Genomic DNA, 55,737 nt, shown 5'->3' with positions numbered 1-55,737 from the left:
GAGGACAGGCGTGAATGAAGTCGAGAGCTTGGTCGATACGCATAAAAAAATCCGAAACCCAACAAGGAGTTTCGGATTCTTACACAGCCTGAGGATCGGTCAATGGATCCTTAACTGATCGGCATTAGGCCCAAGGCCCTCTTTTTACTGCAAACCCCGACAAGTAAACAGGGTGCATCTCTAGCCATCCATGAAAGACCGGGTCAGATTGGCAGGGGTTACTTGTTCAGGTCATCATCCAGCCAGTACTTGGAGCCCGAGATGTTGGCGTCCAGCAACAGCCCCTTCTCGCCAATCTGATAGATGGCCATGCCGCCATTGTATTTGGCGGTGAGCTCGGCGCTCTCCTTGCCCGCCACGGCGCCCACCTCGGAGGTAGCTTCCCACCCCTTGCTGACGAAGGCATCGAACCTCGCCTTGTCTTCGAACAGGATCACCTGCTGGTAGAACTTGCCGCCGATCCCGGCCGCGAGACCGGCACCGAACATCTTCATGTAGGTGTGCTTGCCACTGGTGCGATTGACGGCCACCCCGGCCCCCTGATTGGTATGGATCATCAGGGAGAACTTGCGCGAGTCGAACACCGCATAGCCATAAGCCTTGTCAAACAGCAACTTGGCCGAGGGCTGCTCGTTGAACAGCCGCACCAGGGCGGTATCGGCCATGGTATCGAGGGCGGTTCTCGCCTCCTCCGGGGTCTTGGGCTCGAGCATGGTGTCGAGCTTCTTGTCGGCGGCGGTCAGCCACTCCTTGCCGGTGGCCGCGCTCTCTGCCGTCCAGGCCCCCGCCTTGTTGTAGGCCTCGGCCCCCCAGCTGGACACCGACTCCCAGGTCTCCTTGGAGAAATCGGTGATCCCCTTCCACGCCTCCTTGCTGGTATCGCTCACCGCGGTACCGAGTTCGGAGGCGGCCTCCTTCAGCTTTGCCCAGTCGGCCAGACCGGGGGTTGAGGCCAGCGCCAGTGCCGTGGCTATCACCAGGAATCGAATCTTCATTGTTTCCACCCTCTGTGATGAGTCGAAGGTCACAGTAGCAGATCTGGCGCCTGCCCGTTAAGGGCATCCCCCCGGCGCGGGTCAGACGCTGACGCGCAGGGGCTCAACGAAGCCATTTGCCCTGGCCATCCACCACCTGCTCGCCATCCTCCTTGGCAAAGGCCCCTTGCTGCGGGTCGGGCAGGATATCGAGCACCACCTCCGACGGGCGGCACAGCCGGGTGCCGAGGGGGGTGACCACGATGGGCCGGTTGATGAGGATGGGATGGGCCAGCATGGCGTCGATCAGCTCATCGTCGCTGAAACGCGCTTCCGCCAGCCCCAGCGCCTCGTAGGGGGGCACGTTCTTTCGCAGCAGATCGCGCACCGGCATGCCCATGGCGGCGATCAGGGCCACCAGCTCGTCGCGGGAGGGGGGCGTCTCCAGATAGTGAATGATGGCGGGCTCCACACCGCTGTTGCGAATCAGCGCGAGGGTGTTGCGGGAGGTGCCGCACTCTGGATTGTGATAGAGGGTGATTGCACTCATTTGCCTGTCTCTCATGACTCAAGTGAATAGAAATGGGTTAGTGGCCATCCGTTAGCGACTTGGCCCCGCCTCGTACCAGGGTTTGCTGGCGTTGACCACGCGCACCACCAGCAGCATGACCGGCACCTCGATGAGCACCCCGACCACGGTGGCGAGCGCCGCGCCCGAATGAAAGCCGAACAGGCTGATGGCGGCGGCCACCGCCAGCTCGAAGAAGTTGGAGGCCCCGATCAGGGCGGAAGGGCAGGCCACCGAGTGCTTCTCCCCCACCTTGCGGTTGAGCCAGTAGGCGAGCCCGGAGTTGAACAGCACCTGGATCAGGATGGGCACCGCCAGGAGGGCGATGACCAGCGGCTGCTCGATGATGGCGTTGCCCTGGAAGGCGAACAGCAGCACCAGGGTGAGCAGCAGGGCAGCCACCGACCAGGGCTGGATGCGGGTCATGACGCCGTCAAAATGGGCCTGCCCCTTTCTCAGCAAGGCCTTGCGCAGCAGCTGGGCGAGGATGACGGGGATGACGATGTAGAGCACCACCGAGGTGAGCAGGGTATCCCAGGGCACGACTATGCTGGAGACCCCGAGCAGCAGCGCCACCAGCGGGGCAAAGGCAAACACCATGATGAGGTCGTTCACCGCCACCTGCGACAGGGTGAAGTAGGGATCGCCGTTGGTGAGGCGACTCCAGACAAACACCATGGCGGTGCAGGGGGCCGCCGCCAGCAGGATGAGGCCCGCCACGTAGCTGTCCAGCTGATCCGCCGGCAGCCAGTCGGCAAACAGCACGCGGATGAAGAGCCAGCCGAGGAAGACCATGGAGAAGGGCTTGACCAGCCAGTTGATGAAGAGGGTGACCCCGATTCCCTTGAGGTGCCCCTTCACCTGGTGCAGGGCGCCAAAATCGATCTTGAGCAGCATGGGGATGATCATCACCCAGATAAGCAGCCCCACCGGCAGGTTGACCCTGGCCACCTCCATGGCGCCGATGGCCTTGAAGAGGCTCGGCAACCCCTGCCCCAGACCAATGCCCACCAGGATGCAGAGGGCGACCCAGGCGGTCAGATAACGTTCAAAAAAGCCGATGGCAGGGGCTGCCTTGGCCTCACAGCTTGCAGACATGATGACTCCCGGTGCGATCCACGCTCGCACCCCAGGTTGAATAGATGAATGGCACGGCACATGGGCATAGACAGCCCGGCATGGCCCGTTACGACTCGCCGCAGCAGGGCGACGATGCCTCGGCGCGGGAAGCGCTGCCGGGCCCGGCGGGCAGCAGGCCACACGCCTCGGGATGACCGGCGCAGCACTCCTCGGTGAGGTAGGCGATCACCCCCAGCATCAGGGGGATGTTGGCGCGATAGCGCAGAAAACGCCCCTCCTGCTCCACCGACAGCAACCCGGCGTTGAGCATCCCCTTGAGGTGAAACGAGAGGGTATTGGGGGCGATGTCGAGCTCGCCGGCCAGCTCCCCCGCGACCCGCCCCTCCAGCCCGGCCTTGACCAGCAGCCGCCACACCTCGAGCCGGATCCCGGATGCCAGCGATTCAAAGACCTTGGTGGCCATCTCTTTGTTCATGGGTCTCCCCCCTTGGATGCTTTATTTCAACTATACAAGAATTATTGAAATGATCAAAGTGTCACCACCGAGCCGACATCGCGACGGGACGGGCCACCAGAGGCGCCGCCCCGGCCATGTCGTGCCCGCCAGCGGCCTCATGTCAGTCATACGGCTAATATCTGGCCTCTCTTTATAAGGCACTCTTATGACCTTACCCCGGACAATCCCCCCGTTGGCCGCCCCGCCCACCGCGGCGCCCTGCCCCGCCGCAAAGCCGCAATGCCGCAGAACAACCCCCGGCGCCGGATGCACCTCAAGGCGATGAAACAAGAGAGGGCCCCAGGCCCCGCCATCAGATGACGGGGCCTGGGGAATCCGGGAGAAGCCGGGGAGGAGAGAGGGGGCGCAATCAGGTGATCACGGGATCCCGATATTGCCGATGGATGGCACAAAACGCCTCCCGGCTTTGCAGCGCCGCCGCGACGCAAACAGGGTCGAACTGGCTGCCGGCATGGGTCTTGAGGTACTCGAAGGCCGTTTCGAGGGGCCAGGCCTGCTTGTAGGGTCGCTCGCTGGTAAGGGCGTCAAACACATCCGCCACCGCGACGATGCGGGCTTCCAGGGGGATCGCCTCCCCCGCCAGTCCTTCCGGGTAACCCTGACCGTCGAAACGCTCGTGGTGGTAGGCGATGATGTTCTTCAGCATGTCGGTGTGATGGATGCCGTCGAGGCCGAACTCGCGGATCATCAGGGCGATCATCTCTCGCCCCTTGAAGGGGTGGGTCTTCATCACCCCGTACTCCTCGGCCGTGAGCTTGCCCGGCTTGAGCAGGATGGCGTCGGGCACCGCAATCTTGCCGATATCGTGCAGCTCGGAGAAGAGGTGAATGAACTCCACCTCCTCGTCACTCAAGGGGTAATGGGCCGCCACCTCCCGGGCGATGAGCCGCGAATAGGCCGACATGCGGTGCAGGTGATTGGCGGTCTCCTCGTCCCGGTAGCGGCTGAACTCCCGCACCGTGGTCAGGGCCCCGTTCAGGGTCTGGATGGAGAAGAACTCCACCGCGATGATGGCCGCCAGGATCTGGGCATAGGCCGCCAGCTCACCGCAAATGGCGCCATCGAAGTAACCGGGCTCTTTGGCATCGCAAAACAGAAAGCCGAACAAGCGACTGTTGAGCAGCAGCGGCTCGGTATAGCTCGACGCGTAACCGGCCGCCAGCACTTTGCGGCTGTGCTCGGAGGGGGAGCCCAGCAGGGAATCCAGGGTGTCGAGCACCCTGGGCTGCTGGTGCTCGGCCAGGTAGCGCAGGGAAGGCACCTCGCTCAGCCTGACCTCGTACTGCAACAGCGGCGAGCCCCCGTCCGTGCTGTGGGCAAAGGTCTTGAGATGGTCCGTCTGCGGGTCGTAGATGGCGATCGCCACCCGGCTCAACTTGTCAAAGCGCTGCCTGAGGGTGGCGTGCACGTTCTGCACTTTCTCACCAAATGAACTCTCCATCCCGCACATCCTTCTGATAGGCCTGTTGGGAGTATAGTGACACCCGTTTTGCCCCTCCTGCCAAATGGTGACGGCGCACAGGGATCGTGATCCCGCCCGCACCGACGACGGCCCCCTCCCTGCCCGTGGTCATGTCACGCCCGCCCCACCCCGCGTCCCCGGGCAAAGAGATTGTTCGCTTCCGACGTGTCGGCTGTATAGTTTTTGGTTAGCCATTCCGGTAAAATCCGCGCCCTTGAATAAGAGCCACCTAAGAGTGATTGAGCGATGTCCAACACAAAACAGGCCCCCAAAGTAGGATTCGTCTCCTTGGGTTGCCCCAAAAACCTGGTCGATTCCGAACGCATCCTGACCCAGCTGCGTACCGAAGGGTACGACGTGGTGCCCAGCTATGACGATGCGGAGCTGGTGGTGGTCAACACCTGCGGCTTCATCGACAGCGCGGTGCAGGAGTCCCTGGAAGCCATCGGTGAAGCCCTGGCCGAGAACGGCAAGGTGATCGTCACCGGCTGCCTGGGTGCCAAAGAGAACCAGATCCGCGAGATCCACCCCAAGGTGCTCGAAATAACCGGTCCCCACGCCTATGAAGAGGTGCTGGGCCACGTCCACAAATACGTGGAAAAACCCACCCACAACCCTTTCACCAGCCTGGTGCCGGCCCAGGGCGTCAAGCTGACCCCGCGCCACTACGCCTATCTCAAGATTTCCGAAGGCTGCAACCACCGCTGCACCTTCTGCATCATCCCCTCCATGCGCGGGGATCTTGTGAGCCGCCCCATCGGCGAAGTGCTGGCCGAAGCCAAGCGCCTGAAAGAGGCTGGCGTGAAGGAGATCCTGGTGATCTCCCAGGACACCTCCGCCTACGGCGTGGACGTCAAGCACCGCACCGGCTTCTACGACGGCATGCCGGTCAAGACCAGCATGGTGGCCCTGTGCGAAGAGCTGGCCAAGCTCGGCATGTGGGTGCGCCTGCACTACGTCTACCCGTACCCGCACGTGGATGACGTCATTCCCCTGATGCGCGACGGCAAGATCCTCCCCTACCTCGACATCCCGCTGCAGCACGCCAGCCCGCGCATCCTCAAATTGATGAAGCGCCCCGGGTCCGTCGAGCGCACCCTGGAGCGCATCCAGAAGTGGCGCGAGATCTGCCCCGAGATCACCCTGCGCTCCACCTTCATCGTCGGCTTCCCCGGCGAGACCGAGGAAGAGTTCCAGATGCTGCTGGACTTCATCGACAAGGCGGAACTGGACAGGGTTGGCTGCTTCAAATACAGCCCGGTCGAGGGTGCCAAGGCCAACGAGCTGCCGGATCCGGTGCCGGCCGAGGTGCAGGAAGAGCGCTTCCAGCGCTTCATGGAACTGCAACAGCAGGTCTCCATCCGCAAGCTGGCCCGTAAAGTGGGCAAAGAGATGCTGGTGCTGATCGACGAGGTGGACGAAGAAGGTGCCACCGGCCGCTCCGCCGCCGATGCCCCCGAGATCGACGGCCTGGTCTACCTGAATGGTGAAACCGGCCTCAAGCCCGGCGACATGGTCAAGGTCCGCATCGACGAAGCGGACGAGTACGACCTCTGGGCCAGCCTGGTGGATTAATCACGCCACTCCCCCTCAAAGCCAGTCGGTCTCACCGACTGGCTTTTTTAATGTCCGCCGCCCGTCAGGCTCTTGCATGCCCCCCTGTCATCCCCTGTGCCGCCCCTCGTCACCGGTCTCCCTCTCCTTGCTCTTTTCGCACGTGCCCGTGAACCAGCGCACACTTCTCTCCGCCCACATGAGCCGCTTGTTTCCTGCGCAAAAATAAGCCGCGTCAACGGGGAAAAAACGAGCACGATCCAGCTCACATTATCGTTGTCACAGGGAGTGGCAAGGTGACTTTTTACTTTGTGAGAATTAATGCAACTTTATAATTTAAAAGGATTTAAAATGCATTTTGACGATAATGACGTGCGCCGTGCAATTTTTACGATATCGACGAAATGAAGAGTTGTTGTTTTCCTGTTAATTCTGCTTTTCTAAGGGCGTTGGACGACACAACTACAAGGGTGCAAAACCTGACCAACAGCGAGGGCCGGTATCCAAGCATGCGATGTCGGTGCTCCATTCCAAAACCATGGAAGACCAATAAGAAAGGAAAAAATATGCTTGCCAAAGTATCCAAAATCGCAACCTCAGTCATGCTGGGAACTCTGCTCGCCGGTGCCACCGGCACAGCCATGGCCGCCGACAACAAGACGGTGCTGACCCTGGTTGCCCAGCAGGAAACCGCATGGGTCAAGAACTTCAACCCCTTCCTGCAAGCGGGTCTGCTCCACACCACCCGTCACTTCATCTATGAGCCGCTAGTGATCTTCAACGATATGCAGGGTGGCAAACCCGTCTATCGTCTGGCTACCCACTACGCCTTCAGCGATGATCTGAAATCCGTCACCTTCGACCTGCGCGAAGGGGTCAAGTGGTCCGATGGTGAAGCCTTCACCGCCGACGACATCCTCTTCTCCTTCAACCTGGTCAAGGCCAACAAGGCGCTGGACGAGCGCTCTATCTGGACCCAGATCAAGGGTGTCGAGAAGCTGGGTGACCACAAGGTCAAATTCGACCTGGCCGAGATCAACACCAACGTGGTGAACGACCTGGTGCTGGTGCCCATCGTGCCGGAGCATCAGTGGAAGTCGGTGAAAGACCCGGTGGCCTTCACCAACGACAAGCCGGTCGGGACCGGTCCCTTCACCGAAGTGGACAACTTCTCCGCCCAGCTCTACACCCAGTGCCGCAACCCGCACTACTGGGACAACGCCAACCTCTCCATCGACTGCCTGCGCATGCCGCAGATGGCCACCAACGACCAGGTTCTGGCCGCCGTGATGAAGGGTGACGTGGACTGGTTCGGCTCCTTCGTGCCGGACATCGAGCGCCTCTACGTCGGCAACGATCCCAAGAACAACAAGTACTGGTTCCCCGCCTCCGGCACAGTGGCGTTCAACGTCAACTTCCAGAGCAAGAACCCGGGCAACCACGAAGCCTTCAACGACATCAACTTCCGCCGCGCCTTCTCCATGGCCATGGACCGCCAGTCCATGGTGGACATCGCAGGCTACGGCTACCCCACCGTCAACGAGTACCCGTCAGGGCTTGGCAAGGCATTCGCCTCCTGGGACAACCCGGACGTGGAGAAGAAGTACGGCAAGTACAACAAGTTCGACCTGGAAGGGGCCAAGGCCCTGCTGAAACAGGCGGGCTACAAGGACTGTGACGGCGATAAGTTCCTCGACACCCCGAGCTGCAAGAAGATCGAGTTCAAGGTGCTGGTACCGAACGGCTGGACCGACTGGGTCAACACCGTCCAGATCGGGGTCGAAGGCCTGCAGGCCCTGGGCCTGAACGCCAAGACCGCCACCCCGGAAGCCACCGTCTGGACCGAGTCCCTGATCACCGGTGACTTCGACGTCGCCCTGCAGGGTTACTTTGCCGGTGCCAACCCGCACAAGTACTTCGAGACCGCCTTCCACTCCCGCAACATGGGTGAGCGCGGCAACCGCTTCGCGGCGCCCCGCTACAAGGATCCCGAGCTCGACAAGCTGATCGACGACTTCACCCAGACCGCCGATGCGGCCAAGCAGAAGGAGATCATGTTCGCCATCCAGGAGCGTGTCGGGGCCAACCAGACCATCATCCCGGTGTTCAACAACCCGACCTGGTACGAATACAGCACCAAGCGCTTCAATGGCTGGTTCAGTGCCGACAACCCGGTCGCCAAGCCGCAGGTACACCCGGACACTCCGGAGCGTCTGCTGCACGTGCTGTCACTCAAGCCAAACAGCTAATCACCCCGGCCCCCTGCGGGGGGCCCTCTTCCCCGCCATGTCTTCCATCCCCCGCACCTGCCGGGGTTGGGGGAGCTTTGCCCGGCGCGGGGCAGGCTTGCAGTAAAAGGTATCACCATGGGATTTATACTTAGACGCTTCTCCTTCTATCTGGTCGCCTTCCTGGTGGCCGCCACCATCAACTTCCTGCTACCCAGAGCCATGCCGGGGGACCCCGTCTCCGTCATGTTTGCCCGGGCCGGCGCCATGATGGAACCCGCCGCGCTGGAAGCCCTCAAAGCCACCTTCGGTTTCGTGGACGGCCCCATCGGCACCCAGTTTCTCACCTATGTGAAGAGCGTCTTCACCTGGGATCTCGGCACCTCGGTGCGCTACTACCCCCAACCGGTTGCCGACGTCCTCGGCCGCGCCATCGGCTGGACCCTGTTCCTGGTGGGCACCTCCACCATTCTGAGCTTCTCCATCGGCTCCATCGTCGGCATCTTCGCCGCCTGGTACCGGGGCGGACGCATGGACAGCATCCTCTCCCCGCTCACCCTGGTGATGCAGGCCATCCCCCCCGTGGTGGTCTCCCTGCTCGCCCTCTTCCTGTTCGGCGTGAGCCTCGGCTGGCTGCCCATCGGCTACGCCTACAGCCCCGAGATCCCCGCCGATTTTGGCTGGGAACACATCAAGAGCATCCTGCTGCACGCCATCATGCCGGTGGGCACCCTGGCCGCGGTGCAGGTAGGGGGCTTTCTCATCACCATGCGCAACAACATGATCAACCTCCTGGGCGAGGACTACATCACCATGGCCAAGGCCAAGGGGCTCTCCAGCAACCGGGTGATCTTCAACTACGGCGCGCGCAACGCCGTGCTGCCCAGCGTCACCGCCCTCTCCATGGCGCTCGGTTTCGTCATCGGCGGATCCCTCATCACCGAGGTGATCTTCAACTACCCCGGCCTGGGACTGACCCTCTATCAGGGCATCCTGGCCCGTGACTACCCCCTCATCCAGGGGCAACTGCTCATCATGACCATCACCATGCTCAGCTTCAATTTCCTGGCGGACGTGCTCTACGTCTTCCTGGATCCCCGTCTGCGTACAGGAGGCAAATAAGATGCGTATGCCGACTATCTTGAAAATCCTGCTGGGCAACAAGAAGGCCGCCTTCGGCCTCGCCATCGTGGTCACCTTCGTGCTGATGGCCCTGTTCGCCCCGCTGCTCGCCAGCAACGAACCCACCAAGCGGGTCGCCCGCCCCCACCAGCCCCCCAGCGTGGAGCTGGTGATGGGTTCCAACCGCATGGGCCACGATCTCTGGGCCCAGTTCACCAACGGCGCCCGCATCTCCCTGATGGTGGGCTTCGGGGCAGGCCTGCTGGTGTGCGCCCTGGCCATCACGGTGGGCATCACCGCCGGCTACTTCGGCGGCGTGGTGGACGAGTGCCTCACCTTCCTGATGAACGTGGTGCTGGTGATCCCGAACCTCCCCCTGTTGCTGGTGCTGGCAAGCTTCATCGGAGAGGCCTCCCCCATGGTGATCGCCCTCATCATAGGGTTGACCTCCTGGGCCTATGGCGCCCGGGTCATCCGCGCCCAGACCCTGGCCCTGCGGGAGAAGGAGTTCGTCATCGCCGCCGAGGTGCTGGGTGAACCGGCCTGGCGCATCATCCTGGTGGAGATACTGCCGAACCTCATCTCCATCATCGGGGTGAGCTTCATCGGATCCATCATCTACGCCATCGTCACCGAGGCGACCCTGGAGTTCCTGGGGCTCGGCGACCCGACCGTCGTGAGCTGGGGCATCATGCTCTACAACGCCCAGACCTCGAGCGCCATCCTGGTGGGCGCCTGGTGGGAGATCCTGGCCCCCTGCTTCGCCATCGCCACCCTGGGGGCGGGTCTCGCCATGCTCAACTTCGCCATCGACGAGATCGCCAACCCGCAGCTTCGTTCCCACAAGGGCCTGCGCCGCTGGAAGCAGCTTGCCACTCCCATCACTGCTCAGGAGAAGACAGCATGACCCAGCAACAACCCCTGCTGTCGGTGCGCCAGCTCTGCGTCGACTACATCACCGAGAGCGGCGACGTGCGCGCCGTCAATTCGGTCAGTTTTGACATCATGCCGGGTGAGGTGTTCGGCCTCGCCGGCGAGTCCGGCTGCGGCAAGTCCACGGTCGCCTTCTCGGTAGCTAGGCTGCACAAGCCGCCCGCCTACATCAGCGGCGGCGAGATCCTGTTCAAGGGAGAGAACATCCTCGGCTTCGACGACGAGCGGTTGCGCAGCTACCGCTGGCGCCAGGCGAGCGTGGTGTTCCAGTCCGCCATGAATGCGCTCAACCCCGTGCTGCGCATGGAGGAGCAGTTCTGCGACGTGCTCTTGGCCCACAACCCCGGCATGACCCGCTATGAGGCGATCAAGCGCGCCCAGGAGCTGCTGGAGATCGTCGACATCCACCCGAGCCGGCTCAAGGACTACCCGCACCAGTTCTCCGGCGGCATGCGCCAACGGCTGGTGATCGCCATCGCCATGGCCCTCAACCCCGAGCTCTTGATCATGGACGAGCCCACCACGGCGCTCGACGTGGTGGTGCAGCGGGAGATTTTGCAGAAGGTCTATGCGCTCAAGGCGAAGTTCAACTTCTCCATCCTCTTCATCACTCACGACCTCTCGCTCATGGTCGAGTTCTGCGATCGCATCGGCATCATGTACGCGGGGGAACTGGTGGAGGTGGCGCCGGCCAAGGCGATCCTGACCGCGCCCCTGCACCCCTACACCCGGGGCCTTGGCAACTCCTTCCCCCCCCTGCACGGGCCCAAGACCGTGCTGGAGGGGATCCCTGGCAGCCCCCTCAACCTGCTGGAGGTGCCGGTCGGCTGCCGCTTCCAGGCACGCTGCGCCAAGGTGCACGCGCGCTGCCGCCAGGAATACACCCGGCTGGCCGAGATCCGGCCCGGCCAACAGGCTGCCTGCCACCTTCATGAGGCAGCAGAGGAACAACCGGATCTTCCGATCCATCTGGACAAGGCCGCTGGCTGTTAAGGATGTCTGTCATGCAAATCGCCCAAACCGACGCGCCCATCATCGAGGTCCAGCACCTCTACAAGGACTTCGCCGTCAACTCCAACGCCATCAAGAGCGGCAAGATGCGGGCGCTGTCCGACATCACCTTCAACCTGCACCGGGGCCGCGCCCTGGCAGTGGTGGGGGAATCCGGCTCCGGCAAGAGCACCATCGCCAAGATCATCGCCAAGATGTACAAGCTCTCCAACGGCCGCATCCTCTACCGTGGCCGCGACCTCGAGGAGTTCAATAAGGGCACCGCCCTGCTGGACTATCGCCAGAGCGTGCAGATGGTGTGGCAGGATCCGTTCGGTTCACTGAATCCGACCCACACCATATACCACCACATCGCCCGCCCCCTGCTGCTGCACAGCAAGGTGAGTGACAAGCGGGATCTGCCCGACATGGTCTATGGCCTCCTTGAAAAGGTGGGGCTGACCCCCGCCAAGGCGACCGCGGCCAAGTACCCGCACCAGCTCTCCGGCGGCCAGCGCCAGCGGGTCAACATCGCCCGCAACCTGGCGGTGGAGGCGGAAGTGGTGCTGGCGGACGAGCCCACCTCCATGCTCGACGTCTCCATTCGCATCGGCATCCTCAACCTGATGGAGCAGATGAAGAACGAGCTCGGCGTCTCCATGCTCTACATCACCCACGACATCGCCACCGCCCGCTACGTGGCGGAAGATCTGGCGGTGATGTACGTGGGTCACATGGTGGAGTGGGGAGAGGTGGACGAGATCCTGCACCACCCCCAGCACCCCTACACCCAGTTGCTCATCTCGGCGGTGCCGGATCCCGAGAAGAGCATCCACGCCGAGCTGGAGGGAGGCCGCAAGGGGGAGATCCCGCTCTGGACCCCGGAATCCCGTGGCTGTCCCTTTGCCGGGCGCTGCCATCAGGCCATGCCCCGCTGCAAGGAGAGCCTGCCCCCGGTGACCCGGCTCGCCGACAACCACTTCGTGCGCTGCTACCTCCACGAACAAGGGTAAGCAGGCCCGCGGCCGGGCGCCGTCGCCCGGTCATGCCTCGCGTCGGGGCCGCAAGGCCCCGCAATGAGCCTCGCCCGCCAGGGGCGAGCCTTCGGAGTAAGACCTTGATGGAACTTTTGATCAACCAGGTGGGTTACGAATGTGACGGGGAGAAGAGCGCCCTGCTGCAGTGCGGCGCCGACCTCGATATCCGCGGCCACGTCAGGTTGCTGCGCCAGGAGGACGACCACCTCCTGCTGGAGACGCCGCTGGTGGCGGCGGGGAGCGTCCCCGGCTGGCAGGGGCGCCACTACTGGCGGGCCGATTTCTCCGCCTTCACCGAGCCCGGCCACTACCGGCTGGAGGCCGTCGTGACCACGGAAGCGCAGGAGCGTCTGGTGCGCTCCCCCTCCTTTGCCATCGACCGGGGGCTGCTGGCGCGCCGCTGCCTCTCCGATGTCATCCACTACTTCAAGGGGCAACGCGCCAGCGGCACCTTCGACCGGGCGGACCGCAGGGCACGCCTCTTTGGCACCGATCAGCGCCGGGACGTACATGGCGGCTGGTTCGACGCCAGCGGCGACATGAGCAAGTACCTGAGTCACCTCTCCTACGCCAACTACCTCAATCCCCAGCAGACCCCCATGGTGGTCTGGTCCCTGCTCAAGTGCCGGGAACTCCTGGCGACACGTCGCGACATCGACGGGATGAACCTGTGTAAACGGCTCAATGACGAGGGGCTGCACGGGGCGGATTTTCTCTGCCGAATGCAGGACGAGCGCGGCTTCTTCTACATGACCCTGTTCGACAAGTGGAGCAAGGATCCCGAGCAGCGGGAGCTGTGCGCCTATGCGACCCAGCAGGGGATCAAGTCCGCCCGCTGGCAGGCGGGTTTTCGCCAGGGGGGCGGCATGGCCATCGCCGCCCTGGCCCGCGCCGCCCGGGAACCGAGTGGCGGCGACCTTGACACAAGCCAGTACGCCGAGGCGGCCAGACGCGGCTACCTGCACCTGCGCGAGCACAACCTCGCCTACCTGGATGACGGGGTCGAGAACATCATCGACGACTATTGCGCCCTGCTGGCGGCGGTCGAGCTCACCAGAACGCTGGGCGCCGAGTGGCTCGCCGAGGCGCGGGATCGGGCCGGCCGGCTGTGCGCCCGCCAGCGCGCCCATCCCGATCTCGGCCACCATTGGGCCGCCAACGACGATGGCTCTCGCCCCTACTACCACGCCGCCGAGGCCGGCCTGCCGGTGCTGGCGCTGCTGGAGTATCTCGCCATCGAGCCGGATCCGGCGCGCCAGTGGGCGGCCCGGACCGTCGCCGAGCAGGCCCTGGCCGCCGAGCTGGCTCTCGCGGCCCGGGCAGGCAATCCCTTCGCCCTCGCCCGCCAGTATGTGAAAGGGGTCGATGAGGCGCCCCGGGTCAGCTTCTTTATGCCCCATCACAACGAGTCGGGTTACTGGTGGCAGGGGGAGAACGCCCGGCTGGCATCGCTCGCCACCATGGCGTTTGCTGCCGCACAGCACCTGCCCGGGCAGAGCGCACTGCTCTGCACCTTCGGCCAGCAGCAGCTCGACTGGATCCTGGGGAGAAACCCCTTCAATACCTGCATGCTGGCGGGTCAGGGCATCAACAACCCGGAATACACCGCCGGCTACCCCAATGCACAGGGGGGGATCTGCAACGGCATCACCGCCGGCTTCAATGACGAAAATGACGTGGCCTTTATTCCAGAGGCGTACAAGGATCGGCTGGATCAGAACTGGCGCTGGGGGGAGCAATGGATCCCGCACGCCGCCTGGTTCGCCCTGGCCATCACCTGGCAGAGCGCACAAGGAGGCCACCATGATTGAGAGCGGTTCACACATCACTGGCACCGGGGAGAGCCCTGGATCCTCCATACCGCCAGCCAGGTTTACCCTGGCCATCACCTGGCAGAGTGTGCAGGGAGGCTCCCATGATTGAATTCTGGGTCGGGGTGGACGGCGGCGGCACCCACACCCGGGCCCGCATTCGCAACAACGCAGGCAAGCTGCTCGGCGAGGGGCGCGCCGCCGGCTCCAACCTGGAGCTGGGCATCGCCCTCGCCCACGGCCATGTGCTGGCTGCCATCGATCAGGCCCGCATCGACGCGGGTCTGCCCAGGGAGAGCGAACAGCGGATGGGAGTCGGGCTCGCACTCGCCTCCGCCGAGCTCGCCGACTGCTACCACGCCATGCTGACCATGCCCTTCCCGTTTGCGCGGGTGAAGCTCACCTCCGATGCCTTTGGTGCCTGCCTCGGCGCCTTCGACGGCCAGGAGGGGGCCATCCTGATCGCGGGCACCGGCTCGGCGGGGCTCATCTACCGGGAGGGACGCCTTCACACCTGCTCGGGTCGCGGATTCCCCGTCTCGGATCTCGGCAGCGGCGCCTGGCTCGGGCTGCGCGCCATCCAGCAATCCCTGCTCTGCCACGACGGCATCCTGCCCCCCAGCACCCTGGCGGTGCGCCTGATGGATCACTTCAAGCGGGATCAGGCCGAGGTGGTGCGCTGGGCTGCGCGCGCCATCCCGGCCGACTATGGCCGTTTCGCCCCCTGGGTATTCGATGCCGCGAGCGACGGGGACGAGCTCGCCACCGCCCTGCTGGATGAGACCTGTGCCCAGCTCGGCATGCTGCTGGAGGGCATGACCCAGCTCGGGGCAGACCGGATCGCCCTGCTGGGCGGCATCGGCACGCGCCTCGCCCCCCGTCTGGGCCACTTCCATCTGGTCGCCCCCAAGCGCGACGCGCTGGAGGGGGCCATCCTGTTTGCCAGGACGGAGGCGCTGCCATGTCTGCATCCCTGAGCCTTGCCGGGCCGACAACACCTACGGGACAGGCTCCCGTTTCCTTCACCCCATCAGAGGAATTCCCATGTCCGCACCCCTGATCCACACCCGGGTCGATCACCGTGACGGTGACGATGTCTGGTTTCGCTTCACCCTGAGCCAACTGCCAGCAGCCCCCTGGAAACTCCACTTCTGCCTCGCCCGCCAGATCGATCCGCACTCGATCGAAGGGGGCTCCCTGGAGCGCCAGAGCGGCAGTTACAAGGTCATGGTGCCCCATGAGGGGGTGAGCGAGCTGCGCTTCTGTTGTCGCAACACCCCGCTCAAGCATGACTCCGATATGCCCAAGGGTTTCTTCCTGAGCCTGGAGAGCAAGGGACAGCTGCAACCCCTGGTGCTGGAGGGGGAAGACCTTGGCCTGACCAACCCGCCCTCCCCGGGACCCGACCTGCCACCGGTGGAGGCCGTCAACGGCCTCGTGCCCCAGCCCGCCCACCTGATTTATACAGAAGGCAACTTCCGGCTGGCCGAGCGGGCCCACGTCGACGGCCCCGTTCCCCTCGCCTCCCTGCTCGCCCATTTCAACGAGCTGACAGGCCTGGCCCTGACCCAGGATCACGATGCGGAGATCCACCTCGTCGAGGCGACACTTCCCCCCGAGGGGTATGAGCTCACCATCACCCCTGAGGAGATCGTCATCCGGGCCGCCGGCGAGGCGGGCTGGCGCCACGGGCTGGTGAGCCTGGCCCAGTGGGCACTCCAACACGGAGAGAGCCTGCCCTGCCTGACGGTGCGGGATGCACCGCGCTTCGGTTTTCGCGGCATCTTCCTCGACTGTGCCCGCCACTTCCACTCCATCGCCACCCTCAAGCGCCTGCTCAAGCAGATGAGCCTCTACAAGTTCAACCGCTTCCACTGGCACCTCACCGATGACGAGGGGTGGCGCCTGGAGATCAAGGCCTTCCCCCAGCTGACCGCAGTGGGAGCCTGGCGCGGCCATGGCCTGGCGGTGGGGCCCCAGCTGAGCGGCGGCCCCGATCCCTACGGCGGTTACTACACCCAGAGCGAGGTGCGCGAGCTGGTCGCCTACGCCGCCGGGCTTGGCATCACCATCATTCCGGAAATAGACATCCCGGGGCACTGTCACGCCGCCATCAAGGCGCTGCCCGAGATGCTGGTGGAAGAGGCAGACCGCTCCCGCTACCTCTCGGTGCAATATTTCGACGACAACGTGCTTAACCCAGCCCTGCCCGGCACCTACCGGTTCCTGGACGCCGTGATGGACGAGGTGTGCGATCTCTTCCCAGGGAGTCAGGTTCACATGGGGGGGGACGAAGTGCCCACCAGCGTCTGGACCGACAGTCCCGCCTGCCAGCAGCTGATGGCCGAGCAGGGGTATCAGGATTGCCGCGAGCTGCAGGGCCACCTGCTGCGCCACTGCCAGCACTACCTGGCTGGCAAGGGCAAGCAGATGCTGGGGTGGGAGGAGATACTTCACGGTGACAAGGTGAGCCGGGAGGCCACCGTCTTCGCCTGGACCAGCTTCCAGGCCGGCCTGGATGCCGCCGCATCCGGTTACCCCGTGGTGATGGCGCCTGCCCAGCACCTCTATCTGGATCTCGCCTGGAGTCAGGACATCCACGAGCCGGGACTCTACTGGGCGGGTACCCTCAACCTGGCGCAGGTGCATGCATGCGATCCTGCCCCGGCCGATTTCCATGCCAACGATAACATCCTGGGGGTGCTGAGCCCCTTGTGGTCGGAACTGATCACCTCTCGCGATCGTCTCGACTACATGTTGTTCCCGCGCATGCTGGCCACGGCAGAGGTGGCCTGGAGCACTCCCGCCCGCAAGGTGTGGGAGCACTTTGTCGCCCGTCTGCCCGGCCAGCTGCACATCCTCGACCAGTTGCAAGTGCGTTACCGGGTGCCACAGAGGTAGTGTTATCTTTTTCTTTTCGGCGACCTTTTGGTCGCCGTTTTTTTACCCATCGACAACAAAAACCCAACCTAGCCCCTACTTTTCATCTGCCTTTGTTGGCAAAATAAGGCCCCCGATGAAACCAGACAGGGGATGCACCTCCCTGCGGTTCCGCCACAATAACAATCAGCAAACAGATCGGAGCTTACCCTTATGGCCCGCAAACACGCCCAGGTCGTGGACAGTGAAGTGGAATTTCCCGCCGACGTGCAACTCGTTTCCACCACGGATCTGCGCGGCGTCATTACCTACGCCAACCCCGCCTTCTGCCGCATCGCCGGTTACCAGGTCGATGAACTGGTCGGCCACAACCACAACCTGGTTCGCCACCCCGACATGCCCAAGGCCGCCTTCGCCGACCTCTGGGATCGCCTCAAGGAGGGCAACCCCTGGCGGGGAGTGGTGAAAAACCGCTGCAAGGATGGCCGCTATTACTGGGTCGACGCCTACGTCACCCCCATCTACGAGCACGGCAAGATAAGCGGCTACCAGTCGGTGCGCTGCAAGCCCGACCCCCAGCTCAAGCAGGCTGCCGCCCAGGCCTATCGGGCCCTGCTTTCGGCCGAGCAACGGGGCACCCCGGCCCAGCCCTCGCTGCGCCGTTTCAGGCCGCTGATGCTCGGCCTGCCGCTGCTGGCGCTGCTGGTCTGGGCCGCCCTCACCCAGGGCCCCCTCACCGCGCTGCTGATGCTGCTTCCCCCCCTCGCCATTGCGGGCGCCTATTGGCGCGAGCTCATCGCCTTGCCCCGCTATCTCAGGCAGCTCGGTCAGCAATATGACAGCCTGACCCGGCTGGTCTATTCGGGGGATGCCCCGGGTGCCATCGCCGATTTTCACCTGAAGATGCTGCAGGCCCGGATCCGCACCGTGCTGGGGCGGGTCGACGATGCCACCCATCCGCTTCAGGCCCTGGCAACCGATCTGCAAGACTCCTCACACCGCGCCTTCCTCGACATCAACGAGCAGGATGCCCAGACCCAGCAGATGGCGGCCGCCATGACCCAGATGGCCAGCACCGCCCACGAAATCGCCCGCAACATCCAGGACACCAACGGCCAGGTGACCGAGGCACGCAGCAGTTGCCAGAGCACGGTGGAACAGCTGGATCAGACCCAGCAGCAGATGACCAGGCTGGCCAGCCAGGCGGAGCAGGCCTTCCACTCCGCGGTGGAGCTCGCCAGCGAGTCGGAGCGCATTGGCAGCGTGATGGGTGAAATCCAGGGCATCGCCGAGCAGACCAACCTGCTGGCCCTCAACGCCGCCATCGAGGCCGCCCGTGCCGGCGAGCAGGGGCGCGGCTTTGCAGTGGTGGCGGACGAGGTGCGCACCCTGTCGACCCGTACCCACAAGGCGACCGAGCAGATCCAGGGCAGCATCAGCCAGATCCAGCACACCCTGGAGCGCTGGCAGGGCATGATGCAGGACAACCTGGCCCAGACCCGGGAATGCGTCGAGATGACCCGCCAGGGATCAGGCAACCTGCACCTGGTGCTGGGGGAAATCGATCAGGTGACCGAATTCTCCACCCAGATCGCCGCCGCCGCGGAGCAGCAGCAGGTGGTGGTGGAGGAGATCAGCCGCAACATCCACCAGATCTCCGAATACTCCCGCGCCAACAGCCAGAAGATCCAGGCGGTGGACGACTCCAGCCAAGAGCTGCTCAGGCGGGCCCGCGAGCTCAGGGGACTGAGCCAGACCTTCGGCTGACAGATTGCAAGCCCCATGACAGAAGCGCCACAATGGCGCTTCTGCTGTTTTTGACGAGCCATCATCATGAGAACGAACGCGCCCCCTCTGGACAAGACGGCCCGCATCGAGGCGATCCTCGCCCTGATCCCCCCCGGCCGCGTGGTGAGCTACGGCCAGGTGGCGGACCTCGCGGGCCTGCCCGGACGGGCACGACTGGTGGGAAAAGTCTTGCGGGAGACCGACAAGGTGCTGCCCTGGCACCGGGTGCTGGGGGCGGCAGGCACCATTTCGCTGCCAAAAGGATCCGCAGGCTTTGACAGGCAAGCGGGGCTGCTGCAGGAGGAGGGGGTGCCCGTGATTGGCGGGCGGGTCAGGATGCGGGAGTGGCAGTGGCAGCCCGACCTGGCCGAGCTGCTCTTTCTGGTTCCCTTCTGACGAGGCTGGCACGTCCCGAAGGGATAGGGGCTCTTGCAACAAAGGGAGGGCCTCTGTGATCGCCCTCCGTCACGTTCTCTTCCCTAGTCGCTGGCAATGGGTCCCAGAATGTCATCGCTGCGCACCTGTACCGGGATGGTCTCATCCTCCCGTTGCAAGAGCACCAGCAGACTCTGTCTGTCCACCTCCAGCACATAGGCTGTCCCTTCACGGGTCAGGCAGGTCATGCCCGGCCGTATTTCATGTATCTCCATGACAACTCCCTGTCTTGCGCTGCCATCCATGCAGCCATTCCAGTATATCGCCATCCACCAACAAAGAAGCCCCTCGCAAGGGGCCTCTTTCATCATGCTGTGAGCGGCGTCGCCATCAGGCTTTCTTCGCCTTGGGCAGGCTCTCCTGCCATTTTCCGTTGTCGTAATGGGCTGTCCAGCCGGTCGCCTTGCCGTTGACCTCGGTCATCACGTACTGCTCCTTGGTCTTGCGGCTGAAGCGCACCACGGAGGCGTTTCCGTCAGGATCTGACGCCGGGGCGTCCGCCAGGTACTGGTGCTTGGGGGAGAGGCGATCGCGGAAGCGCTTGAGCTCCTCCACCAGGGGCGCACGGGTCTCGCGGGATTTGGGGAAGTTGCTGGCGGCCAAGAAGAGGCCGGCGGCGCCGTCCCGCAGCACGAAGTGGGCGTCGGACTGGGTGCATTTCAGCTCGGGCAGGGGTACCGGATCCTCTTTCGGCGGTGCAATATCGCCATTTTTCAGGATCTTGCGGGTGTTCTTGCAGCTCTCGTTGGTGCAACCCATGTATTTGCCGAAACGGCCGTTCTTGAGTTGCATCTCGGAGCCGCAGCGATCGCACTCGATGCTCGGCCCTTCGTAGCCCTTGAGCTTGAACTGCCCCTGCTCCACCTCGTAGCCATCGCAATCCGGGTTGCGACCGCAGACGTGCAGCTTGCGGCTGTCGTCGATGATGTAGGCGTCCATGGCGGTGCCGCAGATCCCGCAACGATGCTTGGCACGCAGAGCATCGGTTTCCGCCTCGTCCCCGTCGGTGGCGGAGACGAACTCGTCCGCACTGACCAGGTTGATGGTCTTCTTGCAGCGCTCCTTGGGCGGCAGGGCATAGCCGGAGCAGCCGAGGAAGACGCCGGTGGTGGCGGTACGGATACCCATCTTGCGGCCACAATCCGGGCAGTCGATATCGGTCAGCACCATCTGGTTGGCACGCATGCCCCCCTCTTCATGGGGCTTGTCGGCCTGCTCCAGCTCCTGGGTGAACTCGGCGTAGAAGGCGTCGAGCACCTTCTTCCACTCCAGGCTCCCCTCGGCGATGCCGTCGAGCTTGTCTTCCATCTTGGCGGTGAACTCGTAGTTCATCAGCTCGACGAAGTTCTCCACCAGGCGGTCGGTGACGATCTCCCCCATCTTCTCGGCGAAGAAGCGGCGGCTCTCGACCCGCACATACCCACGGTCGACGATGGTGGAGATGATGGAGGCGTAAGTGGACGGACGGCCGATGCCGCGCTTTTCCAGCTCGCGTACCAGGGCCGCTTCGGTGAAGCGGGCGGGCGGCTTGGTGAAGTGCTGGCGCGGATCCAGCTTGACCAGTTTCAGCACCTCGCCGACGGTCACCGCCGGCAGCTGGCTGTCTTCACCCTTGCGGCCCATGGGCGGCAGGGCCTTGGTCCAGCCGGCGAAGCGCAGGGTGCGACCGCGCGCCTTGAGCTCGAACTCCCCTGCCTTGACGGTCAGGGTGGAGGAGTCGTACTGGGCCGGGGTCATCTGGCAGGCGACAAACTGGCGCCAGATGAGGTCATAGAGCCGCATGGCATCGGGCTCCATCCCTTCCAGCATCTCGGCAGTCACCTGAACGCTGGAGGGGCGGATCGCCTCGTGGGCCTCCTGGGCATTGGCCTTGGCGCCGTAGAGGTTCGGATCGCTCGGCAGGTAGGCGGCGCCATACTGCTCGCCGATGTATTCCCGCACCGCGTCCACCGCCTCTTTGCTGAGGTTGGTGGAGTCGGTACGCATATAGGTGATGTAACCCGCTTCATAGAGACGCTGGGCCATCATCATGGTCTTCTTGACCCCGAAGCTCAGACGAGTAGAAGCGGCCTGCTGCAGGGTGGACGTGATGAAGGGAGCGGACGGCTTGGAGCCGGTCGGCTTGTCTTCCCGGTTGACCACCTTGTAGTCGACCCCTTCCAGGGCCGCCACGGCGGCGAAGGTCTCGGCCTGGGTCACCGGCTTGAAGTCGGCACCATTGCGGCTGACCACCTCCATGCGCAGCTCACTCTTCTCGGCGGTGAGCAGGTCGGCGTTGAGATCCCAGAACTCCACCGGCACGAACGCCTTGATCTCGCGCTCCTTGTCGACGATGAGGCGCACCGCGACGGATTGCACCCGACCGGCGGAGAGGCCGCGGGCCAGCTTCTTCCACAAGAGCGGGGAGACCATGTAGCCCACCACCCGGTCGAGGAAACGACGGGCCTGCTGGGCGTTGACGCGATGAATGTTCAACTCGGACGGCTGGGCGAACGCCTCCTGGATGGCGCTCTTGGTGATCTCGTTGAACACCACGCGCTTGTAGCGGCTGTCGTCGCCACCGATGATCTCGCGCAGGTGCCAGGCGATCGCTTCCCCCTCTCTATCCAAGTCGGTTGCGAGATAGATGGTGTCGGCCTTGGCGGCCAGACTTTGCAACTCGCTGACCACTTTTTCCTTGCCGGGCAAAATCTGGTAGTTGGCCTGCCAGCCTGCGGTAGGGTTGATGCCCATCCTTGAGAACAGGGCGTTGCGATCCTTGGCCGCCTTCTCGGATTCGCTGAGCTTGATGCCGCGAATGACAGGTTTTTTGGGCTCGGTGCTGGCGCTGCCGCTGGTCGGCAGATCGCGCACGTGGCCTACGCTGGATTTCACCACGTAGTCCTTGCCCAAATATTTGTTGATGGTCTTGGCCTTGGCCGGAGACTCCACGATGACCAGTGATTTGCCCATGCTGTAACTATTATCCTCATTGCACCCGACGGGGTTGGCGTGCGGTTTTGTGGGGCTGTATAAGAGATTTGACGGGAAAAAGCAATCTTGCGGGTCAATTTGCCCGACAGCCCGAACCGCCCTGCTTCTTTATTTATTAATGCGAAGCCGGGGCGCGGGAAGCAACCGCTTTTTTGTTTTTATGCTATATCCCCCCCTTTTTTAGATTGGAAATGACATATCCAGCCACCCTTGTGACATAAAAACCCATTCTGGTTATCAGCTTGTTACAAAGGATGAAATCTCTTTATAATGGCCGCACACCGCAGCTTTGTGCGCGGAAGGAACCGCTCCCCATATAAAAATCGAAAGGATGTGATCATGAAGCACTTCGAGGTCAACTTCGACGGCCTGGTCGGCCCCACCCACAACTATGCCGGCCTCTCCTATGGCAACGTCGCCTCCCAGAGCAACGCCAAAGAGGCCTCCAACCCCAAGGAAGCGGCCAAGCAGGGGCTGCGCAAGATGAAGGCGCTGACCGACCTCGGCATGGTGCAGGGCGTGCTGGCCCCCCAGGAGAGGCCGGATCTCGCGACCCTGCGCCGCCTGGGCTTCACCGGCAACGATGCCAGCGTCCTGGCCCAGGCCGCCAGACAGGCCCCCGCCGTGCTGGCCGCCTGCTACTCCGCCTCCAGCATGTGGACTGCCAACGCCGCCACCGTCTCCCCGAGCGCCGACACCCAGGATGGCCGCATCCATTTCACCCCCGCCAACCTGACCAACAAGTTCCACCGCTCCCTGGAGCCCGAGGTGACCGGGCGCATCCTGCGGGCCGTGTTCAACAACGATCGCCACTTCTATCACCACCAGCATCTGCCGGAGAACGACCACTTCGGTGACGAAGGCGCCGCCAACCACACCCGGCTGTGCCGCGCCTATGGCGAAGCGGGGGTCGAGCTGTTCGTCTATGGCCGCAGCGCCTTCGACGTCTCCCAGCCCGCCCCCAAACGCTATCCGGCCCGCCAGACCCTGGAAGCGAGCCAGGCCATCGCCCGCCTGCATGGCCTTGGGGATGAGAGCGCGGTCTTCATTCAGCAGAACCCGGACGTGATCGATCAGGGGGTGTTCCACAACGATGTCATCGCGGTGGGCAACCAGAACGTGCTCTTCTTCCACCAGCAGGCGTTCCTCAATACCGACGCTGCGCTGGCCGAGGTGCGTACCAAGTTCGGCGACGGTGAGCTGCACTTCATCGAAGTGCCGACCAGCGAAGTGTCGGTGCAGGATGCGGTGAAATCCTACCTGTTCAACACCCAGATCCTCACCCTGCCATCCGGCGAGATGGCGATCATCGCCCCCACCGAATGCCGCGACAACCCGGCTGTGTCCGCCTATCTGGCCAGGCTGGTGACCCTGGGCACCCCCATCAAGGACGTCCACTACATGGACGTGAAGCAGAGCATGAGAAACGGCGGCGGCCCCGCCTGTCTGCGCCTGCGGGTTGCCATGAACGACACCGAGCTCGCCGCGGTCAACCCGGCCTGCCTCATCACCGACAACCAGTTTGCCCGCCTGGATCAGTGGGTCGAGAAGCACTATCGCGACAGCCTGGCGCTGGACGATCTGCGGGACCCCTCCCTGGTGCTGGAGACCCGCACCGCCCTGGACGAGCTGACCCAGATCCTGAAACTCGGTTCCGTCTACCCCTTCCAGCGCTGAGGTGCGCCATCGGCCTGCAGAGCCGACGCAATAAAAAAAGAGAGCCGGGCAATGCCCGGCTCTCTTTTTAGTCCTTTGCACTGAGCTATAAAACCTGTTCACGAGCTGTAGCGAGAGATCGTCAGCAAGGTGAAGAGCAGCGCAGGAACCGGAGTGTGTAGATACACATGAGGATTCCGAGCAGCACATGAGCCATGATCACGACCTCGCAGTAAGCTCGAAACAGGTTCTCAGCGCCAGGGGCTCTGCTGCCACAGGCGGCCGAGGGCCCCCTCCAGCCCCAGTGCCGCCTGCTTGCCAAGCTTCTGGGTCAGGCTCCTGGGTTTGCTGTAGCGGATGCCGACCACCTTGTGATGGCTGGCCTGGGCCAGCAGGTAGTCATCGCTGGTGCAAAGCGCATCCACCAGTCCGAGCTGCTTGGCCTGGCTCGCCAGCCAATGCTCGCCGGTGGTCACCTTGTCGATGTCGAGACCGGGTCTGTGCTCGGCCACGAAGGCCTTGAACTGTTCGTGGATGGCCCCCAGCTCCTCGCGAAACTTCTCCCGCCCCAGATCGTCGTTCTCGCCGAACATGGTGATGGTGCGCTTGTACTGGCCTGCGGTGTGCATCTCGAATTCGATGTCGTGCTTCTTGAGCAGCTTGTTGAAGTTCGGCATCTGGGCAATCACCCCGATGGAGCCGACGATGGCGAACGGCGCCGCCAGGATCTTGTCCGCGACGCAGGCCATCATGTAGCCACCGCTCGCCGCCACCTTGTCGATGGCCACGGTCAGCGTGATGTCCTTGTCCCGCAGCCGCTGCAACTGGGAGGCGGCCAGGCCGTAGCCGTGCACCACGCCGCCGCCGGATTCGAGGCGCAGCAGCACCTCGTCCCCGGGCCGGGCCACGCCTATCACGGCACTCACCTCTTCCCGCAGGGAGGCCACCTCCTTGGCATCCATGCTGCCGTTGAAGTCGATGACGAACAGCCGGCTGCGCTCATCCTCCCCCTTGGCTTTGGCCTTGTGCTCCGCCTTGCGGGTCTTCTCCATCTGCTTGCGCTCGGCCTTGCCCGCCAGGGCTGCCTGCAGTTGATGGCGCCCCTGCTCCAGCTCGCCGGAGAGATCGGTCACCACCAGCTCCCCCTTGCGGGATTTGGGCTGGCGGCTGCTCGCCACCATCAGGATGACGGCGCCGATGGCCAGCAAGAAGGTGAGGGTCTTGGCCAGAAACAGGCCGTATTCGGTCAAAAATGCCACTTGATGCTCCGCTCAATGTCCGGTTTTTTCACATAGTAAGGAGTTTGCCCCCCTCGCGCAAAAACTCTGCCATCTCCCGTGCCAAGGGCGGAGGGATCGACGCTATCGCCCTGTTTTATTCACATTTTTGCCGTCTCATACTGGTCAACTGCCGGGCCGGGTCAGTACACTTGCCCACTCGATTCGTTGCACCAAGCCGCCAGGCATTGTTAACAGGAGTCCACATGCTCGACTATCAGGCCCCCCGTGATCTGCTCAAGGACAAGGTCATTCTGGTGACGGGCGCCGGTGACGGCATCGGCCGCGAAGCGACCCTCACCTATGCGGCCCACGGTGCCACCGTGATCCTGCTCGGGCGCACCAGTGCCAAGCTGGAGGCTGTCTACGACCAGATTGAAGCGGCCGGTCACCCCCTGCCCGCCATCGTGCCAGTGGACTTGAAAGGGGCTACTGCCGCCCACTACCGCGGCATGGCGGAGACCTTCGCCCAGCAGTTCGGCCGCCTCGACGGCGTGCTGTTCAACGCCGGGCTGCTCGGTACCCTGTCGCCGTTCGAACACATTCAGGAGCAGGAGTGGGACGAGGTGATGCAGGTCAACGTCAAATCCGAATTCCTGCTGACCCAGGCGCTGCTGCCCCTCATTCGCCAGACCGCCAAGGAGCACGGCGAGGCGTCCATCGTCTACACCTCCTCCAGCGTGGGCCGCAAGGGGCGCGCCTACTGGGGCACCTATGCCATTTCCAAGTTCGCCGTCGAAGGCATGATGGAGGTGCTGGCGGACGAGCTGGAGAACACCAGGGTGCGGGTCAACACCCTGAACCCGGGCGGCACTCGCACCAGGATGCGGGCCAGCGCCTTCCCGGCGGAAGATCCGCAAACCCTCAAGACCCCGGCCGATCTGATGCCCCTCTATCTCTACCTGATGGGGCGTGACAGTCAGGGCCAGAGCGGCAAGACCTTCGTGGCCCAGCCCAAATAAATCAACAAATCAACCGGATGGGATTACAGTGAAGAGGGGGTGCCAAGGCGCGCCCTGTTGAATCCCATCGGCCCCAGACAGGTTGCACTATGTTTCGTCCCAAGAGCACGTTTGAGCAATGGCGGATCTTTCAGGCAGTGGTGGACTGCGGCGGTTATGCCCAGGCTGCCGAGGCGCTGAACAAGAGCCAATCCTCCCTCAATCATGCGGTTGCCAAGCTGCAACAGAGTCTGGGGGTGGCCCTGCTGGAGGTGCGGGGGCGCAAGGCGGTGCTGACGCCGGCGGGGGAGATCTTCCTCAAGCGGGCGCGCCAGCTCAGCCAGCAGGTGGAAGAGCTGGAGAACCTGGCCAACAACCTGGAGCGGCAGTGGGAGCCGCAGATCAACCTCTATGTGTCCGTGGTGCAGCCGCGGGAGCGCCTCTACCGGGCGCTGGCCCACTTCTATCCCCGCAGCCGCGGTTGCCGCATCAACCTGCACGAGCGGATCCACTGCCACTTCAATGCGCTGCAGGCGGGAGATCTGATGCTCTCCGAGCACCTGCCACAGGATCGCACCGGCCTGCCGCTGGACGAAGTCTGTCTGCTTCCTCTGTGCGCAGCGGGCCACCCCCTTGCGGAGCAGGGAGAGTCCATCACCGCCGAGGTGCTGGCCAGCCACAACCAGATAAGCCTGCATCCCCCCATCCACCGCTCGGTGGACTGGAACGATGCGGACGACACCGGCTGGAAGGCGACCCACTATCATGAGGTGCTCAACATGGTGCGCCTTGGCATGGGTTACGCCTGGGTGCCCCGCCACCTGGTGCAGGAGGAGCTCGCCGAGGGCTCGCTGGTGCAGCTCGACCTCACCGGCGGCAGCGAGCGCTATCTCTACACCTACCTGCTCACCCCCTCGGTGGAGGCGCTGGGGCCGGCGGCCGAGCTGCTGCTGCGCTGCCTGCGCATCGAATACCAGGGAGACAACCCCAGGTAAGGCCGCTTCTTCCCCGCACGACCGGGGCACTGGTGCCGGCACATCCGGGCATCGGCTCCCTTTTGCATCCCCTATACGTTGGGGACCCGCCAGCAGGCGGCCAGCGCCATCAGCGCCAGGGCCGCCGCCACCATGAAGACCCCGTGGAAGCTCCAGAGCTCCGCCACCGTCCCCGCGATGGCCCCCGCCATGATGGAGCCGGTGCGGATGCTGTTGGAAAAGAGCGTGGTCGCCACCCCGGCGCGCCCCGGCATCAAGTCCTGGAAATAGGACATGCCGATGCCGGCCACGATGCCGATGAAGATGGCATTGAGCAGTTGCAGCGCAATGAGGGCATGCTGGCTCGACAGGGTCACGAGACCGCCATAGAAACCGACCCCGGCCAGCACCGCCAGCAGCATCATGGGCCGCTTGCCGAAGCGCCGGGTGTAGTAGCCCGCCAGCAGCATGAAGGGGATCTCCAGGGCCGCCGCCGTGCCCATCAGCAAACCGGCCAGCTTCTCCTCCAGCCCCAGCTCGCGGGTGATGTAGAGGGGCATGTTGATGAGGTACATGCTGTTGCAGGTCCACATCAGGGTGGAGGCGATGAAGAGCGCCCGCACCGACGGATCCCGCCAGCTACTCACCCGCTCCACCTCGCTGTCCATCACCGGCAGCGGCAGGGAGGGAAGCCAGCGCCACACCACGAAAGCGCAGATGACATAGGCCAGCGCCGAGGCCAGATACATCACCTCAAAGCCGTAACCGATGGCGAGCGCGAAGGCGATGGGCGGCCCTATCACCCAGGCCAGGGAGAACTGGGCCCGCAGCACCGAGCTGAACATGTCGGCCTGTTTGTTGCGGCTGTCGGCGTATTCCCGCGCCAGGGCGAACAACTGCGGGCTGGCGGTGGCGGTCAGGCTCGCCAGCAGCACCCCCAGGCTCACCAGCAACCAGTACTGCCGGTTCCAGGCAAACAGCAGAGAGAGCACGATGCCGGCGAAGCAGCAGCGCAGGATCAGCTGCTTGCGATCCCCCTTGTTGTCGGAGCGGTGGCCGAGCCACTGGCTGATGAGGATGCCGATCACCGCGTTCACCGTGTAGAAGAGCCCCACCAGGAAGGGGCGCACCTGCACCTCCTCGGCCAGAAACAGGCTCAAGGTCGGCACCTGCAGCGCCACCGCCACCCCGGTCATGAAGGTCACGGCGAGAAACGAGAGAGAGACGGGATCCGGCCTCTTGCGGGCAACAGACAGCAAACTCATAGAGATACCATTGATATGGAAGAAAAAAAGGAGCCAGATGCGGGCGGGCTTGGCGTATGGCGGCGGCTATTTTATGTCATTATCAACAGCCACCTCAAGGGTTGCGGGGGGGCGTCCAAGTCCGTACATTGGAAGCCCATCCAGCGCCAGTACAAGGATTTAACATGTTTGATTTTGACCGGGAAATAGATCGCAGCGGTACCATGAGCCTGAAATGGGACAAATACAAGGGTCAGGATGTCCTGCCCATGTGGGTCGCAGACACCGACTTCGTCTCTCCCCCCGCCGTACTGGAGGCCCTTACCAAACGGGTCGCCCACGGCATCTTCGGCTATTCGCGCCCCTCTCCCCGGCTCATCGAACTGATCGTATCGCGTCTGGCCAGCCGCTATGGCTGGACCATCCAGCCCGAATGGCTCGTCTTCCTGCCCGGGGTGGTGCCGGGCCTCAATCTCGCCTGCAAGGCCTGGAGCCAACACGGGCGCGGCATCATCACCCCCAAGCCGGTCTACTACCCCTTCCTGCAGGCGCCGGGCTTCAATGACCGCCCCCTGCTCACCGTCCCCGTGGTGGAGGAAGAAGGCCGCTGGGTGCTGGATCTCGAAGAGCTTGAGCGTCAGGCCCCCTCGGCGGATCTGCTGCTGCTGTGCAACCCCCACAACCCGGGTGGCACCGTCTTCACCCGGGAAGAGCTGCTGGCCATCGACGCCATCGCCGAGCGCCACAACCTGGTGATCTGCTCCGACGAAATCCACTGCGACCTGCTGCTGGACAAAGATGCCCGCCACATCCCCTATGGTGCCCTGAGCCCGGAGGCGGCCGAGCGCTCCGCCGTCATGATGGCGCCGAGCAAGACCTTCAACATCGCGGGGCTGTGCTGCTCCTTCGCCGTGATCCCCAATGCCCGCCTGCGGCTCAAGCTGCAACAGGCGATGCGCGGCATCAGCGCCGACGTCAATCTGCTGGGGTTCGTGGCGGCCGAGGCGGCCTATGAGGGGGGCGAGCAGTGGCTGAATGAACAGCTCGACTACCTGGCCGGCAACCTGGCCCTGATCGAGCAGGCCGTGGCCCGCTGGCCCGGCGTCAAGCTGGCCCGCAACCAGGCCACCTACCTCGCCTGGATCGACATGAGCGCCCTGGGCCTGGACGATCCCGTCGCCTTCTTCGAACAGGCGGGCGTGGGTCTCTCCCCCGGTGCCCAGTTCGGCAACGGCCAGTTCGTGCGGCTCAACTTTGGCTGCACCCGGGCCCGTCTCACCGAGGCCCTGGCCCGCATGGAGAAAGCCATTCTCCAGACCCGCTAGCGAACCGTACCGGGCGGCGGCCCCAGGCCGCCCGGTGCGCGCGAAAGCGGTAAAATCCGTTCAGCTTCCCGTCTGATACGGATAAGATGAGGCTCATCACCGGATGAGCCCGCCTCCTCCTTATGTTCAGCCACGGTTTCGGTCCACTATGCGCCCATTCGCCTTCTCTGCCCTGTTGCGTCTGCCACGTACCGCCCTGCCCTGGCTTGCGGCCGTGCTGGCGCCCTCCCTCTTCGCCTCCCCCGCCTATGTCACCATCGGTACGGGAGCCCTCAACGGCGTCTACTACCCCACAGGGGGGGCCATCTGCCGCCTGCTCAACGAGGAGAGTGCCCGCCACGGCCTGCACTGCACGGTGCAGAGTACCTCGGGCTCCATCGCCAATCTGGCGGCGCTCGCCAAGGGAGAGGTACAGCTCGCCCTGATGCAGTCGGATGTGCTCTACCATGCGGTGCACGGCAGCGGCCCCTTCGCGGGCCAGGCCCCGGACGATCAGCTGCGCAGCCTCTTGCGGCTCCACAAGGAGTCCCTGACCCTGATTGCCAGCGCCACCAGCAACATCACCACCCTGGCCGACATCAAGGGCAAGCGGGTCGATGTCGGCGCCCCCAACTCCGGGGACAGGGTCACCAGCCGGGCCCTGCTCGATGCCATGGGGTGGCGGATCGCCGACTTCAGCCGCCCGCCCGTGATCTCCGCGGGCAACCGGCTGGAGGGGCTCTGTGACGGCACCCTGGATGCCGCCTTCGTGGTCGCCGGTCACCCCAATCAGGCCATCGGCGATCTCACCGGCCGCTGTCAGGCCCGCCTCATTCCCATCGAGGGGGAACAGGTGGACAAGCTGCTCAAGCAGCACCCCTACTATGATCGCAGCCGCATTGGCGCCAACCTCTATCCGGGGCAGACAAGCGGCGTCAATACCTTCGCCGTCACCGCCGAACTGGTGGCGCTGGCCAGTCTGCCCGAGAGCGAGGTGCACACCCTGCGGGACGTTCTGAACGAGCGGCTCAAGCAGTTCACCCGGCTGCATCCGGCACTGACCACCCTCACCTGGGAAGGCATGCAGGCGGGCAGCATCGCCCTGCTCCATCCCGGCATGCTGGATGCCGTGCCCACCATCCCGGCGGACACCCTCACGGCATCCGGTGCCGGGGCGACATCGGGTGCCTTGCCGACCTTGTCCCCGGCGAGCAGCGCGGCCACACCGACCGATGGGACAGGCCCCCTGGAAGGCACCGCGCCACTGGAGGGGTCCGACACCTTGCCGGAGCAGCCGGCCGCCGCGACCCTCTCAACCAGTTCGGGGGCGGCCTCCACCAACCAGGCCCCGGCCCTGACCGAGCCGCCCACACCGGGCAGCGCAACCCTGGCGCCAGGCCATCCCCTGACCCCGCCTGAGGCGCCCGCCTCGGCGGCAACGCCGCTGGAGGCGCCATCACCGGAGGCCATGTCGGCCAGCCCGCCCAGCCACGCGGTGGGGACCACAGCCCCCGCCGGGCAATGAACACCAACCAAGAGGCCACCCCAGGGGTGGCCTCTTGGTTATCGGGAACGGGCGCCTGGCCTGTCACGGCGCCAGCAGCAGCGCCGGATTCTGGATCTCCTCCTCCACCCAGTGCAGCAGTTGCTTGATGGCCCGCGACAGCACCTGGTTCTGGCGCACCACGTACCCCAGGCTGGTACCGGGAAAATCGGTGAGCCGGGTCACCGGGGCGGTCAGCTTGAGCCTGGGGTGAAGGGAGAAATCCGGCACGATGGCGACGCCAAAGCCCGCCTCGGCCCAGTCGAGCTGGGCATCCACGCTCCCCACCTCCATGATGCGGCAGCTCGGCAGGCCGAGCAGGGGCAGGGAGGGGTCGATCAATGCCCGGGTCCGGGTGTCGTGCCCCAGCAGGATCAGGGTCGGCTCGTCCAGAGGATCGCTCTCTCCCGAGCTGGCCCGCGCCTGCCAGCGGGCCAGGCCGTGCCCCAGGGCACACCAGGTCACCTGCTGCAACTCGGTGTAGAAGAGCGGCTCGCTGCGCTTTTGTGCCATCACGAAGCCCAGATCCGCCTTGCCCGCCCGCACCAGATCCGCCGCCTGATCCGAGGTGGTGTTGAACAGGGTGAGGTCGATGCCGGGGAAGGCCTGCTTGAAGCGCTGGAACGGCTGGATGAGCAGCAGGCGCGAGATGATGTCGCTGGCGGCGATGGCGAGCGTCCCCTGGCTCAACTGGCTCAGGGCATTGAGATCGGACTGGCAGAGCTGCAACTCGTTGATGGCGCGCTCGGCGCTTTGCAGCAGCCGCTCCCCCGCCTGGGTCAGGCGAAACGGGCTGCGCTCCACCAGCTTGACCCGGGTCGCCTGCTCCAGGTTCTTGAGGTGCAGGCTCACATTGGGTTGCGTCATGTGCAGTTCGGTGGCCGTCTGGCCGAAGTGCTGCAACCGGGCCAGGGTGACGAAGGTGTGCAGCCAGTGAATGTCCAGCATGGGGTTCCTCTTCTCCCGGGTCGATGGCTGGGCCAGCGCCGCCAGGGCACGGGCACCACACAAGGGAGCGCGGTGTCGATAATTGCACCGGAATTATATGGCTTCCTTATCGGAATTATAAAGATAATTAATTTTTCTAATCCTCACGGGGCTCCTAGGATGGACGCCTAACGTCTTAGGAGAAAGAGTCATGTCGTCTATCGTAGTCGTAGGTGCTAACTGGGGTGATGAAGGCAAAGGCCGCATCGTCGATTATCTGGCAGGCCAGGCTGGCGCCAGTATTCGTTTCCAGGGCGGCAACAACGCCGGCCACACCGTGGTCAACGATCTGGGCACCTTCAAGCTGCACCAGGTGCCGAGCGGCGTCTTCAACCCGGATTGCCTGGTCGTGCTGGGCCCCGGCATGGTGATCAGCCCCGAGAAGCTCACCGTCGAGCTGGAAGAGGTCAAGGCCTCCGGCGTCATGCCCAAGCTCGCCATCTCTGACCGTGCCACCCTCTGCCTGCCGCTGCACGCGCTGGAAGACACCCTGGAAGAGCAACGCCTGGGTGACGGCGCCTACGGCTCCACCCGTCAGGGCATCGCCCCGGCTTACGGTGATCGGGTCATGAAAAAGGCGATCCTGGTGGGCTGGCTGAAACAGCCGGACGTGCTGGTCGAGCGCATCCAGTTCATGCTGGACTGGAAACTGCCGCAGATGAAGGCTCTCTATCCGGACTTCGAATTCACCCAGACCGCCCAGGAGATGGCCGACTGGCTGCTGGAAGTGTCCGCTCCCTGGCTGGACGCCGTCTGCAACGTCAGCATGCCCCTCAAGGCGCTGCAAGCCGAAGGCAAGACCCTGCTGTTCGAAGCCCAGCTGGGTGCCGGCCGTGATCTCATCTACGGCGAATACCCCTGGGTCACCTCCTCCCACGTTTCCGGCGCCTACGCCGGCATCGGTGGCGGTCTGCCGGGCCTGCGCCCGGAGCGCGTCATCGCCGTGGCCAAGGCATTCAGCTCCTCCGTCGGTACCGGCACCCTGCTGACCGCCATGGAGAACCAGGACGAGTTCCGCAAGATCACCAACGAGTTCGGCGCCACCACCGGCCGTCCCCGTGACGTGGGTTACTTCGATGCCGTTGCCACCAAGAACGGCGTCGAGCTGCAGGCTGCCACCGAAGTGGCCCTGACCAAGCTGGACTGCCTGACCGGTCTGCCGGATCTGAAGATCTGCGTGGCCTACGAAGGTGCCCACACCGAGAACCCGATCTGGCCGCAGACCGCCGCCCTCACCCCCGTCTACGAGAAGATGGAGAGCTGGAGCGAAGACATCAGCGGCTGCCGCACCTTCGCCGAGCTGCCCAAGGCTGCCCAGGACTATGTGCTGCGCATCGAAGCCCTGCTGGGCGTGCCGGTGCCCATGGTCTCCGTCGGCCCGGGCCGTGACGAGATGATCCTGCGCTAAGGCCCCTCGCCTCTCCCAAAAACCGGCATCCCAGGATGCCGGTTTTTTTTATGCCCCTCAAAAGCCCCGAACAGCTCACAAAAGCCGTCTCCATGGCATAATTTGAGCCATACGGGCACTCTGTTTTGAGCCAGCCCCCTTAGAGTGAATGCCATATTCACACAAAGGAGTGCCCATCATGAGATCCCCCATTATCCCGCTGCTGCCCCTGTTCTGCCTCGCGGCTCTGCCCGCCGGCGCCATGACCCTCAAGAGTACCGACATCCGCGAGGGTGAACCCATGGACAAGGTCTTCAGCTTCAACGGCTTTGGTTGCAGCGGCGAGAACCGCTCCCCCCAGTTGAGCTGGCAGAGCCTGCCCGCCGGCACCCAGAGCGTCGCCATCACCGCCTATGACCCGGACGCCCCCACCGGCAGCGGCTGGTGGCACTGGCTGGTGGTGAACCTGCCGGCCAGCCAGAGCGAGCTGCCGAGCAATGCCTCCGGCAAGATCAAGCAGGGACTGGAGCTTGGCACCGACTACGGTACCCAGGGTTATGGCGGCCCCTGCCCGCCCGCCGGTCACGGCATGCACCGCTACCAGTTCACCGTCTGGGCCCTGCCCAAGGCGCTGGAGGTGAAGGCCAACACCCCGCCCGCCATGGTAGGCTACATGCTCAACAGCCTCGCCCTTGGCAAGGCCACCCTGACCGCCACCTTCACCACCCCCTAGGAGCCCGCCCGATGAGCACGCCCCTGCTGCAACTGAATCACTACTTCGGGATCCGCCAGCAGCCCCTGCGCCGGGTGCTCATCTACGCGCCGACCCTCATCTGGGTGCAGCAGGGCCGCAAGCAGCTGTGGTGGCGGGAGCAGCGCCTCTCCTTTGACAAGGAGAGCTGGCTGCTGATCCCGGCGGGTCACCGGCTCACCTTCGTCAACCAGCCGGAGCAGGGCACGTTTCGCTCCCAGGCGCTCACCCTGCTGGCCCCGCCACCGGCCGAGTGGCTGGCAGAGAGCACCCTCGATCTCCTCAAGCCACCGGCCATCAGGGTGACGTCAGCCCTCGCCTTCTGCTTCGATCTCGTCACCACCATGGCGCAGCGGCAGCTCTGCGAGACGGCCCAGACCCAGCTGCTGCAAGGGTTTTATGGCGAGCTCAGGGAAGCGGGGGGCCTTGGCCTGCTCTTTCCTGCCACCACCATGACCCTGGGGGAACGGCTGGCCCGTTACCTCAGCGTGGAGCCTGGTCTTGATCACCGGCTCGAGACGGTAGCGACCCACTTCGCCATGAGCCGCGCCTCTCTGGTCCGCAAGCTGGCCGCCGAGGGACGCAGCTTTCGCCAGGTGCTGACCCAGATACGCCTGGGGCACGCCCTCACCCTGCAGCAACAGGGGCTCACGCCGCTTCAGACCGCCCTCGCCTGTGGCTACGACTCCCCCGGCCGCTTTGCCGCGCGCTTCAAGGAGGAGTTCGGCCTGACCCCCCACCAATACCTGCGTACCTGCCCTGGGAGCCATGCCGCTCGCCAGGTAGGAGAACGCTGATCGCCCCTCTCCTTTGCATGACATCGAACGCCATGCTGCTCCCAAAAAACAAAAAGGCCTCCGCAAGGGAGGCCTTTTTATGGCGGCGCCAGAGGTGGCGACTTACTTGACGATCACCCGGGCAAACTTGCGCTTGCCGACCTGGTAGACGGCGGTACCGGCACCGATGAGTGCCTTGCCATCTTCCAGCTTCTCGCCGTCAACCTTGACCGCGCCCTGCTTGATCATCCGCAGCGCTTCGGAGGTGGTGGCCACCAGATCGGCATCTTTGAGCAGGTTGGCGATGGCCAGCCCTTCGCCTTCCAAAGCCAGCTCGACTTCCGGCATTTCGTCCGGAATGGCGTTCTTGGAGAAGCGCTGGGTGAAGTCTTCGTGGGCCGCTTCGGCCGCCGCCTCGTCGTGATAACGGGCGATGATCTCTTTGGCCAGCCAGATCTTCACGTCGCGCGGGTTGAGAGTGCCGGCAGCAATGCCCGCCTTGAACTCTTCGATTTCAGCCAGCGGACGGAAGGAGAGCAGTTCGTAGTAGTTCCACATCAGATCGTCGGTGATGGACATGATCTTGCCGAACATCTCGCCCGGGGCATCGTGCACGCCGATGTAGTTGGCAGCGGACTTGGACATTTTCTTGACGCCATCCAGGCCCACCAAGAGCGGCATCATCAGCACGCACTGGGTCGCCATGCCGGCATCTTTTTGCAGCTCGCGGCCCATCAGCAGGTTGAACTTCTGATCGGTACCGCCGAGCTCGACGTCCGCCTTCAGCGCGACCGAGTCATAGCCTTGCAGCAGCGGATAGAGGAATTCGTGAATGGCGATGGACTGGCCGTTGCTGTAGCGCTTCTTGAAGTCGTCGCGCTCCATCATGCGGGCCACGGTCTGCTTGGCCGCCAGCTTGATCATGCCGGTCGCGCCCAGCTCGCTCAGCCAGGTCGAGTTGTACTCGATGCGGGTCTTGGCGGGATCGAGGATCTTGAACGCCTGCTCGGCATAGGTGAGGGCGTTGTGCTTGATGGCCTCTTCGGAGAGCGGCGGACGGGTGGCGTTCTTGCCGGAGGGGTCACCCACCATGGCGGTGAAGTCACCGATCAGCAGGATCACTTCATGGCCCAGATCCTGGAAGGTCTTCAGCTTGTTGAGGATCACGGTATGACCCAGGTGGATGTCCGGCGCGGTCGGGTCCATCCCCAGCTTGATGCGCAGGGGGCGCCCTTCCTTCAACTTGGCGATCAGTTCTTCTTCAACCAGAATTTCTTCCGCTCCGCGCTTGATCTCGGCTAGCGCCACCTCGAGCTGGGACATTTTTTGACTCTCCAATCACGATTCCACAGGGCCAGACATATTACTGGAATGGCGGGCCAATTGGAAAGGCGGTAAACTCCGACCTTCTTCCGGGTTCAACTTTGTCTGCTTCTCATGGTCCTTTGGCACGCCTTCAACTCTCTCCCTCACTGGCACCGCAAGATGGTGCTTATCCTGAGCATCATGGTGATGATGCTGGCGGCCTGGCCGAGCGAACAGGCAGTCGCCACCCGGGTCGATGTCAACGACAACGAACTGGCCGTCGAGCAGCAGGTCGACGAGGAGGCCCAGCTGGCACGGGCCGAGCCCGTCATCCCGCCCAAACCGCACTACGTCACCAGACAGGTGAAGGTGCGAAGCGGCGACAACATGGGGGTCATCTTCCAGCGCCTGGGCCTCAGCACCACGGATCTGCACCTCATCGACCAGCTCGAGGGCACGGATACCCTGCGCCTGCTCAAACCCGGTCAGGAGCTCACCTTCAAGCTCACCAAGGGCGGCGAGCTGCACAGCCTCTATTACCCCCACAGCCTGGAGCAGGCGCTCAAGGTGAACCGCCGGGATGACGGCTTCGTGGCCAGGCCGGTGAAGATCGAGCTCGACACCCGCGAACAGGTGGCCCAGGGGGAAATCCGCTCCAGCTTCTGGGGCGCCGCCGTCGAAGCGGGCATGACGGAAGACCAGATCATGGATCTCGCCGCCATCTTCGGCTGGGACATCGACTTTGCCCAGGACCTGCAACCGGGAGACAGCTTCCGGGTGGTCTACCAGGACAAATACCAGGATGACGAGCGGGTTGCCTCCGGCGACATCCTGGCCGCCGAGTTCGTCAACCAGGGGGCCATCTACCGTGCCGTGCTGAACACGGATGGCAACTACTACACCCCGGACGGCAAGGCGATGCGCAAGAGCTTCCTGCGCGCGCCGGTCAACTTCAAATACATCAGCTCCAACTTCAATCCGCGCCGCCTTCACCCGGTCACCGGCAAGGTGCGTCCCCACAACGGCATCGACTACGTGGCGCCGGTGGGGACACCCATCATGGCGGCGGGCGGCGGCAGCGTGGTGGCCGCCGGCTACAACCAGTTCAACGGCAACTACGTCTTCATCAAGCACGCCGGCAACTACGTGACCAAGTATCTGCACCTCTCCAAGCGCACCGTCAACAAGGGGCAGCGAGTGAAGCAGGGCCAGACCATCGGCCTGCTCGGCGGCACCGGCCGGGTCACAGGCCCGCACCTGCACTATGAGTTCGTGGTGGGCGGCGTACACAAGAACCCGCGCACCCTCAACCTGCCCCAGGCGGAGTCTCTCAGCGGGCGGGCGCTGGCCAGCTTCAAGGCCCAGGCCATGCCCCAACTGGCCAAGCTGGACAGCCCCGAGCTGCAACTGGCCAGAAACAAGGGCAACGGTGACGACAGCTGACCGCTGTCGACCAAGGCGGAACACGGTATCAGACCGTTCCTCTGCATCATTGAAAGGGGGTTGTCATGACTGAGCGCTATATAGGCTGGATGTCCGGTACCAGAGCGGGGCATGGTATCGAACCGTTCCCCCGCATCATTGAAAGGGGTTGTCATGACTGAACGCTATATAGGCTTGATGTCCGGTACCAGTATGGATGGTATCGACGCCGTGCTGGTGACGATGGATAGGGAAGCGCTTCGAGTAGAGGCGGCGCTGTGCCATCCCTGGCCAGCGGAGACCGCCCACGAGCTGCACGCCCTCTGCACCCCGGGGGAGAACGAAATCGACCGCATGGGGGTCGCCGACAACCTGGTGGCCCGCGAATTTGCCGCCGCCACCCAGGCCCTGCTCGCCAAGGCGGCGCTGACTCCCAAGGAGATTCGCGCCATCGGCAGTCACGGCCAGACCATACGCCACCGCCCAGCCCTCGGTTTTACCCTGCAGATTGGCAACGCGGCCCTGCTGGCGGCCCTGACCGGCATCGACGTGGTGGCCGATTTTCGCACCATGGACATAGCCCTCGGCGGTCAGGGGGCGCCCCTGGTGCCCGCCTTCCATCAGGCGCTCTTTGCCCGCCCCGGTGCCCTGCGGGTGGTGCTGAACCTCGGCGGCATTGCCAATATCTCGGTGCTGCCCGGCCAGGCCGACGGGGGGGCGGGTTCAGGGGTATATGGCTTCGATACCGGCCCCGCCAACACCCTGCTCGATGGCTGGTATCGCCGCCACCATCCACACGGTGACAGCTATGATGCCGGTGGCCAGTGGGCCGCCAGCGGCAAGCTTATTCCTGCGCTGCTGGAGCAGTTGCTGGCTCACCCCTACTTCGCCGCCCCCGCCCCCAAGAGCACGGGGCGTGAGATGTTCACCCTCGACTGGCTCGACGGCGAGCTGGACGGCTGCGCATACGCCCCCGCTGATGTGCAGCGTACCCTGCAATCCCTCACCTGCCACAGCATCGCCCGCCAGTTGCCCACCCACCGTGATGCGCCAACCCGGCCCGAGCTGTTTGTCTGCGGCGGCGGCGCCCACAACGCCCCGCTGCTGGCGGAGCTTGCTGCCCTGCTGCCCGACTGGCATCTGACCAGCACCGCCCAGCTCGGCCTTGCACCGGACTGGGTGGAAGGGGCCGCCTTTGCCTGGCTGGCACAGCGCTTTATCCAGCGAAAGCCGGGCAACCTGCCTGCGGTGACCGGTGCGAGCCGCCCGGCGGTGCTGGGCGCCCTCTATCCCGCCTGAGCCGCTTCCCGAGCGCCCTCCCCCTAATGGAACAAGCCCGAACAGGTGCACCTGTTCGGGCTTGTTGTTATGCCTGACGCCGGATGGCGCAGACCCGTCACTCTGTGCTCCCTACCCGAGCCGCTCTTTCAACCTGGCCGCCTGCGCCTTGAAGGTCTCATAATCGGCGACATGCCGACTCCTGGCGGCGGTGATCCACTGCACGCCCGTCTCGTCGGCGTGGGAAAATTCGATGCAAAACTCATATTTCGCGCTGGAGAGCAACCCCATCAGGGCGCCAGACAGAAAACCCACCAGGGGCAGGAAGAGCACGATGAGCCAGTTGCCCGCCTGCTCGTAGGAAGGGGTGAAGTAAAAGAGCACACTGGAGGTGACCATCCCCAGCAACAAGCTCTTCTTGAGCCGATCCATCCAGCCGAGAGCTTTTACCTGCACGCCGACGATGCGGCCCAGATCGTAGCGATCCTTGTTGACCCTCAGTGTGTTGTCCGACTGCTCAATGGCAATGGCCATCCTGATACTCCGTCCTGTTGGCTATGGCGATAAGGGGTTGCCGTGGCGGCCCCGGATTGTGCATCCCGTGATCATGACGGACCAGCAGCCAGCCACGGGGGCGATGGGCGGCGCCTACCCCCAACAGGAACACACGCTGCGCATGGTATCGTATGGCGCCAAACATCAAAAGACGTTCACATCAAAAGGCGAGGTGGATCACCTTCTACCCGCCCCTTGTCCCCCGTGCAGCCGTTGGCTTTCCTGACCATCCTCTCATGGGCAAGGTAGCCGGGGGATCAGGGGTCAGTGAGATAACAGCCCCGTGATGACCCTCAGCAGGGGCGGGCCGATGGGATGGCGCCATGGACCCGCCCCTCGAGAGCACTCCCATGGCCCTAGAAGGCCCACTTCAGGAAGCGGTTTACCTGGCGCTTGACCGGTGCACAGAGCGGCGGTTTGGGAGGCTCCAGGTTGATCTGTCTGCGGCCCACCCTGGCTTCGCCCCGCAGCAGGATCTGGAGATAGTGGGGGTGCTGGCGCTGGATGAAACGGGAGATCTCATGGGCCCAGGGTTTGGGCACTCCCCACAGGGTCGAGGCCAGGGCGCCGACGATACAGAAGAAGGCGGGCTCGTGCATGCCCATCCTGACGCCATTCTCCAGCGCCTCTTTGAGGGAGCCCGAATGGGCGATGCAGGTCATCACATTGACCATGAAGGCGGCATAGTCATCTTCCCCGCCGTGGCCCACCCTGGCCACCAACCCGGCCTGCGGCCTGTAGCCGAACTGGTGGCCGATGTGCTCAAGCACCGCATTGCGCTGGCGAATGACCTTGGCATAGAACATCAGCATGGCGGTGCAGTCGAGCGCCTGGCTCAAGGCCGCCTGATGAGGATGGGTCTGGGTGGGACGGGGCGTGGTCAGCAGCGCGATCTCCTCCGAGATGGCGAGCAGACCGATGGGCACCGCCGTGCTGATAAAGGCGAGATCAATGGCGATCGCCAGGTCCTGGCCCTCCTCCATCCGGCCGATGACCACCTGCTCGGCAAAGAGGCGACGCTGGCGCTCGATAAAGGCGCCATAGATCAGAGCCCTGAACTTCTTCTGGGGATAGGGGGTATCGAGCAGGGTCTCCATGGTCAGGATGGCGGCACCGGTGCGACCGCGCAGTTGATAGTCGGGGGCGAGGGGGAAGTGCTTGCCTAGGCGGGGGGTGGCCGAAACCCGCTGGTGCGGCTGTACATGTCACCCAGAATGAATCCAAGCATAAAACCTCCGAAGTCAGATGACGGGGCTCGCGATGCGATCGCATGTGCCACTCCCGGGCAGATGAGTGCCGATCCGTGCTGCTCGTCGGCAGGGTCCCTGATTTCATTATTAATCATACAGTTAATAATCCACCCAAACCCCGACCCAGGTCGCAATAACGGCAGTTGATGACAAATAACACAAATAAGGATGGTGCGGGGAAGATGAGCCGGCTGCATCGCAAGGAGTGCGGGATACGCCAGGGCGGCAAAGTAGGGCGGACTCCGAGGCCCCCTCACAGGGAGGGTCATGACAGGAGTGATATACATCGGGGGGCGGCAAGTCGGGGCAGGCAAGGGGAAGGCCCCCTCCCCTTGCTTATGAGCCTTGTTGGCGGGGTGCGTTCGCGCCGCTGAAAAGATATGGCATAGGCGATGTGGCGACCCGCCCATGTCAGCCTCCGCCGCAGGGGCTAAAAAGCGCCCTCTCTTTCTCCCGTATTTATGTCATGACCTGTTGCCATGCAAAGAGGGTGAATGTTATTTCAGTGTGCTCACCACAGCATATTTTGGCGGCGCTGAACAGGGCGTCGAGAGAGCGATAAATAGATAGCTATGCAAAACCGGGAGAATAAGCTGCAATGTCGCCAAAAGTATTAACGGAGGATTCACAGACTGTAACCCTGATGCGCGACAATATGGTTCTATCTGGTTCCACTTTCATGGTAAAGCGGGATCATCATCACCTTTATTTGCCATGCCCGTCATGAATTGAATCGCAAAATGAATATATTTCACTCTGTTGAGCCACCTCATAGAAACAGGATCCCGGTTTGCATCCCCGGATAACCGCCCCCTAGAATTCTCCCGTCTGAATCACCAGGCCAATTTCTCTCCCTTGTCTGTTGCACGCGCTGTCTGCATCGAAACAGGGCTCGACACTGTGATGATCGTTCTCCTTTTCTCCGTCGCCCTGCGGCGGGAACGGGCAACTGTTGCCGCAATATCACGAGTCATCAGCGTGCCGCATTCGGTCAGGGAAGAACAATGCGGCCCGGACCCTACATCAAAAACGAAAAAGGAGTATCGCCATGAGTGGTACCATCATCAAATCCGCCAGAAATACCCCCAATGCGCCTCAGGATCTGGGGCCCTATACCCAGAGCGTGGCCTTCTCCCACTACAACAATATTGCCGCCCAGCTGCCGGTCGATCCGAAAACGGGCGCGCTGGTCGCAGGGGATATCCAGGCACAGGCCAGGCAGTGTCTCACCAATATCCAGGCCATCGTCCAGAGCATTGGCCACGGCATGGAGGACATGGTGAAGGTGACCCTGTTCCTCGCGGACATCGCCGACCTCGATGCCGTCAACGCCGTCTATCGGGAATTCTTCCCCCACTCGCTGCCGACCCGCACAGTGCTCGCCGTCGCCGGTCTGCCGCTCGGCGCCAGGGTGCAGATGGACGCCCTGCTCTCCAACGGGGAAGGCACCTTCCCCCAGGCGCCCTGCCCGCTGCTCAAGATCTCCCGCAACAGCGACCACGCCCCGCAGGATCCGCTCTCCAGCCAGAGCGTCGCCTTCTCCCATTACAACAATATCGGTGCCCAGCTGCCCCTCGACCCCGCCTCCGGCGCCCTGGTTGACGGTGGCATTCGCGAGCAGGCGGCCCAGTGCCTGCGCAATATCAAAACCGTGCTGGAGAGCATCGAGGTGCCCTTCGACGACATCGTCAAGGTCACCGTCTATCTGACCAATCTGGCGGATCTCGACGCCGTCAACGAGGTTTACACCACCTTCTTCCCGGACTCCGCCATCGCCCGTGCCGTCGCCTATCTGCCGGCCCGCAGCGTGATCGCGGCCTCTGCCCTGCCGCTGGGTGCCCGGGTGCAGATGGATGCGGTCATCTCCCACGGTGACGGCACCCCGCCCCAGCTGGTGGAAGACAGGCACAATCTGGTGATCCGTGCCCGCAATACCGACAAAGCACCGAGAAGCCCGCTCCATACCCAGAGCGTCGCCTTCTCCCACTACAACCATATCGCCGGCCAGTTGCCGCTCGACATGGCCACCGGCAAGGTGCTGACCGGTTGCGTCAAGGAGCAGACCGCCCAGTGCCTCGGCCATATCAAGACCATCGTCGAGAGCATCGGCCATGTGATGGACGATATCGTCAAGGTCAATATCCAGCTTGCCAACATCGCGGATCTGGCGGACGTGGATGCCATCTACGCCAAATATTTCCCGGGCTATCTGCCTGCCCGCACCGTGATTGGCGTCAGCGAGCTGCCCGCCGGCGCCCTGGTGCAGATGGATGCGGTGATGTCCAATGCGGAAAGTACCCCGCCGCAGGTTTAAAGCTCGCTTTAAATAATGAAAAGACACCGGCTTAGGCCGGTGTCAGGTAATAGCTATATCTGTACAAGCTGTGATTACAACTTTCCGTTAACTTCATCCTTTATTGTAACGGGAATTGAACGCTTACCTTCAAAATGCTCCTTCATCAAGCAATGAAGCTCCTTTTGAGTTTTTAGAGCCTCATCATCACTAGGAAAATAAACAATCGACATTGGGATAGACTTCTTACCAAGAAATACATCCACCAATTGACTTCGGATGTATTTTTGCTCAGTCTCTTGATCAGCGTACGCCTTTGGAAAATATCCAGCTTTCTTGATATGAACCTTATCGAAATCAAAACCTAAGGACTCACCCATTTCATACAAGAGATCAGACAGCTGATCATTTCGCTTTTCCTCCCAAATTTTTTGCATGCTTTCATCATCATTTGGATATGAATTCAGATGATCTAAATATGTCTTCCATGCATTTACAACCTTCGAATAATTCCGCCCATTAAACTCTAATCCAACCATATTAAGAGCCGATACATGCTGAAATGCTAAAGTTGAGGCTCTGGTAGTCATAAGATCTCGAAACACCGCCATTTTTTTATTTCTATCTTCTGATCTACGATCAAGAAACTTTTGAATTTGGACAGCTAAGATAGGACCAAGAATTACTGCTAGCATCATCAACCAGTCACTCATTGTTATCAGCATACTAAACCTCTGTTGATTACATAACTCATGATAAATTAAAAAAAATATCACAATGCTGTTCAGCACCACACTATATTTAACTTTATATCAATTTATAAAATATGATCATACGTATGCTAAAACTTATATTTGATAAAATTACTTATACACTAACCCCATAAAAACTACCTTATCAAATAAACAATGACGAACTAACAAAAAACGCCCCCCATCTTGCGATGGAGGGCGTTTTATTTTCCGGCTACTGGGCCAGAGTGGCCCAATGGTCAGCTATTACAGGGACTCTGCGGTCGCAACCACGTTTTCCACGGTAAAGCCGAATTCCTTGAACAGCAGCTCGGCCGGTGCGGACTCACCGAAGGTGCGCATGCCGATGATCTTGCCGCCAAAGCCCACGTACTTGTACCAGTAGTCGGCGATGCCCGCTTCGATGGCCACACGCTTGGTGACGGCGGCCGGCAGGACGGACTCCTTGTACTCGGCGGACTGGTCATCGAACACGTCGGTAGACGGGATGGAGACCACGCGCACGGCACGACCCTTGGCAGTCAGCTGCTCATAGGCAGCCATGGCCAGCTCCACTTCGGAACCGGTGGCGATCAGGATCAGCTCCGGGGTACCGGCGCAATCCTTCAGCACATAACCACCCTTGGCGGCATCGGCCAGTTGCTGGGCGGTGCGGTCCATCTGGGCCAGGTTCTGACGGGAGAAGATCAGGGAGGTCGGGCCGTCGGTACGCTCGATGGCGTGTTTCCAGGCGATGGCGGACTCTACCTGGTCACACGGGCGCCAGGTGCTCATGTTCGGGGTCAGACGCAGGGAGGCGATCTGCTCGACCGGCTGGTGAGTCGGGCCATCTTCACCCAGACCGATGGAGTCGTGGGTATAGACGAAGATGGCGCGCTGCTTCATCAGGGCGGCCATGCGCAGGGCGTTGCGGGCGTACTCCATGAACATCAGGAAGGTGGCGCCGTAGGGGATGAAACCACCGTGCAAGGCGATGCCGTTCATGATGGCGGACATGCCGAACTCGCGCACGCCGTAGTGGATGTAGTTGCCTGCGGCGCTCTCGGGAGTCAGGGACTTGGAGCCGGACCACATGGTCAGGTTGGACGGCGCGAGATCCGCGGAGCCGCCCATGAATTCCGGCAGCAGCTTGCCGAAAGCTTCCAGGGAGTTCTGGGACGCTTTACGGGTCGCGATCTTGGCCGGGTTGGCCTGCAGGGTTTCGATGATCTTGGCGGATTCAGCAGCCCAGTTGGCCGGCAGCTCGCCAGTGGTACGGCGCTTGAATTCGGCAGCCAGGGCCGGGTGAGCGGCTTCATAGGCGGCGAACTTGGCAGCCCAGTCGGATTCGAGCTTGGCGCCCTTCTCCTGACCGTTCCACTCGGCGGCGATGTCGGACGGGATGACGAACGGCGCGTGGTCCCACTTCAGGAAGGCACGGGCGGCGGCGATCTCGTCGTTGCCCAGCGGTGCGCCGTGGCAGTCGTGGGAGCCGGACTTGTTCGGGGAACCGTAGCCGATGATGGTGCGGCAGCAGATCAGGGTCGGCTTGCCGGTCTCGGCCTTGGCGGCTTCGATGGCAGCGTTGATGGCTTCCGGGTTGTGACCGTCAACGGCCGGGATGACGTGCCAGCCGTAGGCTTCGAAGCGCTTGGGAGTGTCGTCGGTGAACCAGCCTTCTACGTGACCGTCGATGGAGATGCCGTTGTCATCCCAGAACGCGATCAGCTTGCCCAGACCCAGGGTGCCGGCCAGGGAGCAGGCTTCGTGGGAGATACCTTCCATCAGGCAGCCATCGCCCATGAAGGCGTAGGTGTAGTGGTCAACGATGTCGTGACCCGGCTGGTTGAACTGCTCGGCCATGGCCTTCTCGGCGATCGCCATGCCCACGGCGTTGGTGATGCCCTGACCCAGCGGACCGGTGGTGGTTTCAACGCCCGGCGCATAACCGTACTCCGGGTGACCCGGGGTGCGAGAGTGCAGCTGGCGGAAGTTTTTCAGATCGTCGATGGAGAGGTCATAACCGGAGAGGTGCAGCAGGGAGTACAGCAGCATGGAGCCGTGGCCGTTGGAGAGAATGAAACGGTCGCGGTCGGCCCACTTGGGGTTGTTCGGGTTGTGTTTGAGGTGGCTGCGCCACAGCACTTCAGCGATATCCGCCATTCCCATGGGGGCGCCCGGGTGACCGGAGTTGGCTTTTTGAACGGCATCCATACTCAATGCACGAATGGCATTGGCAAGCTCTTTACGAGAAGGCATCTGTATCTCCTGCGATTGCTTCATTTGATGGCCAAGATTAAGGCGCGTTATTGTCCCAGCAGGGGGCGCGGCGTGCAAATATTATCTGGGCGAATAAAGTGGCTTTGGGAGCACAATCGCTTTTCTGGGCGGGGAAAACGATTCAATCCGCCCCCTGCTTTACCTCCATGGAGGTGGATCCCTTCCCCATCCCGCCCCGGGCGGCTCCACCCCCAAATAGTGCTGGCAATCACCGGATGACCTATTTAAAATAGACGTCCAGATGTAGATACCTCTACAGTCATCCTGTCATTATCCGGTTATGGCCAAGGCGATAACCCTTACGAATCGAGAACCAAACATGGCAAAGCTGTTTACTTCCGAGTCGGTCTCCGAAGGCCATCCCGATAAAATCGCCGACCAGATCTCCGATGCGGTGCTGGACGCCATCCTGCAGCAGGACACCAAGGCGCGCGTCGCCTGCGAAACCCTGGTCAAGACCGGCATGGTGATGGTAGCCGGCGAAGTGACCACCTCTGCCTGGGTCGACATCGAACAGATCGTGCGCGACACCGTGCGCGAGATTGGTTACACCCACTCCGACATGGGCTTCGACGCCGACTCCTGCGCCGTGCTGAACGCCATCGGCAAACAGTCTCCGGACATCAACCAGGGCGTCGACCGTACCGACCCGCTGGAGCAAGGTGCCGGTGACCAGGGCCTGATGTTCGGCTACGCCACCAACGAAACCGACGTGCTGATGCCCGCGCCCATCACCTACTCCCACCTGCTGGTGAAGCGTCAGGCAGAAGTGCGCAAGAACGGCACCCTGCCGTGGCTGCGTCCGGACGCCAAGAGCCAGCTGACCTTCGCCTACGACGACGCAGGCAAGATCCTGGGTGTCGATGCCGTGGTGCTCTCCACCCAGCATTGCGACTCCATCAGCCACAGCGATCTGGTGGAAGCGGTGCGCGAAGAGATCATCAAGCCGGTGCTGCCCGCCGAGTGGATCAACAAGGACACCAAGTACTTCATCAACCCGACCGGTCGTTTCGTCATCGGCGGCCCCATGGGTGACTGCGGTCTGACCGGTCGCAAGATCATCGTCGACACCTACGGCGGCATGGCCCGTCACGGTGGTGGCGCCTTCTCCGGCAAGGATCCGTCCAAGGTGGACCGCTCCGCCGCCTACGCCGCCCGCTACGTGGCCAAGAACATCGTGGCCGCAGGCCTCGCGGATCGCTGTGAAGTGCAGGTCTCCTACGCCATCGGCGTGGCCGAGCCCACCTCCATCAGCGTCGAAACCTTCGGTACCGGCAAGGTGGCCGAAGCCCTGCTGGTCAAGCTGGTGCGCGAGTTCTTCGAGCTGCGCCCCTATGGCCTCATCGAGATGCTGGATCTGAAGCGCCCGATCTACCAGGCAACCGCCGCTTACGGCCACTTCGGCCGCGACGAGTTCCCCTGGGAGAAGACCGACAAGGCCGAGCTGCTTCGCGCTGCCGCCGGCCTGTAAGGCCCGAGGTTGTGATAAAAGGGGAGCCAGGCTCCCCTTTTGCTTTTGTGTCCGTCCCGAGGATCCCATGCCTGCCACTGCCACCCGGCTTGACCCCGCCCTCATCGAGATGCTGCTCGCGCGCGTCGAGGCCTGCTTTGTGCAGGCTGAAACGCGCCTTGGCCGCACCTTTCTCCGCCCGCAAGTCCATTGCAACATGCGGGGCCGGGCGGCAGGGTCTGCGCGGCTGCAAACCTGGGAGCTGCGTTTCAATCCGGCGCTCTATCAGGCCAATCAGCAGGCGTTTCTCAGGGAAGTAGTGCCCCACGAGGTGGCGCACCTGCTGGTCTATGCGCTCTGGGGAGAGGGGCGTGGCAAGAGCCGGGTACTGCCCCACGGTCGCCAGTGGCAGTCGGTGATGCGGGAGCTGTTCGGTCTCGAACCCAGCACCACCCACAGCTTCGATCTGGGGGTGCTGGCCCAGCGCACCTTCGTGTATGCCTGCGCCTGCCAGCAGCATCCCCTCTCGGTGCGCCGCCACAACAAGGTGATGCGCGGCGAGGCCCGCTATCACTGCCGCCGCTGTCGCCAGCCCCTGGTGTGGCAGCGCGACACGACGGCGGATTGAGTCACCCCGTGTCGCGCTCCTGTGATAGGGTGCGCGCTTACTTCATTCAACTGTCTCATTGCCAAGGATATTCATGTTTCGCCCTCTGCTCTCCCTCTGCCTGGCCCTGCTGGTCAGCGCCCCGGCCCATGCCGACAACATCCAGACCTTTCGCGCCGCCAAGCAGGATCTGAACAAGCTCTACCAGAGCCACCCCGTCACCTTCTACTGCGGCTGCAACATCAAGTTCAGCGGCAAGAAGATGGCCCCCGACTGGGAGAGCTGCGGCTACCTGCCGCGCAAACAGGCCGAGCGGGCCTCCCGCATCGAATGGGAGCACGTGGTGCCCGCCTGGGAGTTCGGCCACCAGCTCCAGTGCTGGCAGGACGGGGGTCGCAAGAATTGCGGCAAGAGCGACGAGTTCAACAGGATGGAGGGAGACATGCACAACCTCTTCCCCACCATCGGCGAGGTGAACGGTGATCGGGCGAACTTCCGCTTCAGCGACTGGAACGGCAAACCGAACCAGTACGGCAAGTGCCAGATGCTGGTGGACTTCAAGGAGCGCCAGGTGCAGCCGCCCAAGGGGCCGGTGCGTGGCCAGATCGCCCGCGCCTACCTCTACATGAGCCAGCAGTACGGACTGCGTCTGGCGGCCCAGCAGCGCAAGCTTTACGAAGCCTGGGACAGGCAGTATCCGGCTGATCGCTGGGAGTGCGAGCGCAACCGCCGTATCGGCAAGCTGCAGGGCAATACCAATCCCTTCATTGAAAAGCAGTGCCAATAACCCCATTTGACCAGGGAGGGGGAGCGTCCCCCTCCTCCTGAATCCCTTCACTCTCTGTCTCGCGAGCCTTGCTCGCCGCCGTGCAGTAGGGTATTGAAGGGTTTCCAAGCAAGAGACTGACTATCAGCCATGCGCATTCCACGTATCTATGAACCGGCCAGCCTGCAGGTTGGCCAGACCCTCGCCCTGTCGGAAGACGGTGCCAATCACATCGGCCGCGTGCTGCGCATGCAGCCGGGCCAGCAGCTCGAGCTGTTCAACGGCGACGGCAACCAGTACCCCGCCACCATCGCCAACGTCGGCAAGAAGTCGGTGGAAGTGACCATCGACAGTTGCGAGACCCGCTCGGTGGAGTCCCCCCTTGCCATCCACCTGGGTCAGGTGATCAGCCGCGGCGACAAGATGGACTTCACCATCCAGAAATCCGTGGAGCTCGGCGTCACCTGCATCACGCCGCTCTTCTCCGAGCGCTGCGGCGTCAAGCTGCCCGCCGATCGGCTGGAGAAAAAACGCGAGCAGTGGCAAAAAGTGGTGATCAGCGCCTGCGAGCAGTGCGGCCGCAATACCGTGCCCGAGGTGCGCATGCCGATGGAGCTGGACGCCTGGCTGGCGGAAGAGACTCAGGAGCTCAAGCTCAACCTGCACCCGCGCGCCCCTTACAGCATCAACACCCTGCCCATCCCCGAGCACGGCGTGCGCCTGCTGATCGGCCCGGAAGGGGGCTTGTCCAGCGACGAGATCGCCCGTACCGTGCAGGAAGATTTCAAGGAGATGCTGCTGGGGCCGCGGGTGCTGCGCACCGAAACCGCCGCCCTGACGGCAATTACTGCGCTTCAGTGCCGCTTTGGCGATCTGGCCTGACAGCCGACCCCACCCCGACCCTCCCCTTCGCAGGGGAGGGAGCAACAGGCCCCTCCCCCTTGTGAAGGGGGAGGCAGGGAGGGGGTCATCACATCCCATCGAGCCATTAGGAAGGAAACTCGGATGACCATTAAACTCGGCATCGTGATGGACCCCATCTCGGCCATCAACATCAAGAAGGACTCCAGCTTCGCCATGCTCGAAGAGGCGCAAAAGCGCGGCTACGAGCTGTTCTATCTGGAGATGAAGGATCTCTACATGGAGGCCGGTCGCGCCTTCGGTACCATGCGCCCGCTCACCGTCAAATATGACTATGCCGACTGGTACAGCCTCGGCGAGGTGGTGGATCAGCCGCTCTCCAGCCTGGATGTGATCCTGATGCGCAAGGATCCCCCCTTCGACACGGAGTTCATCTACGCCACCTACATGCTGGAGCGGGCCGAGGATGAGGGCTGCCTCATCGTCAACAAGCCCCAGAGCCTGCGCGACGCCAACGAGAAGCTCTACACCGCCTGGTTTGCCGAGCACACCCCGACCACGCTCGTCACTCGCAGAGCAGACAAGCTGCGGGCCTTCCACGCCAGGCACAAGGACGTCATCCTCAAGCCGCTGGACGGCATGGGCGGCGCCTCCATCTTCCGCATGAAGGAGGATGACGCCAACGTCGGCGTCATCATCGAGACATTAACCTCTCACGGCAGCCAGTACTGCATGGCGCAGACCTATCTGCCCGCCATCAAGGATGGCGACAAGCGGGTGCTGGTGGTGGACGGCGAACCAGTACCTTACTGCCTGGCCCGCATTCCGGCCCAAGGTGAGACCCGTGGCAACCTGGCGGCCGGTGGCCGTGGTGAGGCCCGCCCCTTGAGTGACGCGGACTGGGCCATCGCCCGCGCGGTGGGCCCGACCCTGAAAGAGAAGGGGCTCATCTTCGTCGGCCTCGACATCATCGGCGATCGCCTGACCGAGATTAACGTCACCAGCCCGACCTGCATCCGCGAGATTGAGGCGGCCTTCGACGTCTCCATTACCGGCATGCTGATGGACGCCATCGAGCGCCGGCTGGGCCGCTGACCCCTTCGTTGCCGCGGCGAGGACACACACACAAGGGGCCGTGAAGGCCCCTTTGACTGCCGCCCTCCTGCCGGCAAAAAGCGGTTTTGCCCGCCGCCATCAACTGCCATAATCACCCCAAATACCTTTGCACGCTTAGAGATACATACGCTCCATGCAAACACTGCAAAATCACTTTCTGCTCGCCATGCCGAGCCTCACGGACGCCTATTTCCAGCGCTCCCTGGTCTATCTGTGCGAACACAGCAGCGAAGGCGCCATGGGACTGGTGGTCAACATTCCGGTTGACATGTCCCTGGACGCCATGCTGACCAAGCTCAACCTCAATCCCCCCGCCACCGCCGAGATGAAACAGCCGGTGTTGCAGGGGGGCCCGGTGCACGGGGATCGCGGCTTCGTGCTGCACAGCTTCCGCCCGGGCTTCAACTCCACCCTGCAGGTGAGCGACGAGATGATGGTCACCACCTCCAAGGACATCCTGGAGACCCTGGGCACCGACGAGGCGCCGGACCACTGGCTGGTGGCGCTCGGTTACGCCGGCTGGAGTGCAGGCCAGCTCGAGCAGGAGCTGGTGGATGGCGCCTGGCTGGTGATCCCCCCCAATCCCAAGCTGGTCTTCGATACCCCCATCCACCTGCGCTGGCAGCAAGCCGCCGCGAGCATTGGGGTCAACCCCCTGCACCTCTCCAGCCAGGTGGGCCATAGCTGACACCCCGGACCTCCCCCCCACAAGCAGGGGGAGACAGGGAGGGGGCTTCCCCCTTCATTTATCCATCCATTTCGAGGAGACCCCATGTCATCACGCAGCATCATGGGCTTTGACTACGGCACCAAGAGCATCGGTGTCGCCATCGGCCAGGAGCTCACGGGCAGCGCCCGCCCCCTTCGCTCCCTCAAGGCCAACGACGGCATCCCCAACTGGGACGAGATAGAGAAGCTGATCAAGGAGTGGCAACCGGATCTGCTGATCGTCGGTCTGCCGCTCAACATGGATGGCACGGACCAGGAGATCACGGTGCGGGCCCGCAAGTTCGGCAATCGCCTGCACGGTCGCTTCGGCAAGCCGGTGGAGTTCAAGGACGAGCGGCTCACCACCACGGATGCCCGCGCCCGCCTGTTTGAGCGTGGCGGCTACAAGGCGCTGGACAAGGGGAGCGTGGACGGCGTCTCCGCCCAGCTCATCGTCGAAGCCTGGATGGAAGAGCAGTACGACTAAACCGGGGTGCCTCCTCCCCCTTGCTTCTCTTTCGCCGCCCCGCTCTCCATGGGCCCGCCCCAGGCAAAACGCGTCATCCCCGCTGCGGCCAGGCCATAGAGCCGCCGGATCTCCCCCCGCAACCACATCACCTTGGCATCCTGATTGTGGCGCTTGTGCCACAGCAGGATGAAGGCGATCTCCAGCTGGGCATAGAGGGACTCTTCCAGCGGCAACGGCATGGGGATGAGGTCGGGGTGATGTCTGGCGGCATAGTCCGCGCAATATGAAGGCACCACGGCGATCAGCTCGTGGCTCTTTTGGGCGGCGATGTGCAGCGCCTGCTCGAAGCTCGCCACCATGATGGGCACCTGCCGCCTGTGGCCTTCGTCCTCCAGCAGATCGTCCAGTGCCCAGCTGTCGCTGGCCTCCCACACCACGCTCACCTGGGGGCAGGCCAGAAAGCGGGTCAGCGACCACGTCTGCCCGAGCAAGGGGTGATCCTTGCGCAGGAACACCACGGGACGATCGCAGAACAGCACCTCGTGATCGATGTAATAGGGCAGCCGGTTGACCCTGGCATGGGAGCGGCCGTGGGTCTCCCTGGCACAGAAGCCGAGATCCGCCTCCCCGTTGACGATGTCGTTGAGAGAGTGGTGATCCCAGCCCAGCATCCTGACCACGGAGTGGGGGTACTTCTGGTAGATGGTCGTGGGCAGCTCGCTCAGGAAGCTGATGCCGAAGGGGGACTCCATCACCAGACTGAAGCGGGCCCCCTCGGGGATCGCCTCGCTGTTGAGGGTGCTGATGCTCTCGGTGAGCTGGAACCAGGTCTTGAGCTCCTCCGCCAGGGTCAGGGAGAGATTGGTCGGCTGCAAGCCCTGGCGCACGCGCACGAAGAGGGGATCCCCGAACCAGTCCCGCAGCTTGCCGAGCGCCTTGCTCACCGCCGACGGGGTGACACACAGCTTCTTGGCCGCCCCCGCCACGCTGCGCTCCTGCATCAGGTGCCTGAAGACCACCAGCAGGTTCAAATCGAGTTCACCCAGATTGCGCATCGCGTCTCTCCTATCCCCGAGCCCGGACTCGCCGTACCGCACGCCATGGTAGCAGCACCTTGACCATCAGGTAACCGAGCAGCGCCAGCAGGAGTGCCAGGATCAGCATCCAGAGCGCAGGCATCCCCAGATGGCCCATCCCCCAGATGAAGAGCCCGGACAACCCTATCTGCATGATGCAGAGCAGGGCACTGGCCGATGCCACCTGATCCCCGCACACATCCAGCGCCTCCCCCATCGCCACTCCGAACCCGCAGGAAAACCCGATACAGACCAGGGCAAACCCCGCCAGCAGGTAGGCGAGATGGGAGAGCGCCAGCACCCTTGCCTTGCCGAGCCAGCGCAGCAGCAAGGGGGTCAGGAAGGAAGCGGACATGCTCACCCCGGCCATCGCCATCATCAGCCGGGTGTACTGCTCGGGAGGCAGACCGAACGTGGTCATCAGGACGAGGGGCGAGACGCTCACATAGACCAGGATGGCGGTCACGCTGGCGCTGGTCAGCAAGGCGCGCAGCATGAAGGGGGCCGTGCCCAGCAGGGCCAGCGGCGATGCCCCCGCAGGCTGGCGGGCGGGGCGGGTCTCCTTGAGCAGTCGCAGGTTGACCAGGGCACTGATGGCGGCCACCAGCGCCATGCCCACGAAGATGCCGCGCCACTCGAAGTGCGACAGGATGAGATAACCGAGTACGGGAGCCAGCACCGGAATGACGCAGATCACGCCGTTGATGAGGGAGAGAGCCATCGCGAGGCGCGCCTGGCTCAGCACATCCCGCAGCACGGTGAAGGTCATGATGTAGAGCGCTCCAGCGCCCACCCCTTGCCAGAAACGCCCCAGATAAAACTGGGCGATGCCGGTCGCCTCCGCCGCCACCAGGGAGGCGACCACGAAGATGAGGGCGCCCCCCAGTACCACGGGGCGCCTGCCATGGCGATCCGCCAGCATGCCCCCCGGCAGCACGGTAGCCGCCATGCCCAGCAGATAGATGGAAAAAGCGGTGTGGATCTGCGCCTCGCTCCCCTGCAGGGTTTGCGCAATGCGGGGCACGGCCACCAGATAGAGATCGATCCCGAGGGGATAGAGGATGATCATCAGAAAAGTACACAGCAGAAACATACCCATGAAGGCTCCATAGCAGCAGGTTTCACCATCACAGGTGCGCTGTCAGCGAGATTGACAACTCAATCCTGCAAAAGCAGAGGAAGATGCCGGGCACTATAGAGCGGGCGGCCTGCCGGGGCCTAGTGACGAGATGGCACTCGGTGGATGCCAATCCGGACATCTCCCGCAGGAGAGGCCCGGATTGGCATGCTCATCGACCCGCCCCCTGCCAGGTCGCCCTTGAGGGGTCGGGTCCGAGGTAACGGGCACGCCGCGATGCGACGAGCCCTCAAGGCTCAGCGACGGCGCACCATTACCTGGCCAGTTGCGTCAGGATGGCGTGGGCCGCTTTCACCCTGGCCGGGATAGGATAGTTGCGGTTGGCCAGCATGACGATGCCGATCCCTTTGGCCGGCACGAAGGCCACATAGGCGCCGAAGCCGCTGGTCGAGCCGGTCTTGTTGAAGAGCACAGGGTGCCCTGCCGCAGCGGGCGCGGGCGCCGCCGGGTTGGCATTGTAAATCATCGCCGGGGAGTTGCCCGCCAGCAATGTCTGCTCGCTGACGGGATAGGCGTAACGCTCCCAACCCAGTCCCTGGGTCATCCCGCCTACCGAGTAGTGCCCTTTGTGGGTCAGGGAGATGGCCTGCTGCAACGCCTTGTCATCAACCCCGCTGATGTTGGCCTTCACAAAGCGCAGCAGATCCGCCGAGCTGGTCTTGATGCCGTAGGCCTCGTCCGCCAGCATGCCGGGGCTGACCCTGATGGGCTTGTCCTCTTTCGAATAGCCATAGGCATAACTCGCCATGGCCTGCTTCGGCACATTGACATAGGTGTGGTGCAGGCCAAGCCCCGGCAGGAGCGTCTGCTCCATCAACTGGGCAAACGGCTGCTTCATGCTGCTCGCCGCCAGGTGGCCGAACAGCCCTATGCTGGGGTTAGAGTACTGGCGATGGGAACCCGGCGAGTAGGCTGGGGTCCACTGGCGGTAGTAGGCCTGCATCTTCTCGAGCGAATCCACCTCCTCGGGGAATTGCAGCGGCAAGCCGCCCGCGCTGTAGGTAGCCAGCTCCCCCATGGTGATGCTGTCAAAGGCGGATCCCTTGAGCCAGGGGGCGTGCCGGCTCGCCTTGTCATCCAGTTGCATCGCTCCCTTGACCACCGCATAGGCTCCTAAATAGCTGTTCCGAATAGTAGATCACCGGAGGAAGGGAACTCAGTCCAGTTTGTGCGATCTGATTAGTCGCTAAACAAAACAAGCCACACCCAAAGGACTGAGTTGATGCCTATCCTACCACCT

46 protein-coding genes and 1 pseudogene are annotated in these 55,737 nt (G+C 63.1%); 29 read left to right on the top strand and 18 right to left on the bottom strand.

What is annotated here, in order from left to right:
* Nucleotides 1-218: 218 nt before the first annotated feature.
* The 5 genes from HKD46_RS14035 to HKD46_RS14015 form a co-directional block, all read right to left on the bottom strand.
* Nucleotides 219-995 (bottom strand): lipoprotein, encoded by a 777-nt coding sequence (locus HKD46_RS14035; protein WP_041212621.1) that lies wholly within the window; start codon nt 993-995, stop codon nt 219-221.
* A 103-nt stretch (nt 996-1,098) separates the two neighbouring features.
* Nucleotides 1,099-1,524, bottom strand: coding sequence for a glutaredoxin-dependent arsenate reductase (arsC, locus tag HKD46_RS14030; protein WP_161469830.1), 426 nt, complete (start codon nt 1,522-1,524; stop codon nt 1,099-1,101).
* Nucleotides 1,525-1,575: 51 nt separating this feature from the next.
* Nucleotides 1,576-2,640: an ACR3 family arsenite efflux transporter gene (gene arsB, locus HKD46_RS14025; protein WP_161469831.1), complete on the bottom strand. Its 1,065-nt coding sequence runs from the start codon at nt 2,638-2,640 to the stop codon at nt 1,576-1,578.
* 88 nt (nt 2,641-2,728) lie between these two features.
* On the bottom strand, nt 2,729-3,097 hold the full coding sequence (locus tag HKD46_RS14020; protein ID WP_151027467.1) for a helix-turn-helix transcriptional regulator: 369 nt from the start codon (nt 3,095-3,097) through the stop codon (nt 2,729-2,731).
* Between the two features lie 391 nt (nt 3,098-3,488).
* Nucleotides 3,489-4,580, bottom strand: coding sequence for an HD domain-containing phosphohydrolase (locus tag HKD46_RS14015; RefSeq protein ID WP_171865561.1), 1,092 nt, complete (start codon nt 4,578-4,580; stop codon nt 3,489-3,491).
* Nucleotides 4,581-4,847: 267 nt separating this feature from the next.
* Here HKD46_RS14015 and rimO point away from each other — a divergent pair, with 267 nt between their 5' ends.
* The 11 genes from rimO to HKD46_RS13960 all read left to right on the top strand — a co-directional run bounded on the left by rimO (nt 4,848) and on the right by HKD46_RS13960 (nt 19,340).
* A complete protein-coding gene (gene rimO / locus HKD46_RS14010) occupies nt 4,848-6,176 on the top strand; it encodes a 30S ribosomal protein S12 methylthiotransferase RimO (RefSeq protein WP_171865560.1) in 1,329 nt (442 codons plus the stop codon).
* A 545-nt stretch (nt 6,177-6,721) separates the two neighbouring features.
* The gene (locus HKD46_RS14005) at nt 6,722-8,404 is read left to right on the top strand and encodes an ABC transporter substrate-binding protein (protein WP_043156495.1); all 1,683 of its coding nucleotides are present in this window, start codon (nt 6,722-6,724) and stop codon (nt 8,402-8,404) included.
* 117 nt (nt 8,405-8,521) lie between these two features.
* Complete coding sequence (locus HKD46_RS14000; protein WP_010673905.1) at nt 8,522-9,505, top strand: ABC transporter permease; 984 nt, start codon at nt 8,522-8,524, stop codon at nt 9,503-9,505.
* Nucleotide 9,506: 1 nt separating this feature from the next.
* Nucleotides 9,507-10,412 carry an ABC transporter permease gene (locus HKD46_RS13995; RefSeq protein WP_010673904.1) on the top strand — a complete coding sequence of 302 codons (906 nt, stop codon included), beginning with the start codon at nt 9,507-9,509 and terminating at the stop codon, nt 10,410-10,412.
* Complete coding sequence (locus HKD46_RS13990) at nt 10,409-11,431, top strand: ABC transporter ATP-binding protein (protein ID WP_049637259.1); 1,023 nt, start codon at nt 10,409-10,411, stop codon at nt 11,429-11,431. Before HKD46_RS13995 ends, HKD46_RS13990 begins: the two co-directional genes overlap by 4 nt.
* A gap of 11 nt (nt 11,432-11,442) precedes the next feature.
* The gene (locus HKD46_RS13985) at nt 11,443-12,441 is read left to right on the top strand and encodes an ABC transporter ATP-binding protein (protein WP_039040529.1); all 999 of its coding nucleotides are present in this window, start codon (nt 11,443-11,445) and stop codon (nt 12,439-12,441) included.
* Nucleotides 12,442-12,548: 107 nt separating this feature from the next.
* Nucleotides 12,549-14,276 carry a glycoside hydrolase family 9 protein gene (locus HKD46_RS13980; RefSeq protein WP_171865559.1) on the top strand — a complete coding sequence of 576 codons (1,728 nt, stop codon included), beginning with the start codon at nt 12,549-12,551 and terminating at the stop codon, nt 14,274-14,276.
* A gap of 104 nt (nt 14,277-14,380) precedes the next feature.
* The gene (locus HKD46_RS13975; protein ID WP_171865558.1) at nt 14,381-15,253 is read left to right on the top strand and encodes a BadF/BadG/BcrA/BcrD ATPase family protein; all 873 of its coding nucleotides are present in this window, start codon (nt 14,381-14,383) and stop codon (nt 15,251-15,253) included.
* 67 nt (nt 15,254-15,320) lie between these two features.
* Entirely contained in the window at nt 15,321-17,177 is a 1,857-nt protein-coding gene (locus HKD46_RS13970; protein WP_171865557.1) for a beta-N-acetylhexosaminidase, read from the top strand.
* A gap of 192 nt (nt 17,178-17,369) precedes the next feature.
* Nucleotides 17,370-18,923 carry a PAS domain-containing methyl-accepting chemotaxis protein gene (locus HKD46_RS13965; protein ID WP_114522587.1) on the top strand — a complete coding sequence of 518 codons (1,554 nt, stop codon included), beginning with the start codon at nt 17,370-17,372 and terminating at the stop codon, nt 18,921-18,923.
* Between the two features lie 66 nt (nt 18,924-18,989).
* Nucleotides 18,990-19,340: an MGMT family protein gene (locus HKD46_RS13960; protein WP_048207207.1), complete on the top strand. Its 351-nt coding sequence runs from the start codon at nt 18,990-18,992 to the stop codon at nt 19,338-19,340.
* An 83-nt stretch (nt 19,341-19,423) separates the two neighbouring features.
* Here the strand turns inward: HKD46_RS13960 and HKD46_RS13955 are convergent, their stop codons facing one another.
* A complete protein-coding gene (locus tag HKD46_RS13955) occupies nt 19,424-19,594 on the bottom strand; it encodes a hypothetical protein (RefSeq protein WP_164882089.1) in 171 nt (56 codons plus the stop codon).
* Nucleotides 19,595-19,709: 115 nt separating this feature from the next.
* On the bottom strand, nt 19,710-22,331 hold the full coding sequence (gene topA / locus HKD46_RS13950; RefSeq protein WP_039040523.1) for a type I DNA topoisomerase: 2,622 nt from the start codon (nt 22,329-22,331) through the stop codon (nt 19,710-19,712).
* Between the two features lie 360 nt (nt 22,332-22,691).
* Here topA and astB point away from each other — a divergent pair, with 360 nt between their 5' ends.
* Entirely contained in the window at nt 22,692-24,029 is a 1,338-nt protein-coding gene (gene astB / locus HKD46_RS13945; RefSeq protein WP_010673894.1) for an N-succinylarginine dihydrolase, read from the top strand.
* Nucleotides 24,030-24,259: 230 nt separating this feature from the next.
* Here astB and sohB read toward each other — a convergent pair whose 3' ends face one another.
* Nucleotides 24,260-25,267: a protease SohB gene (gene sohB, locus HKD46_RS13940; RefSeq protein ID WP_042880316.1), complete on the bottom strand. Its 1,008-nt coding sequence runs from the start codon at nt 25,265-25,267 to the stop codon at nt 24,260-24,262.
* A 224-nt stretch (nt 25,268-25,491) separates the two neighbouring features.
* Between sohB and HKD46_RS13935 the strand changes: the two genes are divergently transcribed.
* Nucleotides 25,492-26,247, top strand: coding sequence for a YciK family oxidoreductase (locus HKD46_RS13935; RefSeq protein ID WP_171865556.1), 756 nt, complete (start codon nt 25,492-25,494; stop codon nt 26,245-26,247).
* A gap of 89 nt (nt 26,248-26,336) precedes the next feature.
* Nucleotides 26,337-27,221, top strand: coding sequence for a LysR family transcriptional regulator (locus HKD46_RS13930; RefSeq protein ID WP_043155907.1), 885 nt, complete (start codon nt 26,337-26,339; stop codon nt 27,219-27,221).
* Nucleotides 27,222-27,292: 71 nt separating this feature from the next.
* On the opposite strand, the gene HKD46_RS13925 is transcribed toward HKD46_RS13930, so the two are convergent.
* Nucleotides 27,293-28,465 (bottom strand): MFS transporter, encoded by a 1,173-nt coding sequence (locus HKD46_RS13925; protein ID WP_039040518.1) that lies wholly within the window; start codon nt 28,463-28,465, stop codon nt 27,293-27,295.
* Between the two features lie 164 nt (nt 28,466-28,629).
* Here HKD46_RS13925 and HKD46_RS13920 point away from each other — a divergent pair, with 164 nt between their 5' ends.
* Nucleotides 28,630-29,769 carry a MalY/PatB family protein gene (locus tag HKD46_RS13920; RefSeq protein WP_010673889.1) on the top strand — a complete coding sequence of 380 codons (1,140 nt, stop codon included), beginning with the start codon at nt 28,630-28,632 and terminating at the stop codon, nt 29,767-29,769.
* Nucleotides 29,770-29,917: 148 nt separating this feature from the next.
* Nucleotides 29,918-31,273, top strand: coding sequence for a TAXI family TRAP transporter solute-binding subunit (locus HKD46_RS13915; RefSeq protein ID WP_171865555.1), 1,356 nt, complete (start codon nt 29,918-29,920; stop codon nt 31,271-31,273).
* Between the two features lie 63 nt (nt 31,274-31,336).
* On the opposite strand, the gene HKD46_RS13910 is transcribed toward HKD46_RS13915, so the two are convergent.
* A complete protein-coding gene (locus tag HKD46_RS13910; RefSeq protein ID WP_041212603.1) occupies nt 31,337-32,239 on the bottom strand; it encodes a LysR family transcriptional regulator in 903 nt (300 codons plus the stop codon).
* A gap of 190 nt (nt 32,240-32,429) precedes the next feature.
* On the opposite strand from HKD46_RS13910, the gene HKD46_RS13905 reads away from it, so the two are divergent.
* The 3 genes from HKD46_RS13905 to HKD46_RS13895 all read left to right on the top strand — a co-directional run bounded on the left by HKD46_RS13905 (nt 32,430) and on the right by HKD46_RS13895 (nt 35,213).
* Complete coding sequence (locus HKD46_RS13905) at nt 32,430-33,686, top strand: adenylosuccinate synthetase (protein ID WP_171865554.1); 1,257 nt, start codon at nt 32,430-32,432, stop codon at nt 33,684-33,686.
* Nucleotides 33,687-33,864: 178 nt separating this feature from the next.
* The gene (locus tag HKD46_RS13900) at nt 33,865-34,398 is read left to right on the top strand and encodes a YbhB/YbcL family Raf kinase inhibitor-like protein (RefSeq protein WP_049637270.1); all 534 of its coding nucleotides are present in this window, start codon (nt 33,865-33,867) and stop codon (nt 34,396-34,398) included.
* Nucleotides 34,399-34,409: 11 nt separating this feature from the next.
* Nucleotides 34,410-35,213 carry a helix-turn-helix transcriptional regulator gene (locus tag HKD46_RS13895; RefSeq protein ID WP_171865553.1) on the top strand — a complete coding sequence of 268 codons (804 nt, stop codon included), beginning with the start codon at nt 34,410-34,412 and terminating at the stop codon, nt 35,211-35,213.
* A gap of 102 nt (nt 35,214-35,315) precedes the next feature.
* Here HKD46_RS13895 and tyrS read toward each other — a convergent pair whose 3' ends face one another.
* A complete protein-coding gene (gene tyrS, locus HKD46_RS13890) occupies nt 35,316-36,515 on the bottom strand; it encodes a tyrosine--tRNA ligase (RefSeq protein ID WP_171865552.1) in 1,200 nt (399 codons plus the stop codon).
* A gap of 114 nt (nt 36,516-36,629) precedes the next feature.
* On the opposite strand from tyrS, the gene HKD46_RS13885 reads away from it, so the two are divergent.
* Nucleotides 36,630-37,940 carry a peptidoglycan DD-metalloendopeptidase family protein gene (locus HKD46_RS13885; protein ID WP_103243549.1) on the top strand — a complete coding sequence of 437 codons (1,311 nt, stop codon included), beginning with the start codon at nt 36,630-36,632 and terminating at the stop codon, nt 37,938-37,940.
* Between the two features lie 153 nt (nt 37,941-38,093).
* The gene (locus HKD46_RS13880) at nt 38,094-39,218 is read left to right on the top strand and encodes an anhydro-N-acetylmuramic acid kinase (protein WP_103243550.1); all 1,125 of its coding nucleotides are present in this window, start codon (nt 38,094-38,096) and stop codon (nt 39,216-39,218) included.
* 111 nt (nt 39,219-39,329) lie between these two features.
* Here the strand turns inward: HKD46_RS13880 and HKD46_RS13875 are convergent, their stop codons facing one another.
* Together HKD46_RS13875 and HKD46_RS13870 are read right to left on the bottom strand one after the other, a co-directional pair.
* Nucleotides 39,330-39,731: a hypothetical protein gene (locus tag HKD46_RS13875; protein ID WP_235673835.1), complete on the bottom strand. Its 402-nt coding sequence runs from the start codon at nt 39,729-39,731 to the stop codon at nt 39,330-39,332.
* A gap of 377 nt (nt 39,732-40,108) precedes the next feature.
* A complete protein-coding gene (locus HKD46_RS13870) occupies nt 40,109-40,849 on the bottom strand; it encodes a hypothetical protein (RefSeq protein WP_235673834.1) in 741 nt (246 codons plus the stop codon).
* A 1,201-nt stretch (nt 40,850-42,050) separates the two neighbouring features.
* Between HKD46_RS13870 and HKD46_RS13865 the strand changes: the two genes are divergently transcribed.
* On the top strand, nt 42,051-43,316 hold the full coding sequence (locus HKD46_RS13865; protein ID WP_171865551.1) for a RidA family protein: 1,266 nt from the start codon (nt 42,051-42,053) through the stop codon (nt 43,314-43,316).
* Between the two features lie 74 nt (nt 43,317-43,390).
* On the opposite strand, the gene HKD46_RS21405 is transcribed toward HKD46_RS13865, so the two are convergent.
* Both HKD46_RS21405 and tkt read right to left on the bottom strand, forming a co-directional pair.
* On the bottom strand, nt 43,391-44,008 hold the full coding sequence (locus tag HKD46_RS21405) for a DUF6680 family protein (protein ID WP_311699104.1): 618 nt from the start codon (nt 44,006-44,008) through the stop codon (nt 43,391-43,393).
* A gap of 285 nt (nt 44,009-44,293) precedes the next feature.
* Complete coding sequence (tkt, locus tag HKD46_RS13855) at nt 44,294-46,285, bottom strand: transketolase (RefSeq protein WP_171865550.1); 1,992 nt, start codon at nt 46,283-46,285, stop codon at nt 44,294-44,296.
* Between the two features lie 340 nt (nt 46,286-46,625).
* Here tkt and metK point away from each other — a divergent pair, with 340 nt between their 5' ends.
* From metK to ruvX, 7 genes are all read left to right on the top strand, one after another.
* Nucleotides 46,626-47,777 (top strand): methionine adenosyltransferase, encoded by a 1,152-nt coding sequence (metK, locus tag HKD46_RS13850; RefSeq protein WP_010673869.1) that lies wholly within the window; start codon nt 46,626-46,628, stop codon nt 47,775-47,777.
* Between the two features lie 67 nt (nt 47,778-47,844).
* Complete coding sequence (locus HKD46_RS13845) at nt 47,845-48,384, top strand: SprT family zinc-dependent metalloprotease (RefSeq protein ID WP_010673868.1); 540 nt, start codon at nt 47,845-47,847, stop codon at nt 48,382-48,384.
* 73 nt (nt 48,385-48,457) lie between these two features.
* On the top strand, nt 48,458-49,150 hold the full coding sequence (locus tag HKD46_RS13840) for an endonuclease (RefSeq protein ID WP_010673867.1): 693 nt from the start codon (nt 48,458-48,460) through the stop codon (nt 49,148-49,150).
* Between the two features lie 129 nt (nt 49,151-49,279).
* Nucleotides 49,280-50,011: a 16S rRNA (uracil(1498)-N(3))-methyltransferase gene (rsmE, locus tag HKD46_RS13835; protein ID WP_010673866.1), complete on the top strand. Its 732-nt coding sequence runs from the start codon at nt 49,280-49,282 to the stop codon at nt 50,009-50,011.
* Between the two features lie 123 nt (nt 50,012-50,134).
* Nucleotides 50,135-51,085 (top strand): glutathione synthase, encoded by a 951-nt coding sequence (gshB, locus tag HKD46_RS13830; protein ID WP_010673865.1) that lies wholly within the window; start codon nt 50,135-50,137, stop codon nt 51,083-51,085.
* Between the two features lie 154 nt (nt 51,086-51,239).
* Nucleotides 51,240-51,794 (top strand): YqgE/AlgH family protein, encoded by a 555-nt coding sequence (locus tag HKD46_RS13825; RefSeq protein WP_010673864.1) that lies wholly within the window; start codon nt 51,240-51,242, stop codon nt 51,792-51,794.
* A gap of 84 nt (nt 51,795-51,878) precedes the next feature.
* The gene (ruvX, locus tag HKD46_RS13820; protein WP_010673863.1) at nt 51,879-52,301 is read left to right on the top strand and encodes a Holliday junction resolvase RuvX; all 423 of its coding nucleotides are present in this window, start codon (nt 51,879-51,881) and stop codon (nt 52,299-52,301) included.
* On the opposite strand, the gene yidZ is transcribed toward ruvX, so the two are convergent.
* From yidZ to ampC, 3 genes and pseudogenes are all read right to left on the bottom strand, one after another.
* Nucleotides 52,298-53,338 carry an HTH-type transcriptional regulator YidZ gene (gene yidZ, locus HKD46_RS13815; protein ID WP_052130442.1) on the bottom strand — a complete coding sequence of 347 codons (1,041 nt, stop codon included), beginning with the start codon at nt 53,336-53,338 and terminating at the stop codon, nt 52,298-52,300. The genes ruvX and yidZ overlap by 4 nt on opposite strands.
* Nucleotides 53,339-53,348: 10 nt before the next feature.
* Nucleotides 53,349-54,458, bottom strand: coding sequence for an MdtL family multidrug efflux MFS transporter (locus tag HKD46_RS13810; protein ID WP_171865549.1), 1,110 nt, complete (start codon nt 54,456-54,458; stop codon nt 53,349-53,351).
* A gap of 292 nt (nt 54,459-54,750) precedes the next feature.
* Nucleotides 54,751-55,614 (bottom strand): annotated as a pseudogene (ampC, locus tag HKD46_RS13805) (class C beta-lactamase); the annotation flags it as partial.
* Between the last annotated feature and the right edge of the window lie 123 nt (nt 55,615-55,737).

The sequence above is a fragment of the Aeromonas sp. TW 6 genome (assembly GCF_013168745.1).
GTDB classification, from domain to species: Bacteria; Pseudomonadota; Gammaproteobacteria; order Enterobacterales; family Aeromonadaceae; genus Aeromonas; species Aeromonas caviae.
Note: the sequence above shows the minus strand (reverse complement) of the source record. Positions and strands in the feature narration are given on the sequence as shown.

Bases quoted from the DNA above. Each gene is read 5' to 3' on its own strand.
- HKD46_RS13875 (WP_235673835.1), bottom strand. From the start codon at position 39,731: ATGGCCATTGCCATTGAGCAGTCGGACAACACACTGAGGGTCAACAAG.
- HKD46_RS13920 (WP_010673889.1), top strand. From the start codon at position 28,630: ATGTTTGATTTTGACCGGGAAATAGATCGCAGCGGTACCATGAGCCTG.
- arsC (WP_161469830.1), bottom strand. From the start codon at position 1,524: ATGAGTGCAATCACCCTCTATCACAATCCAGAGTGCGGCACCTCCCGC.
- HKD46_RS13810 (WP_171865549.1), bottom strand. From the start codon at position 54,458: ATGGGTATGTTTCTGCTGTGTACTTTTCTGATGATCATCCTCTATCCC.
- topA (WP_039040523.1), bottom strand. From the start codon at position 22,331: ATGGGCAAATCACTGGTCATCGTGGAGTCTCCGGCCAAGGCCAAGACC.
- HKD46_RS14020 (WP_151027467.1), bottom strand. From the start codon at position 3,097: ATGAACAAAGAGATGGCCACCAAGGTCTTTGAATCGCTGGCATCCGGG.
- HKD46_RS13970 (WP_171865557.1), top strand. From the start codon at position 15,321: ATGTCCGCACCCCTGATCCACACCCGGGTCGATCACCGTGACGGTGAC.
- arsB (WP_161469831.1), bottom strand. From the start codon at position 2,640: ATGTCTGCAAGCTGTGAGGCCAAGGCAGCCCCTGCCATCGGCTTTTTT.
- tkt (WP_171865550.1), bottom strand. From the start codon at position 46,285: ATGCCTTCTCGTAAAGAGCTTGCCAATGCCATTCGTGCATTGAGTATG.
- HKD46_RS13960 (WP_048207207.1), top strand. From the start codon at position 18,990: ATGAGAACGAACGCGCCCCCTCTGGACAAGACGGCCCGCATCGAGGCG.
- HKD46_RS13985 (WP_039040529.1), top strand. From the start codon at position 11,443: ATGCAAATCGCCCAAACCGACGCGCCCATCATCGAGGTCCAGCACCTC.
- HKD46_RS13975 (WP_171865558.1), top strand. From the start codon at position 14,381: ATGATTGAATTCTGGGTCGGGGTGGACGGCGGCGGCACCCACACCCGG.
- HKD46_RS13895 (WP_171865553.1), top strand. From the start codon at position 34,410: ATGAGCACGCCCCTGCTGCAACTGAATCACTACTTCGGGATCCGCCAG.
- HKD46_RS13910 (WP_041212603.1), bottom strand. From the start codon at position 32,239: ATGCTGGACATTCACTGGCTGCACACCTTCGTCACCCTGGCCCGGTTG.
- tyrS (WP_171865552.1), bottom strand. From the start codon at position 36,515: ATGTCCCAGCTCGAGGTGGCGCTAGCCGAGATCAAGCGCGGAGCGGAA.
- HKD46_RS13825 (WP_010673864.1), top strand. From the start codon at position 51,240: ATGCAAACACTGCAAAATCACTTTCTGCTCGCCATGCCGAGCCTCACG.
- HKD46_RS13900 (WP_049637270.1), top strand. From the start codon at position 33,865: ATGAGATCCCCCATTATCCCGCTGCTGCCCCTGTTCTGCCTCGCGGCT.
- HKD46_RS13995 (WP_010673904.1), top strand. From the start codon at position 9,507: ATGCGTATGCCGACTATCTTGAAAATCCTGCTGGGCAACAAGAAGGCC.
- HKD46_RS13865 (WP_171865551.1), top strand. From the start codon at position 42,051: ATGAGTGGTACCATCATCAAATCCGCCAGAAATACCCCCAATGCGCCT.
- HKD46_RS14000 (WP_010673905.1), top strand. From the start codon at position 8,522: ATGGGATTTATACTTAGACGCTTCTCCTTCTATCTGGTCGCCTTCCTG.
- HKD46_RS13955 (WP_164882089.1), bottom strand. From the start codon at position 19,594: ATGGAGATACATGAAATACGGCCGGGCATGACCTGCCTGACCCGTGAA.
- HKD46_RS14005 (WP_043156495.1), top strand. From the start codon at position 6,722: ATGCTTGCCAAAGTATCCAAAATCGCAACCTCAGTCATGCTGGGAACT.
- rimO (WP_171865560.1), top strand. From the start codon at position 4,848: ATGTCCAACACAAAACAGGCCCCCAAAGTAGGATTCGTCTCCTTGGGT.
- HKD46_RS13905 (WP_171865554.1), top strand. From the start codon at position 32,430: ATGTCGTCTATCGTAGTCGTAGGTGCTAACTGGGGTGATGAAGGCAAA.
- HKD46_RS13980 (WP_171865559.1), top strand. From the start codon at position 12,549: ATGGAACTTTTGATCAACCAGGTGGGTTACGAATGTGACGGGGAGAAG.
- astB (WP_010673894.1), top strand. From the start codon at position 22,692: ATGAAGCACTTCGAGGTCAACTTCGACGGCCTGGTCGGCCCCACCCAC.
- HKD46_RS13880 (WP_103243550.1), top strand. From the start codon at position 38,094: ATGACTGAACGCTATATAGGCTTGATGTCCGGTACCAGTATGGATGGT.
- HKD46_RS13930 (WP_043155907.1), top strand. From the start codon at position 26,337: ATGTTTCGTCCCAAGAGCACGTTTGAGCAATGGCGGATCTTTCAGGCA.
- HKD46_RS21405 (WP_311699104.1), bottom strand. From the start codon at position 44,008: ATGAGTGACTGGTTGATGATGCTAGCAGTAATTCTTGGTCCTATCTTA.
- HKD46_RS13925 (WP_039040518.1), bottom strand. From the start codon at position 28,465: ATGAGTTTGCTGTCTGTTGCCCGCAAGAGGCCGGATCCCGTCTCTCTC.
- HKD46_RS14015 (WP_171865561.1), bottom strand. From the start codon at position 4,580: ATGGAGAGTTCATTTGGTGAGAAAGTGCAGAACGTGCACGCCACCCTC.
- HKD46_RS13885 (WP_103243549.1), top strand. From the start codon at position 36,630: ATGGTCCTTTGGCACGCCTTCAACTCTCTCCCTCACTGGCACCGCAAG.
- ruvX (WP_010673863.1), top strand. From the start codon at position 51,879: ATGTCATCACGCAGCATCATGGGCTTTGACTACGGCACCAAGAGCATC.
- HKD46_RS14035 (WP_041212621.1), bottom strand. From the start codon at position 995: ATGAAGATTCGATTCCTGGTGATAGCCACGGCACTGGCGCTGGCCTCA.
- HKD46_RS13935 (WP_171865556.1), top strand. From the start codon at position 25,492: ATGCTCGACTATCAGGCCCCCCGTGATCTGCTCAAGGACAAGGTCATT.
- rsmE (WP_010673866.1), top strand. From the start codon at position 49,280: ATGCGCATTCCACGTATCTATGAACCGGCCAGCCTGCAGGTTGGCCAG.
- HKD46_RS13870 (WP_235673834.1), bottom strand. From the start codon at position 40,849: ATGGAGACCCTGCTCGATACCCCCTATCCCCAGAAGAAGTTCAGGGCT.
- gshB (WP_010673865.1), top strand. From the start codon at position 50,135: ATGACCATTAAACTCGGCATCGTGATGGACCCCATCTCGGCCATCAAC.
- HKD46_RS13845 (WP_010673868.1), top strand. From the start codon at position 47,845: ATGCCTGCCACTGCCACCCGGCTTGACCCCGCCCTCATCGAGATGCTG.
- metK (WP_010673869.1), top strand. From the start codon at position 46,626: ATGGCAAAGCTGTTTACTTCCGAGTCGGTCTCCGAAGGCCATCCCGAT.
- HKD46_RS13965 (WP_114522587.1), top strand. From the start codon at position 17,370: ATGGCCCGCAAACACGCCCAGGTCGTGGACAGTGAAGTGGAATTTCCC.
- yidZ (WP_052130442.1), bottom strand. From the start codon at position 53,338: ATGCGCAATCTGGGTGAACTCGATTTGAACCTGCTGGTGGTCTTCAGG.
- HKD46_RS13990 (WP_049637259.1), top strand. From the start codon at position 10,409: ATGACCCAGCAACAACCCCTGCTGTCGGTGCGCCAGCTCTGCGTCGAC.
- HKD46_RS13915 (WP_171865555.1), top strand. From the start codon at position 29,918: ATGCGCCCATTCGCCTTCTCTGCCCTGTTGCGTCTGCCACGTACCGCC.
- HKD46_RS13840 (WP_010673867.1), top strand. From the start codon at position 48,458: ATGTTTCGCCCTCTGCTCTCCCTCTGCCTGGCCCTGCTGGTCAGCGCC.